Genomic DNA, 48,675 nt, shown 5'->3' with positions numbered 1-48,675 from the left:
AAAAACCAACCACTATCCACCCCCCCCCCCCAAAATCAATATTTGGTTGTTTTTTTTGTTTGCCCCCCCCCAAAATTTCTTTCGGTGGGGGGTGGGGGGGGGGGGGGGGGGGGGGGGGGGGGGGGGCCCCCGCGGGCTTGCCCCGCGATGCGATGTGGCTGACAGAAAGCTATCGCGGGGCAAGCCCGCTCCCACAGGAAGCAAAAGGCAAAAAAAAACGCCTGCCGGTGAGGGCAGGCGTTTTTCCTTACAGCCTTTGAATCAGTACGAGAGACCGAAGTGCTCTTCGTTCATGTCCATCAGGTTGTTGGCGCCCGACAGCATGGTTGCGACATGGGTGCGGGTACGCGGCAGGATGCGCTGGAAGTAGAAACGCGCGGTCTGCAGCTTGGCGGTGTAGAAGGCTTCTTCAGTGGTGCCGGCAGCCAGCTTCTCGGCAGCCAGGCGCGCCATGTCGGCCCAGAAGTAGGCAAGACAGGCGTAACCGGAGTACATCAGGTAGTCCACCGAAGCGGCGCCGACTTCTTCGCGGTCTTTCATTGCAGCCATACCGACCTTCATGGTCAGCTCTCCCCACTCTTTGTTCAGCTGGGCCAGCGGTGCGACGAACTCGCTGATCGCCTCGTTGCCTTCGTTGCCCTGGCAGAACTTGTGCACGATCTTGGTGAAGCCCTTGAGCGCTTCGCCCTGGGTCATCAGTACTTTACGGCCGAGCAGGTCCAGCGCCTGGATGCCGGTGGTGCCTTCGTACAGCATCGAGATGCGGCTGTCGCGAACGTTCTGCTCCATGCCCCACTCGGCGATGAAGCCGTGGCCGCCGTAGATCTGTACGCCGTGGTTGGCTGCTTCGAAGCCGACTTCAGTCATGAACGCCTTGGCGATCGGCGTCATGAAGGCCAGCAGTGCGTCGGCTTTCTTCTTCTCTTCTTCGTCCTGGCTGTACTTGACGATGTCCACCTGCTTGGCGGTGAAGTAGACCATGGCGCGGTTGCCTTCGGCGAACGCCTTCATGGTCAGCAACATGCGACGTACGTCCGGGTGGACGATGATCGGGTCAGCGGCTTTGTCCGGCGCTTTCGGGCCAGTCAGCGAGCGCATTTGCAGGCGGTCGCGAGCGTATTTCAGGCCGCCCTGGAACGCCACTTCAGCGTGGGCCAGGCCTTGCAGCGCGGTACCCAGGCGAGCAGTGTTCATGAAGGTGAACATGCAGTTCAGGCCTTTGTTGGCCGGGCCGATCAGGTAGCCGGTAGCGGCGTCGAAGTTCATCACGCAGGTGGCGTTGCCGTGGATGCCCATCTTGTGTTCGATCGAGCCACAGGAAACGGCGTTGCGCTCACCGACAGTGCCTTCGGCGGTCGGCAGGAACTTCGGCACGATGAACAGCGAAATGCCTTTGGTGCCAGCAGGAGCATCGGGCAGGCGGGCCAGGACGATGTGGACGATGTTGTCGGCCATGTCGTGCTCACCGGCCGAGATGAAGATCTTGGTGCCGGTAACTTTGTAGGAACCATCAGCCTGAGGTTCGGCCTTGGTGCGCAGCATGCCCAGGTCGGTACCGCAGTGTGGCTCGGTCAGGCACATGGTGCCGGTCCATTCGCCGGATACCAGCTTGGTCAGGTAGGTCTCCTGCTGCTCGGCGGTGCCGTGCTCGGAGATGGTGTTCATCGCGCCGTGGGACAGGCCAGGGTACATGCCCCACGACCAGTTCGACTCGCCAACCATTTCGCTGACCGCCAGGCCCAGCGACTCAGGCAGGCCCTGACCGCCGTGCTCGACGTCATGGGCCAGGCTCGGCCAGCCACCTTCGACGAACTGCTTGTAGGCTTCCTTGAAGCCGGATGGGGTTTTTACGCCCGACTCGCTCCAGGTGCAGCCTTCAAGGTCACCGACACGGTTCAGCGGGGCCAGTACCTGTTCACAAAACTTGGCGCCTTCCTCGAGGATGGCGTCAACCATGTCCGGGGTGGCGTCCTGGCAAGCCGGCAGGCTCTGATAATGCGCTTCGTAGCCGAGCAGCTCGTCACGAACGAAGCGAATATCACGCAAGGGGGCTTTGTAATCAGGCATAGCGATGAACCTCTGCTGATGAATCCTGGATAGGGAGACCGCGATATACCGACCAGCTCTAGGCGGCTTTCGGTCAAACAGTTGTTTGAAACATACGTTTACGCCGAAAACTTGTCAAGCATCAAGCAGAGGGCAGTTCGGCCATGCCAGACTGCGCGATTGCCCTGGCAAAATACCCCGCAAACGCGCAGCCGAGCGCCGGCCTGCAAGGCCAAGGCGCTGATACATAAAGACTAGTTGAAGGCGCGCAGAGGGCGAGCCGCAGGGGGTCAGGCGTAGGTATCGATCAGGGTGCCGAGCATTTCGTCCGATGCTTTGGCCACTTTGACACCAAGTTCGACCTGATGCTTGCCCAGCGCCATCTCGACGCTGCTGGTGGCCAGGTCCATCTGCTGGCTGCGATCGACCGCACGCAGGCGCTCGGCCTGATAGTCGCTGGACTGGCTGGTGGCGGCACGCTCGACGGTGGTGTTGGCGATCTGGCTGGCGGCCTGATCGACGCGGTTCTGCCCGGCCTGAATGGCGCCGAGCCCTGCGTAGTAGACTGAGTTGCCCGAGATTTCCATGTCGAAACTCCATGACGCTGAAGGCGAACAGCCTCTATTGAAGCAGACTTGCCAACAAAAGGCCCGTTGAAAACACTAATGGCACTGTGCCTTACGATAGACGAGCGTCAGTCCAGCAGGTCCAGTTGCAAGTGCGCGGCCACCGCTTCAGCGCTGACCTGCTTGAGCTTCGGCACCCGCCCGAGGCACGGCGCCGGTAAACGTTCGGCGAGGCTGGCGAGGTTTTCCTCCAGGCGCGAGGTGCGCGGGTCGACAATGTTGGCCACCCAGCCAGCCAGTTGCAGGCCATCGCGGGCAATGGCTTCAGCCGTCAGCAAGGCGTGGTTGATGCAGCCCAGACGTACGCCGACCACAAGGATCACCGGCAGCTTCAGGGCCACGGCCAGGTCCGACAGATTGGCCTGGTCGGACAACGGCACGCGCCAGCCGCCAGCACCTTCGATCAGGGTGAAATCAGCGCCTTGGGCCAGCACCTCGCGCATCGGCGTCAACAAGGCCTGCACGCTCAGGGCGATACCGGCCTCACGCGCCGCCAGGTGCGGGGCAATGGCCGGCGCGAAGGCGAACGGGTTGACCTGGTCGTAGGGCAGCTTGAGCGAACTTTCGGCGATCAGCGCCATGGCATCGGCGTTGCGCAGGCCCTGGCTGCTGGCCTCGCAACCGGACGCCACCGGCTTGGCACCGAGGGTGCTCAGGCCGGCCAGGTGCGCGGCGTGCAGCAGGCCGGCGGCGATGGTGGTCTTGCCGACGTCGGTGTCGGTCCCTGCAATGAAATAGGCCGGGTTCATCTCAATCCCCTTCTACCGGCGGCTTTTGCAGTACACCGTAGACCACCTGGTAGGTCGCCGGTAGTCCTTGCGGCTGGCGGAAGCGCTCATAGGCCTGCAATAGCCCCTGCATGCGCGCGCGTCCGGTCAGGCCTGCCGGACGGCCGGGGTTGAGGTTGTGGGCGCCGAGGGCCTTGAGTTCGTGGGTCAGGCTGCGTACATCCGGGTAGTGCAACACATGGGGCCGGGCCTGCAGGCTCAGCACCTGCAGCTCACTTTCGCCGCACAGGCGCTGATAGTCCTCAAGGCGCCGGAAGCGATTGACGTGCACCAGGCCATCGACCGCCTGCCAGCTTTCGCGCAGTTCATGCAGGGTGCCGACGCAGAGGCTGGCGAACGCCAGTACGCCACCCGGTTGCAGCACGCGCCGGGCCTCGCTGAGCACGGCGCGAAAATCGCCGCACCATTGCACCGCCAGGCTGGTGAAAATCAACTCGATACTGGCGTCGCGCAGCGGCAAGCGCTCGGCATCGCCAGCTACATAATGATGCGCCCCGCCCTGCTCGCGGGCGTGCTCAAGCATGCCTTCGGCGATGTCCACGGCGATACCGGCGGCTTGGGGAAAACGGCTGTTCAGGGCGCGACTGAAGTAGCCGGTGCCACTGCCCAGGTCCAGCCAGCGTTGCGGTTCAAGTGCACCCGGCAACTGCTCAAGCAGCGCAGTACCTACCGCGCGCTGCAGTTCGGCGACGCTGTCGTAGCTGGCGGCGGCGCGGGAGAACGACGCAGCAACCTGGCGTTTATCGGGCAAGGCGCCGGGCAGGCCCGGCAGGGAAAGATCAGTCATCACCACTCTCATGTACAAAGGCCTTGATTGCTGCCGCCAACTCATGAGGTGTTTCCATCACAAAACCATGAGCACTGTCTTCCAGCAGCCCGACTTCCACGTCGGGCAGAATCTCCAGCAACTCGCCGGCGACCTCCGCCGGCACCAGCTCGTCACGCCCGGCAAACAGGTGCAACTGCGGGCCGCCATAAGCTTGCACAGCCTTCCGGGTATCGAGCTGGCCGAGCACCTGCAACCCCGCCACCAGTTCCTCGGGGGCCGGCGCGGGCATGCAGGCGCTGAGCAACCGGGCCAGGCTGCGCGGCTCTTGCGCGCCCTGGCTGCACAGCGAAACAAAGCGCTTGAGGGTGACCTGGGTGTGATAACGGCAGCCCTCGAGGAAGGTCTGGAAGGTATCCACCGCCATACCGTGCGGCCAGCCTGGGCGCGAAACAAAACTGAGGTTGCTGCCCAGGGTGATCAAGCCATGGCAGTCATCGCCTCGGCGAGCAGCGAGCTCTGCGGCGAGCATGCCGCCCAGCGACCAGCCACCCAGCCAGGCATGGCGTGGCAGTTGCCGGTCGAGCTTGTCGAGCCAGTCTTCGGGGTTGCTCGACACTTGGCTGGGCAAGGCCTGGATCTCGACCCGCAAACCGGGGTCGATGGCCCGTAGGGTCGCCACCAGCGGTTGCAAGGCGGAGCTGCCCAGGCCCCAGCCCGGCAACAGGATCAGATGATTACGCATCAGCAGGCTCCAGCAGCGGATAACAGTCAGCCAATGCATTCAACAATAGCTGCACCTGCGCCGCGCTGTGCGCCGCACTCAGGGTCACGCGCAGCCGCGCACTGCCGGTAGGCACCGTGGGTGGGCGGATCGCGGTCACCAGCAGGCCGCGCTCGCGCAGCAGCTGCGACAGGCGCAAAGCGCGCGCGCTGTCGCCGATCAGGATCGGCTGGATAGGCGTGAAGCTGTCCATCAACTGCAGGCCAATCTGCTCGGCGCCGCAGCGAAACTGCTGGATCAACGCCGCCAGGTGCTCACGTCGCCAGTGTTCGCTGCGCAGCAGTTCCAGGCTGCGCAGGGTGGCGCAGGCCAGCGCCGGTGGCTGGCTGGTGGTATAGATGTAGGGCCGGGCGAACTGGATCAGGCATTCGATCAGCTCTTCGCTACCCGCCACGAAAGCACCCGCGGTGCCACAAGCCTTGCCGAGCGTGCCGATCAGCACCGGCACCTGCGCCAGTGTCAGGCCGAAATGCTCGACGATGCCGCCGCCGTTGCGTCCCAAGGTACCCAGGCCATGGGCGTCGTCGACCATCAGCCAGGCGTCGCGGGCATTGGCCGCTGCAGCCAGGGCGGGCAGATCGGCCAGGTCGCCGTCCATGCTGAACACCCCGTCAGTCACCACCAGGGTGTTGCCGACGGCCTTGTCCAGGCGGCTGGCCAGGCTCTGGGCATCGTTGTGCAGGTAGCGGTTGAAGCGCGCGCCGCTGAGCAGCCCGGCATCGAGCAGCGAGGCGTGATTGAGGCGGTCTTGCAGCACCGTATCGCCCTGCCCGACCAACGCGGTCAGAGCACCGAGGTTGGCCATGTAGCCGGTAGTAAACAGCAGTGCCCGCGGCCGCCCGGTAAGTTCGGCCAGGGCTTCTTCGACCGCGTGATGCGGACTGCTGTGGCCGATCACCAAGTGCGAAGCGCCGCCGCCGACACCCCAGCGCTCGGCACCGGCGCGCCAGGCGGCGATCACTTCCGGGTGATTGGCCAGGCCCAGGTAGTCATTGCTGCAGAACGCCAGCAACGGCTGGCCGTCGACCACCACTTCAGGGCCCTGCGGGCTTTGCAGCAGCGGGCGCTGACGGTACAGGTCAGCCGCGCGGCGTTGCTCGAGCCGCGCGCGAAGATCAAAAGCCATGCGCGCCTCAGGCCGAGGCAGCGTTGTAGAACAGCTCGCTGCTCTTGTGCTCGACCAAGGCCTGCTCGATGGCCGCTTGATGGACTTCGTCGGCGTGTTCTTCACCGGCTTCGGGCTGGATGCCCAGGCGCGCGAACAGTTGCATGTCCTTGTCGGCTTGCGGGTTGGCGGTGGTCAGCAGTTTCTCGCCGTAGAAGATCGAGTTGGCACCGGCAAAGAAGGCCAGGGCCTGCATCTGCTCGTTCATCGCTTCGCGGCCGGCGGACAGCCGCACGTGGGATTTGGGCATGAGGATGCGGGCCACGGCGAGCATGCGGATGAAATCGAACGGGTCGACGTCTTCGGCGTTTTCCAGCGGAGTGCCGGCGACCTTTACCAACATGTTGATCGGGACCGACTCCGGGTGCTCCGGCAGGTTGGCCAGCTGGATCAGCAACCCGGCGCGGTCGTCCAGCGACTCGCCCATGCCGAGGATGCCACCCGAACAGATTTTCATCCCGGCGTCGCGCACATAGGCCAGGGTCTGCAGGCGATCGCTGTAAGTGCGGGTGGTGATGATGCTGGCGTAAAACTCCGGCGAGGTGTCGAGGTTGTGGTTGTAGTAGTCCAGCCCGGCCTCGGCCAGCGCCTGGGTTTGCTCAAGGTCGAGCTTGCCGAGGGTCATGCAGGTTTCCAGGCCCATGGCCTTGACCCCTTTGACCATCTGCAGCACGTAAGGCATGTCCTTGGCCGACGGATGCTTCCAGGCCGCGCCCATGCAGAAGCGGGTCGAACCAATGGCTTTGGCGCGGGCGGCCTCTTCGAGGACCTTCTGCACTTCCATCAGCTTCTGTTTTTCCAGCCCGGTGTTGTAGTGGCCGGACTGCGGACAATATTTGCAATCTTCCGGGCAGGCGCCGGTCTTGATCGACAACAGGGTCGAGACCTGCACGTGGTTGGCGTCGAAATGCGCGCGGTGCACGGTTTGCGCCTGGAACAGCAAGTCATTGAACGGCTGCTGGAACAGGGCTTTGACCTCGGCCAGGGACCAGTCGTGACGTGTTGTTGCAGTTGTGCTGGCGCTCATCGGCGGTTCCTTGTTTAGGCTTGTACAAGCGCCGGCACAGGAAACCCCGCCAGCGCATCACGGATAGCTCGCATAGTTAAGGAAGGCTGATGCACTGTCAACCACAAGTCAAAAACAAGGTTTACAACTGGCTATTTAATAACCATACCTGTCTGCTCTGCAATGAAGCGGCCGAGCAGCCCTACCCTTTGTGTGTCGCCTGCGAAAGCGAACTGCCCTGGCTCGATGAGCATTGCCAGGTCTGTGCCCTGCCGCTGCCCATGCACGGTCTGGTTTGCGGCCAGTGCAGCCGGCGCCCGCCGGCTTTCTATCGGGTCGAGGCGCCCTGGCACTACGGCTTTCCGGTCGATGCGCTGGTCACCCGCTTCAAGCACAACAGCCAGTGGCCGCTGGGCCGCCTGCTGGCGCAACTGCTCGGGCGCTGGTTGATCCATCGCTTTGAAGAAGGGCTGCCGCGCCCGGCCTTGTTGCTGCCGGTGCCGTTGGCAAAGCGGCGTTTGCGCCAACGTGGCTACAACCAGGCGGGCATGCTCGGTCACTGGCTGGCGCAGCAACTGGGCATAAGCTGCAGCGAACAGGTGCTTATCCGCACCCTCGATACCCCGGCCCAGCAAGGCCTCAAGGCGCATGCGCGCAAACGCAACCTGCGCCAGGCCTTCGCCATCCACGACAACAAGCTGATTGCCGGGCGTCATGTGGCGCTGGTGGATGACGTGCTGACCACTGGCGCTACTGCTCAGGCCTTGGCCAGCCTGCTGCTCAAGGCGGGCACCCGGCGGGTCGATGTCTACTGCCTGGCACGTACCGCCAAGCCCGGCAGCGCTTGACTTGCACGCGGGGTGCGGGCACTTTCGGGCTGTTTCCTTTCAGGTGCCCGTTACCGCTTATGTCTCTGCCTGCCCTGCTCACCCAGCACATCGTCCGCCGTCCGCAGCGTATTGCCTTGCTGCAACACATTGCCGAACAAGGCTCGATCACCCGTGCGGCGAAAAGCGCCGGCATGAGTTACAAGGCCGCCTGGGATGCCATCGACGAGCTCAACAACCTGGCGGCCAGCCCGCTGGTCGAGCGCAGTGTCGGCGGCCGTGGCGGCGGTGGGGCCAAACTGTCCACCGAAGGCCAACGGGTGCTGCGCCTGTACCAGCGTTTGCAGGCGCTGCAGGCGCAGATCCTCGAAGCCGCCGAAGACGCCAGCGATCTCGACCTGCTCGGCCGCCTGATGCTGCGCACCAGCGCGCGCAACCAACTGCACGGGCGCATCAGTTCGATCGAGACCCAGGGGCGCTATGACCGCATCAGCCTGACCCTGGCGGGTGATCTGCGCATCGACGCCGAGATCACCCACGACAGCACCGCTCGCCTGGAACTGAGCCCCGGTACCGCCGTCGTCGCCCTGATCAAGGCCGGCTGGCTGGAGTTGCTCGGCCTCGGTGAACAACCTGCGCAGGGCTACAACTGCTTGCCGGTCAAGGTCGATGCCTTGCTTGACGACGCCGAGGGCCCCACCGAAGTGCGCCTGGCCCTGGCCAGCGGGCAAACCCTGTGTGCCTTTGCCGAAGCTCACTGGCTGAAGGATCACCGGGTCGTTGTAGGTAGCGACCTGCAGGTGCAGTTCCAGCCTTCCTACGTACTTCTCGGAACGCCGCTGTAAAACTGCCACAAAACCGTCATGCGCCCTGACTAAGGTGACTGCCAAACCCGCAGGAAGCCTGTCATGCACCTATTAGAAGAACACCAGCCAACCGACCTCGAACAGCTCACCCGTCTCAGCCGCCGGCGCTTTATCGGTGCCGGGGCCCTGTGCGGCGCAGCGTTGTTTCTCGGTGGCAATCTGCTCAGCCGCAGCGTTCTGGCCGCCAGCGTCAGCGCCGGCAACAGCAGCCTGCTGGGCTTTGCCAGCATTCCCGCCGCCAGCGCCGACAGCATCAGCCTGCCACCAGGCTACAAGGCCCGGGTGCTGATCAGCTGGGGCCAGCCGCTGCACGCCGACGCGCCAGCCTTTGACCCTTCCGGCAATGGCAGTGCCCAGGCCCAGGAACTGCAGTTCGGTGACCACAACGACGGCATGAGCCTGTTCCCCTTCCCCGGCGACGACAACCGCGCGCTGATGGCGATCAACAACGAGTACACCAACTACCGCTACCTGTTCAGCCACGGCGGCAAACCGGCCTCTGCCGAAGAGGTGCACAAGGCCCAGGCCGCTGAAGGGGTGTCGGTAATCGAAGTGCGACGCGCCGACGGCCAGTGGCAATTCATCCAGGATTCGCCCTACAACCGACGCATCCATGGCAACACGCCCATCAGCCTCAGCGGCCCCGCCGCCGGCGATGCCCTGCTCAGAACCGCGGCCGACAACAGCGGGCGCAAGGTGCTGGGTACCTTCCAGAACTGCGCCAACGGCAAAACCCCGTGGGGCACCTACCTGACCTGCGAAGAGAACTTCACCGACTGTTTCGGCAGCAGCGATCCGGCCCAGGCCTTCGATACCGCGCAGAAGCGTTATGGCGCTTCGGTCAGCGGCAAGGACGTCGACTGGCACCCGCACGACCCGCGCTTTGACCTGGCGAAAAACCCCAACGAACTCAACCGCCATGGCTGGGTGGTCGAGATCGACCCGTTCGATCCGCAATCAACACCGCTCAAGCGCACCGCCCTGGGCCGCTTCAAACACGAAAATGCCGCCCTCGCCGAGACCGCCGACGGCCGCGCCGTGGTGTACATGGGCGACGACGAGCGAGGCGAGTTCATCTACAAGTTCATCAGCCGCGAGCGCATCGACCACAAGAACGCCAGCGCCAACCGCAACCTGCTGGACCACGGCACCTTGTATGTGGCGCGCTTCGACGATGGCGACCGTACCCCTGACCATCCGCGCGGCAAAGGCCAATGGCTGGAGCTGACCCACGGCAAGCACGGCCTCAACGCCGCCAACGGTTTTGCCAGCCAGGCCCAGGTGCTGATCCATGCACGCCTGGCCGCCAGCCACCTGCAGGCCACGCGCATGGACCGCCCGGAGTGGATCGTGGTCAGCCCCACGGACGGCCAGGTCTATTGCACCCTGACCAATAACGTCAAACGCGGTGAAGACGGCCAGCCGGTCGGCGGCCCCAACCCGCGCGAGAAGAATGTCTACGGGCAGATCCTGCGCTGGCGCGAATCCGCCGATGACCATGGCGCCATGAGCTTCGACTGGGACCTGTTCGTGGTGGCCGGCAATCCATCCGTGCATGCCGGTGATGCCAAGGCAGGTTCCGCCAACATCACCCCGCAAAACATGTTCAATAGCCCCGATGGCCTGGGCTTCGATGCCGATGGCCGCTTGTGGATACTGACTGACGGCGACTACAGCAACAGCGGTGACTTCGCCGGCATGGGCAACAACCAGATGCTCTGTGCAGATCCTGCCAGTGGCGAGATCCGCCGCTTCATGGTCGGCCCGGTGGCCTGCGAAGTGACCGGCATCGCCTTTGCCCCGGACCAGCGCACGCTGTTCGTCGGTATCCAGCATCCGGGCGAAACCGGCGGTTCGACCTTCCCCGAGCACCTGCCCAATGGCAAGCCGCGCTCGTCGGTGATGGCAATCAGCAGGGAGGATGGTGGGATCGTTGGCGCCCATCTGTAGGAGCGGCGGTGCGACAACTCAACTTGACCCGCGATGACGCCAGTGCAGACGGCACATCAGTTGGTGTCTGCATCGCGGGGCAAGCCCGCTCCCACACGAGCCGGCGATGTGCGATACCATGCAGGAACCTTGCGGCCACCTGCCGCATAGCAGGAGCGAGCATGTCCCACCCCTTTGAAACACTCACCCCCGACCTGGTCCTGGACGCCGTGGAAAGCATTGGCTTTCTCAGCGACGCCCGGGTGCTGGCACTCAACAGCTACGAGAACCGGGTCTACCAGGTGGGCATCGAAGGGGCCGAACCGCTGATCGCCAAGTTCTACCGCCCAGACCGCTGGAGCGACGCGGCGATCCTCGAAGAACACAGCTTTACCGCGGAACTCGCCGAATGCGAAGTGCCGGTGGTGGCGCCACTGGTGCACAACGGCGAGACCCTGTTCGAGCACAGCGGCTTTCGCTTCACCCTGTTCCCGCGCCGCGGCGGCCGCGCGCCGGAGCCAGGCAACCTCGACCAGCTGTATCGCCTCGGGCAATTGCTCGGCCGCCTGCACGGGGTCGGCGCCACCCGCCCGTTCGAGCACCGCGAAGCACTGGCAGTAGATAACTTCGGCCACGCCTCGCTGAACACCCTGCTCGAAGGCAACTTCATCCCCAAAAGCCTGCTGCCGGCTTTCGAATCGGTAGCCCGCGACCTGCTCAAGCGGGTCGAAGCGATCTACGCCAGCACCCCGCACCAGGTCATCCGCCTGCACGGCGACTGCCACCCGGGCAACATGATGTGCCGCGACGAAGTGTTCCACATCGTCGATCTCGACGACTGCCGCACCGGCCCGGCCGTGCAGGACCTGTGGATGATGCTTGCCGGCGAACGCCACGAGCGTCTTGGCCAACTCGCCGAGCTGATGGATGGCTACAACGAGTTCCACGATTTCGACCCGCGCGAGCTGGCGCTGATCGAGCCTCTGCGCGCCCTGCGCCTGTTGCATTACAGTGCCTGGCTGGCCCGGCGCTGGGACGATCCAGCGTTCCCGCGCAGCTTCCCCTGGTTCGGCCAGGAGCGCTACTGGGGCGACCAGATCCTCGCCCTGCGCGAACAAATGGCGGCGCTGGATGAAGAACCGCTGAAATTGTTCTGAAGCGCGTGCGAGTCTGTCTACAATAGCCCCCTGCTTTTAGATAGCTGCCTAAGCAAGGAATCTGCATGCACGCCGCCAACCCGCGCCGCGGGTACATCCTGGGCCTGAGCGCCTACATCATCTGGGGTTTGTTCCCGCTTTACTTCAAAGCGCTGCAAAGCGTCCCCGCGGTAGAAATCATCGTCCACCGGGTGCTCTGGTCGGCGCTGTTCGGCTCGTTGCTGCTGCTGGTCTGGAAACATCCGGGCTGGTTGCGCGAACTGCGCGAAAACCCCAAGCGCCTGGCAATCCTGGCCCTGAGCGGCTCGCTGATCGCCGGCAACTGGCTGACTTACGTATGGTCGGTAAACAATGGCCGCATGCTTGAAGCCAGCCTGGGCTACTACATCAACCCGCTGGTCAACGTGCTGCTGGGCATGCTTTTACTCGGTGAACGCCTGCGCCGTTTGCAGTGGGTCGCAGTAGGGCTGGCCGCGCTTGGGGTAGCGCAACAAGTTTGGCAGGTCGGTAGCCTGCCTTGGGTATCCCTGGTACTGGCGCTGAGCTTTGGTTTCTATGGCTTGATCCGCAAACAGGCGCCGGTCGCCGCCCTGCCCGGGCTGGTGGTGGAAACCTGGATGCTGGTGCCGCTGGCCATCGGCTGGATGCTGCTCAACCCCATGGCTCACAGCGCCCAGGCCAGCTTCTATACCAGTAGCGAAGCCTTGTGGCTGATAGCCGCAGGTCCGGTCACCCTGGTGCCGCTGGTGTGCTTCAACGCTGCCGCCCGGCACCTGCCCTACACCACCCTGGGCTTCTTGCAGTACCTGGCGCCGACCCTGGTCCTGCTGCAGGCGGTGTGGTTGTTCGGCGAGCACCTGTCGAGCAGCACCCTGGTGGCCTTCATGTTCATCTGGGCGGGCCTGGCGCTGTACAGCGTCGACGCCTGGCTGAGCCTGCGCCGACGCAGCTGATCAAAAAACACACAACCACCTGCAGGCCACGCCGATCGTGGCCTGCAGCGACATCTCCCAAGCTTATCCACAGGCGCATCCCCGATAAAACGGGATAACTAATCCTCGGGACGCAGGTTCAATTCGACCATCAGGTCGTCGGCCAATGCCTCCAGCTTGCCCTGCAACACTTCCAGCGACAGTGTCAGCGGTACCGCCAGCAAGGCATCGGCATGGAACAGCGGTTCGCTGCTCATCGGCGCCGGTCGCACCTCGGTGGTCAGGCGCTCGACGTTGACGCCCTGCTCGGCCAGCAGCCGGGTAATGTCGCGAACGATACCCGGGCGGTCATTGCCCACCAGCTCCATGGCGATTGGCTTCCAGGTGCAGGACGGCTCAATGCCGCTCTCGGCAATCAGCACACGAATGTCGTGCTTGATCAGGGCCTTCAGCGCTTCGACCAGTTCATCGTAGGACTCGGCCGGCACCGCTACCTTGAGAATGCCGGCAAATTGCCCGGCCATGCGCGACATGCGGCTCTCCAACCAGTTACCGTTATGCTCGGCAATGCACTGAGCGATCCGCTCGACCTGCCCGGCCTTATCGGGGGCGATCACTGTCAATACGAGATGATCCACGCGCTAACCCTCTGCTTTTGACGTTCAGCCCCCGAAATCAAAGGGCGCGCAGAAAGTATAGGCAAGGCGCGGCAACCTGCCGCAGGAGCAGCGATTGACTAATCGTGTACTGTTTCAAGATTTATCTGGAACAATCTGCCGCTTTTTTGAGAACATACGCACTCCCAGCGTGACCCTATGCGACCAATTGGTCGCAGAACGACGTATTTAGTCTGATTTTCACAACCGCAGCGCATCATGTAGTATGCCGCAGCGTGGACTACAAAACGTTGGATCGATGTCTGCCAAGGCGCCTGTGAAAATACGCCAACGCCTGCCAGCCTGTCTGGCAGGCCGCACCCAGCCGCCCACAAGGGCATGTTCTGGTGCCGTGTTTAGAGAAGCGCGCAAGGCTTAAATAGAAGAGCTGAATAGCTGAGCAGAGTGAGGCAAGCAATGACTGAACACGTTCAAGTCGGTGGCCTTCAGGTCGCCAAAGTCCTGTTCGACTTCGTGAACAACGAAGCCATTCCCGGAACCGGCGTCAACGCCGAACAATTCTGGGTAGGTGCGGAAAAGATCATCAACGACCTCGCTCCAAAGAACAAAGCACTGCTGGCCAAACGTGACGCACTGCAGGCGCAGATTGACGCCTGGCACCAGGCGCGCAAAGGCCAGGCTCACGATGCCGTGGCTTACAAGGCCTTCCTTCAGGACATCGGTTACCTGCTGCCAGAAGCTGCAGACTTCCAGGCCTCGACCCAGAACGTCGACGACGAAATCGCCCGCATGGCCGGCCCACAGCTGGTCGTGCCGGTCATGAATGCCCGCTTTGCCCTGAACGCCTCCAACGCCCGTTGGGGTTCGCTGTACGACGCGCTGTATGGCACTGATGCCATCAGCGAAGCCGGCGGCGCAGAAAAAGGCAAAGGCTACAACAAGGTTCGCGGCGACAAGGTGATTGCCTTCGCCCGCGCCTTCCTCGACGAATCGGCGCCACTGGCTGCCGGCTCCCATGTCGACTCCACTGCCTACCGCATTGAAGGCGGCAAGCTGGTGGTCGCCCTCAAGGGTGGCAGCAACAACGGCCTGCGCGACGATGCCCAGCTGATCGGCTATCAGGGCGACGCTTCGGCGCCGACTGCAATCCTGCTCAAGCACAACGGCCTGCACTTCGAAATCCAGATCGACGCCAGCACCCCGGTCGGCCAGACCGACGCCGCCGGGGTCAAGGACGTGCTGATGGAAGCCGCCCTGACCACCATCATGGACTGCGAAGACTCGGTTGCCGCCGTCGATGCCGACGATAAAGTGGTGATCTACCGCAACTGGCTGGGCCTGATGAAAGGCGACCTGGCCGAAAGCGTCAGCAAAGCTGGCCAGACCTTCACCCGGACCATGAACCCGGACCGCGAATACACCGCGCCTAACGGTGGTTCGGTCAGCCTGCACGGCCGTTCGCTGCTGTTCGTGCGTAACGTCGGGCACCTGATGACCATCGACGCCATCCTCGACAAGGACGGCAACGAAGTGCCGGAAGGCATCCTCGATGGCCTGGTTACCAGCCTCGCCTCGATGCACAACCTCAATGGCAACACCAGCCGCAAGAACAGCCGCACCGGCTCCATGTACATCGTCAAACCGAAGATGCATGGCCCGGAAGAAGCTGCGTTCACCAACGAGCTGTTCGGCCGCATCGAAGATGCCCTGGGCCTCAAGCGCAACACCCTGAAAGTCGGGATCATGGACGAGGAGCGCCGCACCACGGTCAACCTCAAGGCCTGTATCCAGGCGGCCAGCGAGCGCGTGGTGTTCATCAACACCGGCTTCCTCGACCGCACCGGTGACGAAATCCACACCTCCATGGAAGCCGGCGCCGTGGTGCGCAAGGGCGCCATGAAGACCCAGAAGTGGATCGGCGCCTACGAAAACTCCAACGTCGATATCGGCCTGGCCACCGGCCTGCAAGGCCGCGCCCAGATCGGTAAAGGCATGTGGGCCATGCCGGACCTGATGGCCGACATGCTCGAGCAGAAGATCGCCCACCCGCTGGCCGGTGCCAACACCGCCTGGGTACCGTCGCCGACTGCTGCCGCGCTGCACGCCCTGCACTACCACAAGGTTGACGTGTTCGCCCGACAGGCGGAACTGGCCAAGCGTACACCGGCTTCGGTCGATGACATCCTGACCATCCCGCTGGCGACCGATACCAACTGGTCGGACGAAGAAAAGCGCAACGAACTGGACAACAACGCTCAGGGCATCCTCGGTTACGTGGTGCGCTGGATCGACCAGGGTGTCGGTTGTTCGAAGGTGCCGGACATCAACGATGTCGGCCTGATGGAAGACCGCGCCACTCTGCGGATTTCCGCACAGTTGCTGGCCAACTGGCTGCGCCATGGCGTGGTCAGCGAAGCGCAGGTTCTGGAGAGCCTCAAGCGCATGGCGCCGGTGGTCGACAAGCAGAACGCCAACGACCCGCTGTACCGCCCGCTGGCTCCGGACTTCGACAACAACATCGCCTTCCAGGCGGCGGTCGAGCTGGTCGTCGAAGGCAGCAAGCAACCGAACGGTTACACCGAGCCGGTGCTGCATCGTCGTCGTCGCGAGTTCAAGGCCCGGAACGGTCTGTAACATCCTCGGGGGGCTGCTTTGCAGCCCCATCGCTGGCAAGCCAGCTCCCACAGGGTCGGTGAATGCAGTCCCTTTGGGAGCTGGCTTGCCAGCGATGAGGCCAGACCTGCCTAAGAAATCCCCAGTTCCCTGCGCACCAACCGCACCAGCTTGTCCAGATCGATCGGCTTGAGCAGAAAGTCGACGACGCTCAAGTGCATCGCCTCGATGGCGTCTTTCACATCCGCAGCCCCTGAGACGATGATGATCGGCATCGCCGCGCGCTCCGATTCGCGAATCTGACGTATCAGCTCAAGCCCACCGAACGAGCCCATGCGCAGGTCGGTGATCACCAGACCGATACCGCGCTCCTTGGCCAGGCACTCCAGCGCCTGCTTGCCGCTGTTGGCGGTCAGGCATTTGATGCGTTTTGAACTCAGGTACCTGGCCAGGGCATCGCGGGCCACCCGGTTGTCGTCGACGATCAAAACCTTGGGCGGCGCAGCCTCAGGCGCAATCACCGATGCCAGGGCTTGGCGCTCGGCTTCGCTCAGTATGTCTTCGTGGTCGGACATGGCTGTCTCATCATCAATGACCTGCAAAATGTCCTGTGAATCAAGTTCAGACCGCATTGAGATTACTTGCAAACTGCCTTTCGTCGGCAAATTGACACATGACGCAACGCTTCAACAGCCTGACGCAGTTTATAGACTTACGTCCAATGGGCACTGAGCAGCCCGCGGCCGACCATGAACAACGAAAACAACAAGGTCGATGGTCACAGCTCGACACAAAGACGCGGTAATGCTCATGAGCAAAAAGGACGCCTTCGCCCAGGCAGGAAAGACTGCAGTCATGCAGAACATCCAGGGGACCATGCAGTTTCTGCAACGCTTTCCACCCTTCAATCAGATGGAGAACGCCCACCTGGCGTTTCTCGTCGAACAGTGCCAGCTGCGCTTCTACGCGGCCAATGACAGCATCATCAAGCCCAGCGACGGCCCGGTCGAGCACTTCTACATCGTCAAGCAGGGCCGGGTGGTCGGCGAGCGTCAGCACATAAGCCGCCCGGGCACCGAAACCACCTTCGAGATCACCAGCGGCGAGTGCTTCCCGCTCGCCGCCCTGCTCGGCGAACGGGCGACCCGTACCGAACACCTGGCCGGCGAAGATACCTTTTGCCTGCAATTGAACAAGGCCGCGTTCATCCGCCTGTTCACCCTGTCCGAAGCCTTCCGCGACTTCGCCCTGCGCGGGGTCAGCAGCCTGCTCGACCAGGTCAACCAGCAGGTCCAGCGCCGCGCGGTGGAAACCCTCGGCAACCAGTATTCACTGAACACCCGCCTGGGCGAGCTGGCCATGCGTCACCCGGTAGTCTGCGACCCGGCCACGCCGTTGCGTGAAGCGGTGCGGCTGATGCACGAGCAACAGGTCGGCAGCATTGTCATCGTCGACGAGCAGCGCTTTCCCATCGGCATCTTCACCCTGCGCGACCTGCGCCAGGTGGTGGCCGATGCCAGCGCCGACTTCGCTCAGCCAATCAGCCGGCACATGACCGCCGCGCCGTTCTACCTGAGCCCGCAAGCCAGCGCCTTCGACGCCGCCATCGCCATGACCGAGCGGCATATCGCCCACGTCTGCCTGGTCGAAGAACGGCGCTTGTGCGGCGTGGTGTCCGAGCGGGACCTGTTCTCCCTGCAACGGGTCGACCTGGTGCACCTGGCGCGCACCATCCGCCACGCCAGCCGGGTCGAAAACCTGGTATCGCTACGCGGCGAAATCAGCCAGCTGGTTGAACGCATGCTCGCCCATGGCGCGTCTTCGACGCAGATCACCCAGATCATCACCCTGCTCAACGACCACACCGTGTGCCGGGTGATCGAGCTGGCCATCGAAGACAAGGGCGACCCGGGCGTGCCCTTCAGCTGGCTGTGCTTCGGCAGCGAAGGCCGCCGCGAACAGACCCTGCACACCGATCAGGACAACGGCATCCTCTTTGAAGCCCGCGATGCCGCCCATGCCGCCGAACTACGCGGGCGCCTGTTGCCGCTGGCCCAGCACATCAATCAGGGCCTGGCGCAATGCGGCTTCAGCCTGTGCAAGGGCAACATCATGGCCGGCAACCCCGAGCTGTGCCTGTCCCGCGCCGAATGGGCACGGCGCTTTGCCGCTTTCATTCGCGAAGCCACGCCCCAAAACCTGCTGGCGTCGAGCATTTACTTCGACCTGCGGGTGGTCTGGGGCGACGAACAGGCCTGTGAGCAACTGCGCCAGAGCATCCTCGAGCAGGTAGCCGACAACCGCCTGTTCCAGCGCATGATGGCCGATAATGCCCTGCGCCAGCGCCCGCCGGTGGGACGTTTCCGGGAGTTCGTGCTGACCCGCCAGGGTAACGACAAGGCCGCCACTCTCGACCTCAAGGTCCAGGGCCTGACGCCGTTCGTCGATGGCGCACGGTTACTGGCCCTGGCCAACGGCATCGGCGCCAACAACACGCTGGAGCGCCTGCGCCAACTGGTGGCCAGGCAAGTGATCGACCCGCTCGACGGCGCCGCCTATGAAGAGGCCTACCACTTCATTCAGCAAACCCGCATGCAGCAACATCAATTGCAGAGCCGGCAGAACCGGCCCTACTCCAACCGGGTCGACCCCGACAGCCTCAACCACCTGGACCGGCGCATCCTGCGCGAGTCCCTGCGCCAGGCCCAGCGCCTGCAAAGCAGCCTGGCCCTGCGGTACCAGCTATGAGCCTGTTTGCCTGGCTGCGCCCCAACCAACCGCGGCTCGACGAGCACCTGCGCCAGCGCGTGGAGCAACTGACAGCCCCCGCGCCGCTGGCCGAACACAGCCTGCGCCAGCAGCGCTGGGTGGTGCTCGACCTGGAAACCAGCGGCCTGAACCTCAACCGCGACCAGGTGCTGTCGATTGGCGCGGTGGTGATCGAAGACGGCGCCATCGACTTCAGCCAGCAGTTCGAACGCACCCTGCACCAGCGCGACCACAAGCTCACCTCCAGTGTGCTGATCCACGGTCTGGGCCCCAGTGCCATCGCCGCTGGCTGTGATCCGGCCCAGGCGCTGCTGGAGCTGATGGATTTTATCGGCGACAGCCCGCTGCTGGCGTTTCATGCACCGTTCGATCAACGCATGCTTAGCCGAGCGCTGAAGGAGCACCTGGGTTATCGCCTGCAGCACCCGTTCTTCGATGTCGCCGAGCTGGCGCCGCTGCTCAACCCGCAGATCACCCTGCTTGAAGCCGGGCTGGATGACTGGACCGCCTACTTTGGTCTGGAGGCCGCCGAACGGCACAACGCCAGCGCCGATGCCATGGTTACCGCCGAGCTGGCGCTGATTCTGTTCAGCCAGGCCCGCCGCCAGCAACTCGACAGCCCGGCCTTGCTCGACCAGCAGTTGCACCGCCTGCGCAGGCGTCGGCAACAAAGTCATGGCTTTTAAGCATCATCCGATGAGCGTGAATTGCGTCTAATGGGGAGCTTCTGCGACAATCGCGAATAATTCTCGTTAGTTAACGCATCTTTTCGGGGAACGCCTTGTCGTCTGTGCAAAGCCCACACACTGAGCTGGTCGGTACGCTTTACCGCGACCATCGCAGTTGGCTGCTCGCCTGGCTGCGGCGCAACATCGCCTGCGCCGAACGCGCCGAAGACCTGAGCCAGGACACCTTCGTGCGCCTGCTCGGGCGCGAGCAATTGCCGGCGCCACGCGAACCCCGGGCATTCCTCCTGGCCATTGCCAAGGGCCTGCTGTTCGACCACTTTCGCCGCGCTGCGCTGGAACAGGCGTACCTGGCCGAATTGATGCTCATCCCCGAAGCCGAACAGCCCTCTGCGGAAGAACAGCACCTGATCCTCGAAGACCTCAAGGCCATAGACCGCCTGCTCGGCAAGCTGTCGAGCAAAGCCCGGGCGGCGTTCCTGTACAACCGCCTGGACGGCCTGGGCCATGCCGAGATCGCCGAGCGTCTGGGGGTTTCCGTGTCGCGGGTGCGCCAGTACCTGGCCCAGGGCATCCGCCAGTGCTACGTGGCGCTGTACGGTGAACCGACATGAACAGCAAGCCGGTTTCGGCGCGGGTACTGGATGCCGCGATCGCCTGGCAGCTGTGCCTGGACTCGGGCAGCGGCAGCGCCGACGAGCGCGCCGAGTTCGCCCGCTGGCATGCTGCCAGCGAAGAGCACGCCCGCGCCTGGCTGCAACTGGGCATGCTCGACCAGCGCTTCAGCGCCGCAGCCGGCCCTGCCCGCCAGGCCCTGCTGCAATCACGCGCCGGCCTGCGCCAGCGGGTACGCAAGCTGGGCAGCGGCCTGGCCAGTCTGGTACTAGTGGTCGGCCTGCTGAGCTGGGTCAGTGCCCATCAGTCGCTGGGCTACTGGCTGGCCGACCAGCGCACCGGCACCGGCGAGCAGCGTACCTTGCGCCTCACCGACGGCACCCTGATCAGCCTCAACACCCATTCGGCGGTGGATATCCGCTTCGACGAGAAACAGCGCCTGATCGTCCTGCATGAAGGCGAAATCTCCATCGAGACCGGCCACAAGGACGATCGTCCGTTTGTAGTCACCACCGAAGACGGTCGCCTGCGTGCCCTGGGAACGCGCTTCCTGGTCAAGCTCGAAGATCAGGGCACACGCCTGAGCGTGCTGCAGTCGGCAGTAGCGGCGCGCCCGCAAGACAGCGGCGACGAGCAGATTTTCAAGGAAGGCCAGCAGGTGCTGATGAACCACGACCGCCTGGGCCGCGCCGACGGCCTTGCCGCCGGAGCCGACGCCTGGACCCGCGGCATGCTGGTGGTCGACAACGTGCGCCTGGCCGATCTGGTCGAGGAGCTGGGGCGTTACCGCAGCGGGCACCTGGGGGTTGCTACGGATGTGGCCGACCTGCGCATTACCGGCAGCTTCCCGCTCAATGATATCGACCTGGCACTGACCTCGTTGCTACCGACCTTGCCGGTGCAGATCGAGCAGCGCACGCCGTGGTGGGTGACGGTGGTGGCTAAAAGCGATACGCCGGCGAGCAGCGTGAAATAAAAATCAAAATTATTTTCACTAACCCCTGACACTTTTTCCAACTCACTCGGCAAGGAAGCTAGTTAGCACTTACTTCCGTCGAGGAGCCGCTGTATGTCCCGCGCTTTTGAGAACTTCCTGCGTCCCGGTCTGCTTGCCGTGGCCATTGCCCTGACAGCACCTCTGGCGAGCAGCCCGCTGATCGCTGCCGAGCAATCGGCCACCCTGCGCAGCTACAACCTGCCTGCCGCGCCGCTGTCGACCACGCTCAACCAGATCGCCAGCCAGGCTGGCATCGCCCTGGCCCTGGACCCGAGCCTGGCCAGCGGCCGCACCTCGGCGCCGGTCAACGGCCAGTACGATGGCGTCGGCGCCCTGCAAGCGGCCCTGCGCGGCACCGGCCTGCAACTGCAGCAGAGCAGCGCCGGCACCTACAGCCTGATCGCCACCCCCGAGGGTACCCTGGCGCTGCCGGAAACCAGCGTCAACGCGCGCAGCGACTACGAAAGCGCCTGGGGCCCGGCCACCGGTTTTACCGCCACGCGCACCGCCGCTGGTACCAAAACCGACACCCCGATCGTTGAAGCACCCCGCTCGATGAGCGTGATCACCCGTGAACAACTGGACGACCGCCAGGTTCTCAACCTCAACGACGCCCTGCGCTACACCGCTGGCGTACAAAGCAGCGGCTATGGCTCCGACCCCCGCGCCGACTGGCTGCGGGTACGCGGTTTCGACCCGACCCAGTTCCTCGACGGCCTGCCTTTGCCCAAAGGCTCGTTCGCCAACCCGAAGGTCGAGCCGTGGAACCTTGAGCGCATTGCCGTGCTGCGCGGCCCGGCCTCGTCGGTGTATGGCCAGACCCCGCCCGGCGGCATGCTCGACATGGTCAGCCGTCGCCCCCAGGCTGAAAGTGCCCACCAGGTCGAAGCCCAGGTTGGCAGCAACAACCACCGCCAGATCAACTTCGACAGCACCGGCAAGATCGATGACGACGGCCAGTTCCTGTATCGCGTCAGCGGCGTGGTACGCGACAGCGGCGCACCGACCGACCACGTTCCAGACAAGCGCTACAACCTCGCGCCCAGCCTGACCTGGAACATGGATGAAGACACCAGCCTGACCTTCATCACCCAGTTCACCCGTGACGATACCGGTATCAGCGGCCAGTTCCTGCCGCTGCAGGGCACCAAACTGGGCTCGCCGGCTGGCGACATCTCCCACCACAAGAACCTCGGTGACCCGGACTGGGAGTTCTACGATCGCACCTACTACGCCCTGGGCTATGCCTTCGAGCACCGTCTGAACGATGTCTGGCAGTTCCGTCAGAACCTGCGCTATACCAAGAGCGACCTGTCGTTCCAGGGCATCAACGTCGCGACCATGAACAACGGCCTGGTCGAAGCAGACGGCAGCGTCCCGCGTGAAACCGGCATCGTCAACGAAGACATCAGCCAGTTCGCCGTCGACAACAATTTCCAGGCCGACTTCCAGACCGGCGCCCTGAGCCACACCCTGCTGATCGGCCTCGATCACCAGCGCTCGAACACCAATTACCGCTGGGACTACGGCCTGGCCTTCAGCGTGCCGCCAGGCAACGTGATCAACCCGCCGTACGGCCAGGACTTCTCCAAGGTGTCGTACTTCACCATGTACGACTACGGCCAGAAAACCCGCCAGACCGGCTTCTACATTCAGGACCAGATCGCCCTCGACAACTGGCGCCTGACCCTGGGCGGGCGTGAAGACTGGGTGCACACCGGCACCACCTTCCACAACCAGAACGATGCCACCAGCACCGAGCGCGACAAGGCCTTCACCGGCAACATCGGCCTGAGCTACGTGTTCGACAATGGCGTAACCCCGTACATCTCCTACACCGAGTCGTTCCAGCCGACCACCGGCGCCGCCGTCGCCTCCACTGACTCGTTCAAACCCACCGAAGGCCGCCAGTACGAAGTCGGCATCAAGTACCAGCCGGTGGGCAGCAAGAACCTCTACACCGCTGCCGTGTATGACTTGCGCCAGGACAACGTGAAAGTCACCGAAGGCAACATTACCCAGCAGGTTGGCCAGTTGCAGGTCCGCGGCCTGGAACTGGAAGCCACCACCCAGGTGACCGAGAACCTCAAGGTGATCGGTTCCTACAGCTACACCGATACCGAGATCCTCAAGGGTGCGGCCAACGAGCAAGGCAACCGCATGGCCCTGATCCCGCGCAACCAGGCGACCCTGTGGGCCGACTACACCTGGCACAACGGCCTGCTCGACGGCTTCGGCGTCGGCGGTGGCGTGCGCTATGTCGGTGACAACTACGGCAACACCACCAACACCGATCTGGGCTATGTCGGCTCCTACACCGTCTACGACGCCTCGGTGCACTACGACCTGGGCCGCAAGGTCAGCACGCTCAAAGGCATGACCGTCGCCGTCGAGGCCAAGAACCTGTTCAACAAGGACTACCTGGCCAACTGCGACGGTTACTGGTGCTACTACGGTGACGAGCGCAACGTGGTTGCCAGCGTCAACTACAAGTTCTAAGGCCGCGGATGAACAGCCGAACCATCCGCCGCTGGTCCTTCGTGCATACCTGGACCAGCCTGATCTGCACCCTGTTCCTGCTGATGCTGGCAGTTACTGGCTTGCCGCTGATCTTTCATCACGAGATCGACCACCTGCTGGGCGAGGCCCCCGAGCTCAAGGAGATGCCGGCCGACACGCCCAGGCTCGACTTGCAGGAACTGGTGCTCAAGGCCCAGGCCCATCGCCCCGGTGAAGTGATGCAATACTTCGGCTGGGATGAAGACGACCACAACGGCGTGGTCGCGATCATGGCCGCTACCGCAGGTACCGAGCCGAACTCGTCGCACACCTTCATGCTCGATGCGCGCAGCGGTGAAGCGGTGGAAATGCCTTCGGCCAACGGCGGTTTCATGATGACCATGCTGCGCCTGCACGTGGACATGTTTGCCGGCCTGCCCGGCAAACTGCTGCTGGCGTTCATGGGGCTGTTGTTCGTGGTGGCGATCATCTCTGGCGTGGTGCTCTATGCGCCGTTCATGCGCCGGCTGAAGTTCGCTACGGTGCGCAACGACAAATCCACGCGTCTGCGCTGGCTCGACCTGCACAACCTGATCGGCATCGTAACCCTGACCTGGGCGCTGGTGGTGGGCGTCACCGGGGTGATCAGCGCGCTGTCGGACCTGGTCATCGCCGCCTGGCGCAACGACAGCCTGACGGCGATGGTTGCGCCCTACCGCGATGCACCGCCGCTGACCGAACTGGCACCGGTCAGCCGTGTGCTGGATATCGCCGCCGACGCCGCACCGGGCATGCAGCCGGACTTCATCGCCTTCCCCGGTACGCGTTTCTCCAGCGAGCACCACTATGCGGTGTTCATGAAAGGCAGCACCCACCTGACCGCGCACCTGCTGACGCCGGTGCTGATCGACGCGAGCAACCTGCAAGTCACCGCCATCGGCGACCGCCCCTGGTACATGGACGCCATGGGCCTGTCGCAGCCGCTGCACTTTGGTGACTACGGCGGCCGGCCAATGCAGATCCTCTGGGCAGTGCTGGATGTGCTGACCATCATCGTCCTGGGTAGCGGCGTGTACCTTTGGGTGGTGCGCCGGCGGGCCAGCAAGCCGCTGGTTGCGGCGCAGATGGAGACGCTGCGATGAAGCGCAAGTCGTCAGGTTTCTGGAGCGTATTCGCCATACCGACAGTCATTGCCCTGCTGGGCGCGCTGGGGCTGTTCGCTGCCCTGCTCGGCGATGGCTGGTGGGATGCGCTGGCCTGGCTCGGCCTGGGCTTGCCGGCGCTTTACAGCCTGCGTGCGTTGCTGCCCGTCCGGCGCAGCTGAATACATGTATAGCGCCAGCGCCTGAGCAACGCGCCCTAGCATGACCTGCCACCCCAGGGAGACAGGTCATGCAGCCACTCGAACGACTCGAAGAAAGCGAACGCGAAATCCGCACTATCCTTGCCGCTACCCCGCAAGGCCCTTACCTGAAACTGGGCCAGTGGCGCACCGCGCTGCGCCAGTACTACAACCAGCCCTTTCGCCCCGACAGCCAGCAAAGCCGACGTGAACGCCTGCGTACCCTGCGCGCCGGGCAATGGCAGGCCGAGGCCGACCTGCGCCTGGCCGACCAGACCCTGAGCCCTGCCCTGCACCGGCTGGTCTCGCGGATCGTTACCCACCCCAGTGCGGCGCTGCGTCACGGCCTGCCACGCGCCGAGCAGGCCGAGGTCAAGGCAGTCGTGCTAAGTGCCAGCCAGCCCTACTGGCGCAGCCAACTGCGCAGTTGCCTGTTGATCACCGCTGCCGACGCCGAAGGCGAGGTGCTGCTGTTCAGCCTGGCGCATGGCTTGGAGGGTTTCAGCGGCCTGCCGGCGCTGACCCGCGAACTGGCGGAGCGCCTGGATGACCAGGTGCAGGGAGCGGCGTTGCTGGACCTGCTACCGGTCGAGCGCCAGTTGCAATGCCGCTCGGCGCAAACCATGACCTTTGCCACCCAGGAGCAGGATGTTTTTCAGCACCTGCTCGACGCCGTCATCGCCCATCAGCGCCGCGCCCTGAAAAACGCCTGGCATGCCGCTGCCGCGCCCGGGCCGGCCATCGACCTGCACAGCCGGCTGGGCAACGCCGGCAGCCTGGCAACCCGCTACAGCGCACTGCTGGACCGACACATGCCGCCATGGTTCAGAAGCACACCGCTGCAGGGCCTGACCCAGATGATGCAATCCTTGCAGGAACTGGCCAGTGCACCGGGCTTGCTGACCCTGCAACAGTTCCAGCAGCGCCATAGCCTGCTCGACTACTGCCGTAGAACCTTGCGCCAGCGACTGCTCAACGATCACGGTCATGAGCTGGACCCCGATCGGATACAGGTCAGCACCACCCTGATTCATCAAGGCGGGCCGCTGGCCATCCCCACCAATCCTGGCAGCAGTGTTCCCGGCAGGTCGCGGCCACAGGCCGGTGAGGTGCTGATCCCGGTACGCCAGCAACGAACCCTGAGCGAATTTGCCCTGGAGAATGTCGGCCTGTTCGATGTCGACTACTGGCTGAGTGCGCGCATTACCCACAGCGATGGCCGGGCAATCCCCTGGCTTTCAGCGAACTACGTCAAGCGCCTGGTGCGCGAGCTGAGTGTTGCGGGCAGCTACGGGCAATTCCTGCGCCGGCATCTGCTGCATTCACCCGCCTCGCACTGGCGTCGTCAGGCCTACCGTGACATCAGTGGTGCACGCATGCGCGCCGAGGCGATCAAGGGTCGATACGCCGGCTACTTTCGCCCCGACCGGGAGGAGCGCGGCTACCGCTGGGCGATGAATGTGCTCGAGCATCCCGACAGCAGCAACCGCCCAGCCGTGTCAGGGCAAGTTCTGGACGTTCAACAGTTGCTGATAGCGCAAGCCACGGTTCAGGGTGTGTTGATGATCAGCCCACGCGACGCCCAAGGGGTGCCGTCGTTACTGCTCTATACTCCGGACGCACCGGACCGCAAGCCGTGGCGCGAATTCGATGACCGCCGCCAGCTCTGGCAAACACTGCAGCAGAGCCCCGACCTGCAAGCCTACTTCGTCGGTCGTCTGGCGCAGGCAGCGCAGCCCGCTGCGCGAAGTCTGTTCGCGAGCCAGCATCACCAGGGCCAGGTGCACGAATCGGTGATCAACGCAGACTTCTTTACCCAGTGTTACCAGGCCGAGGTCCGCCACTTCATCAGTAATGCGGCCGCCCAGGGGACAAGCACCGGACAGCTCGATGCCCAGCACCTGTGGCAAGGCATCTGGCTGATCCTTGACCTGATCACCGTGCTGCTTCCCAGTAAAGTGCAGGTCCCCCTGGCTTTCGCGCGCTGCCTGTGGTCAATCTGGGAGGGTCTGGAGGACTTGCCCCAAGCGGATACTGCGCAAACGCTGGAGCACTTCTACAACGCCTTGTCGCACGCCACCGATGGCCTGGCCCAGCTGGGTGGCTCGGCCCTGATGCGCCAGACCCTGCGCAGGCTTCCCGGCCGGGTACCAAAGTTGATCAGCCCCAACCTGGCAACCCAGGTCCACCCGGGCAGATTGCGCTATCGCATCGACGGCCACTACCACGAGGGGGTGTACGAACAGGTGTCCGAGTATCAAGGGTTGAGCCAGTACTACATCAAGGATCAGGCCGATCGTTACTATCGGGTGAGTTTTGACGGCAGCCGCTGGCGGATTCAGGATCCGCGCCAACCCGACGCCTACCTGCACCTGCCGGTACGGCGCAACGCCGAGGGTCAGTGGCAGTACGATGCCCCGGTACACTGGCGTGAGGGCCTGCCGGACCTGCCCAGATTGATCGCCGACAGTCAGCTGGCGACGCCGCTGCTCGCAACCCCACAGGCAAACGGCCTGTTCAGCAACGCCGAAGGCCACTACCTGCAACTGGGAGATCGCCAACTGGCCGTGGAACCCAGCCTGCTGGCCAACCAATATCGACTGCTGCTGCCCGAACACCTCAAGGGCGCCATCCCGACCAGCATCAGCCTGCGCTGGCAAACACCGAACTGGCACATCCGCGTGCGCCAGACGGGACGTGCCAGCGACTGGCTGCCCTTGCCCGAAAACTAGCTTTCAAGCGTTGGCAGTGCCGCGTCCAGACGCTGATGCAGGGCGCTGCTGGCCGGCCAGTTACGCAGCAGCCGCGCGCGGTCGCGGGCGAAGGCCTGGGCGAAGCTCATCTGGGTGGCGTGCTGGCACATGGCATCGAGGTCGATCAACGACCACTGGCCGTCCTGCCAGAACAGGTTGTGGCCTTTCATGTCGCCATGGCTGATGCGCTCGTGGATCAGTTGCCCGAGCAGCTGTTGCAGGGCCTGCAACTGCTCCTCAGGCACCTCGCCAGACTCGACATAAGGCGCAAAACAGGCCAGCAAATCCGGGCCATCGGCATACTCGGTAACCAGGTAGGCGCGGCTGCGCAAGCCCATGAAGCGCAGCTCCTGCACCGCCAGCGGCTTGGGCGTGGCAATGCCGAGAAACTCCAGGCGATGCCCTTCGATCCACGAATGCCAGGCCCGGCTCGGACGCCAGAAGCGCTTGAACCAGTGGGCAGTGTTCTTGATGTTGTAGCGCTTGAGCACCAGCGGCCGGCCATCGACCTCGACTTTCGCGACACTGGCAGCGCCGCCGGTCTTGTACAGGTGGCCCTGGTCGATCAGCGCATCGGCCTGCTCCAGCACTGGCAGCATGGCGGCCACTTCAGTGCGGCGGATCGAACGCAGGCCCGACGGGCCGCGCTCGACGCTGAACAGCGTGCACTCGCGCCCGGCCTTGTCAAGGTAGTCCTTCAGGCGCCAGCTGCGCACCTTGTCGATCTGCTTTTGCAGTGCTTCGAGCGGCAAGGCGTGCTCGGCGTTGGCCAGCAGGTAATGCACCAGCAGCTCTTCGATAAAAGGCTCCAGGCGCTTGGGCAACTGGGCGAACAACACCCCGAGGTTGTGTAGCACTTGTTGGCGCGACAGGGGCTGGCCGAGGGTTTCGGCCTTGATCCCGGCGCCATCGATCAGATACAGCTGGCCGTCGTGACGCAGCAGGTTGTCCAGGTGCAGGTCGTCCTGCCACAGGCCCTTGGCGTGCATCTGCGCCACGGCGGTCAGCGCTTCGCCAAGTACCAGGTGCTGTTCATCGGCCAGCGGCGGCAGGGCTTCGACCTGCGCCCAGGCATCGGCCAGGCTTTGCGCGTTTTCGAGAAACTCGAACAGCAGCCAGCCACCCTCGCCTTCGCGCAAGCCATCGGCCAGCAGCAACGGCGTGGTCAGGCCCTGCGCGGCCAGCAGCCGTGCGCCGTCCAACTCGCGTTGAAAATGCCGGGCGGCGCTGCTGCCAACCAGCAACTTGGCCAAAACCGGCTTGCCGCGCCAGATTCCGGCGCCGACGTAACGCTGGCCGGGCAACACCCGCAACAGGCTGAGCAATTGCAGCTCGGCGCTGCCAGCGGCGTCGGCCAGGCTGATGTTCAGCGGCAGGTCCGGGCTGCGCCCGGCATCCTTGAGTTCAGACAAACGCATCAGCGAGCCTCTTTCTCACGGCGGCGGCGCGTCAGGCGCTGCAGCCAGGTATCGACCAGCGGGCTGTCGCTGGGCTGGTCCAGGTAGGACGAGAGCATCACCCGCACTTCGCCTTCGCTCCAGATCGGCGCCCGGCGTAACAGCGGCTCAAGGTCTTTGAGGCGGTCGCGCATGCCCAGCAGCAACGGCCGGGTTTTCTCCAGGTCGATCAGTTGCGCCAACCAGCCGTCGCTGCGGGTGCGCAGGAAGATATGCTTGGGATAAAAGCAGCCATGCACCTGGTTGGCCGCGTGCAGGGTGCGCGCCAGCTGCCCGCAGGCGCGCAGGATGCCCTGGCGCTGGCCGATGTCCAGCTGTGGCCACTGCGCCAGCAGGCTGTCGAGGTCGCTCCACTCATCCAGGGCGCGGGTCATGAGGATCGCCCGGCGCTCGCCTTCAACCTTGCGCTCGCCGTAATAGACCGCCTGCAATGCGGGAATGCCGAGCTTCTGGTAGCGGCTGATATTGCGAAACTCGCGGGCGAAGGTCGGCTCGCCAAACGGCTTGTGCAACGTGCGGGTCAGGTAGTCGCTCTGGCGCTTGAGGTAGTAGCCCTTGCCTTCAAGTTCCAGGCGATAGACGCTGCTCCAGCCGCCACGGCCGGTGTTGGGCTCATCCACCGCATCGAGCTGCAGGGCCCAGAGCTGGTCGAAGCCGTTGAGGCCATGGCGCTCAAGCAGTGCCTTATCGGCACCGGCAAGAAAATCAGTCATTCGCGTCCCTCGAAAAACGTCACCACATGACGAATGCGGCGCTTGTCCGATTCATTCAGACGCTCGCGCCCGCGGTACTGCAGGTAAAAGCGCAGGCGCTGGGTGTTGGACAAGTGATACTTGGCCACTTTGTCCAGGCACGCCAGGTCTTTGGTGATGCGGTAACGCAGCATGAAGCCCCACCAGAAATCGCCGGTCGGGCAGTCGATGAAGAATAGCGTGGCCTGGTCGTCCACCAGCAGGTTGCGCCACTTCAGGTCGTTATGGGTGAAGTGATGGTCATGCATGATCCGCGTATGGCGGGCCAGCTGACGGCTGATGTGATCGACCCAGGCGCGATCGGCCAGGCGCGCATCGTTGCGCTCGGCCAGGGCCGAAAGGTCTTCGGTGCGCGGCAGCTCGCGGGTGATCATCGCCCCGCGGCCGAACGCCAGGCCATTGCGCTCATGACCGAAGGCGACCACTTCGGCGGTGGGAATGTCCCACTTGGCGAACTGCTTGAGGTTCTGCCATTCAGCCTTGATCCGCGGCCGCCCGAGGTAGCGGCGCAAGCCTTTGCCGGCGCCGGTATAGCGTTTGACGTAATAGTTGACCCCGTCGCGCTCGACCCGGATCACTTCGCTCAGCGGGTCGTGGGTCAGGCGCTCGCCCTTGAGGGCGAATACCGCGTCGATACTGCCAAAATCCGTCGCCAGGGCCTGATACGCAGGCTCCAGTTTCCAACCCGCCATCAGAGCGCGTCTCCGTACCGTTGTTTACGCTCGTAGAGCTTGCGCGCCTTGCCTTCCAGCCAGGCCAGCAGCCCCGCTTCTTCGGCCAGGATCTGGCGTAGCGGCTGCTGGAAGTAGCCCCGCAAGAAGCGCAACTTGTCGCGCCGGGTCAGGCCGATGTCCAGCGCCGAGAAATACAGCGCGGCCAGGTCCTTGTCACGCCAGCGGCGAGAGATTTTCGCCCGGGTCTGGGCGCGGTGCAGGTCGATGACCGACAACTTGAAGTCATCGGCCGTCACCGGCCGGTCGGTGTGCAGCAAGAAGTGGCAGATGTAGCAGTCGCGGTGGTTGACCCCGGCGCGGTGCATCATGCCGGTCATGCGCGCCACTTCAGCGATCAGCGCACGCTTGAGGCGTGGCTGCGGCGGTTGCTTGAGCCAGTCGATGCTGAAGTCTTCAAGGCTGACGGTCGGCGCCAGCTCTTCAGTGACGATAAACGAATGCTGGGTCGCCGGGTTGTCGCCACGTTCGCCATAGGCAACCGCGGTCATGGTCGGCACGCCCACCTGGTGCAGGCGCCGGATAGCCTGCCATTCCTGGCGGGCACCGAGCACCGGCAGCTTGGCGGTGAACAAGTTCTTGAAGATCTCGCCCCAGCCGATGCCGCGGTGAATCTTGACGAAATAGCCACGGCCTTCGACCTCGGTGCGCAGGGTACGGCGGCCTTCCAGCTCGCGGTACACCTCGCCCTGCAAGGCCTCGACGGCCTCGAAGGCATCGCGCCCGGCCCACAGGCGCTTGAACGGCTCAGCCAATATCAGTTTCATGCGCGCTCCTGCGCCAGGATCACGTCGGCGGCATGCTCGGGCATGCTGTAGAGGTCGGCGGTATCGGCAAATGCCAGGCCATTGCGCGCCCAGTCGACGCGGGCCGAGCCGTCTTCGAGCATGCGTTGCAGGTAGCGATTGAGCTGCTCCTGCGCGAACGGCTCGTCGAGCACCAGGCCGCTGTCGGCCTCGGCGATGTAATGGGCATAGCCGCACACGGCCGAGACCAGCACCGGCAGCCCGGCGACCAGTGCTTCAAGCAGCACGGTGCCGGTGTTCTCGTTGTAGGCCGGGTGAATCAGCAGGTCGGCGCCGAGCAGAAAACGCGGAATATCGCTGCGGCCCTTGAGGAACTGCACCTGGTCGGTCAGGCCGAGGGTCGCGCTTTGCAGTTGAAACACTTTTGGGTCGTCCTGGCCGATAACCATCAGCCGCGTGCGCTTGCGCAAGGCCGACGGCAAGGCGGCCAGGGCCTTGAGGCTGCGGTCGACGCCCTTGGTCTTGAAGCCCGAACCGATCTGCACCAGCAGCAGCTGATCGTCTTTCAGGTCGAATTCGCGGCGGAACTCGGCGCGGATCTCGGCGGCATTGGCCGGCGCCCGGCGATCCTGGCTGATGCCGGGTGGCAGCAGGTGGAAGCGCTCGATCGGCGTGTCGTAGTGTTTGATGAACAGCGGCTGCTGGACTTCGGAGATCATCAGGATCTCGGTCTTGGCGTCCTTGGCGAACACCGCCCGCTCGTATTCAGCGAAATGCCGGTAACGGCCCCAACGCCGATACAGCGAATTACGCAGGGTCTGCGCCTTGTCTTCGAAGCAGCCGTCGGCAGCAAAGTAGACATCCAGCCCGGGCATCTTGTTGAAGCCGATCAGGCGATCGACCGGGCGCTTGGCCAGATCCGCTTGCATCCAGGCACTGAGCTTCTCGTTACGCCGGTGGTTGAACAGCGCCTTGACCGGCGCCACCAGCACCTCGAAGCCCTCGGGCACGTCACCTTCCCAGATCAGCGTATAGACGCGGATCTGATGACCGCGCCGCTGGCACTCCAGGGCAATGCGCATGAAGTCGCGCTGCAGGCCACCGAAGGGGAAATACTTGTACAGAACAAAAGCCAGTTGCATCAACGAACATCCTCAGCCAGCAGCAACGCGCGCAATTGGCTCGCCACACGCTCGGGATTCAGGCGAGTGAAGCACAGCGGCCACTCGCGTTTGAGATCGAACCGGCGCTGGTCATCAGCGCTCGGCTTGTAGGTACATTTTTTCTGCAGGCACGGCGCGCAGGCAAAATCGCTGGCGATGTGCACCTGGGACTTGCCATAGGCCCCGGTCAGCCCCGGGTTGGTCGGCCCGAACAGCGACAGGGTCGGCACATCCAGCGCCGCCGCCAGGTGACCGAGGCCGGTGTCCACGGCAATGCAGGCCTTGGCCGCCGCCAGCACCCGGGCGACACCCACCAGGTTGAGCTTGGGCAGTACCTGACAGTTGGCCAGGCCCTTGGCGATGCGCTCGGCACGCGCCTGTTCGGCCGGGTTGCCCCACGGCAAGCGTACCTGCAGGCCTTGCTGGCCCAGGCGTTCAGCCAACTGGCGCCAGTAGGCTTCCGGCCAGTGCTTGGTTGCCCAGGTGGTGCCGTGCAGGAACACCACGAACGGCGCCGCCGGCGGCAACTGCAGGCGGTTCAGGTCCAGGCCGTAGTCACCCAGGCCAGCTGGCAGGTTGTAGCCCAGCGCCAGGGCAAACAACTGGCGTACCCGCTCCACCGCATGCTGGCCGCGCTCGACCGACAAACGCCGGTCGTAGAAGCGGCTGGACAGCCCTTCACGGGCCGAGTAACGGTCCATGCCGGCCACCGGCGCCTTGACGTAACGGGTCAGCCAGGCCGACTTGACCAGGCCTTGGGCGTCGATCACCAAATCGTACTTGCGCTCGCGCAGACGCTGCTTGAACTGGCGCCATTCGCCGCTCTTGAAGGTCTGCCAGAGGTTCTTGCGCCAGCGACGGATGGCCACCGGGATGATCGTGTCGACTGCCGGGTGCCAGCTGGGGATCTCGGCGAAGCCTTCTTCCACCACCCAGTCGAAGCGGATGCCGGGGATCGCCCGGGCAGCGTCGGTCAGCGCCGGCAGCGCGTGGATCACATCGCCCAGGGACGAGGTCTTGATCAGCAGTACCCGCACTTAGTCGACCTCGGCCATGACGTCGATCAGGCTCGGGCCGTTCAGACGCTGCAACGCAGCTTCCACGGCTTCCGGTTCCAGCTGACGCAAGCAGTTGTAATGGCCGAAGCGACAGGTACGGTCGAAGCATGGGCTGCACTCCAGGCCCAGGCGCACCACCTCGACCTGATCGGCCAAAGGTGGGGTAAAGCCCGGCGAAGTAGAGCCGTAGACCGCCACCAGCGGGCGGTTCAGCGCCGCCGCCACGTGCATCAGCCCGGAATCGTTGGACACCACCGCATCGCTGCACGACAGCAGGTCGATGGCCTCGGCCAGCGAGGTTTCGCCGCTGAGGTTGGTTGCTTCTTCACGCAGGCCTGGGATCAGCCGCGCACGAATGGCCTCGCCGACCGCGTGGTCGTTCTTCGAGCCGAACAACCAGACCTGCCAGCCTTCGCGGATCTTGGTCTCGGCGACCTTGGCGTAATGCTCCGACGGCCAGCGCTTGGCTTCGCCGAACTCGGCACCGGGGCACAGTGCCAACACCGGGCGATCCAGGCTCAGGCCGAACTTGGCCAGGGCGGCGTCGCGGCTCGGCGCTTCGATCTGCAGGCTCGGGCGCGGGTACGGCTGCGGCAACTCGGCGCCGGCCGGGTAGGCCAGGGCCATGAAGCGCTCGATCATCAGCGGGTACTTGGCCTTGTCGAGCTTGCGCACGTCGTTGAGCAGGCCGAAACGCAGCTCGCCGCGCCAGCCGGTACGCTTGGGGATGCCGGCAAAGAACGGCACCAGCGCCGATTTCAGCGAGTTGGGCAGCAGGATCGCCTGGTCGTACTGGCCGGCCAGGGACTTGCCGATACGCCGGCGCGTGGCAAGCTCCAGCGCGCCGTGGCCGAGCGGGAAGCTCAAGGCCTGGCGCACTTCAGGCATGCGCTCGAGGATCGGCCGGCTCCACTCGGGCGCCAGCACATCGATCACACATTCCGGGTGACGCTGCTTCAGGCACTGGAACAGGGTCTGCGCCATTACCATGTCGCCCACCCAGCTGGGGCCAATGATCAAAATTCTCATGCTTTATCCAGAAACGATCAGGGAGGCTGCAAACTGTTCGCAAACAGCCTGGCCTCCCCTCTTTATATTCAGGCTATATGTCGACCAGTGTACGCCACTCGGGCTGTACTGTGGTCGTGGCAGGCGTCCTGGTGCCTGAACCGCCTGGCCGATGGCTCAACTCAAACCCAGCTGCGACCAGATCCGCCGCACCTCCTGGCGCTCCTGGACGAACTGCCCGGCATCGATTACCCCGGCCTGCTTTTGCAGGGCCTGGCGGTGCGCGGCGGAACGGAACGCCTTGTACACCTCGCGCAGCAGCACGGCATCGCTGGCGGGCATCAGCCCGGCCTGCTCAAGCTCTTCGAGGATGCGGATGTTGTCGGTCCAGCGCAGCAGTGCCGGATGGTCGTGAGACCAGGCCAAAGCGGCGTATTGCACCATAAATTCGATATCGACGATACCACCGGCATCCTGCTTGATATCGAAGGGCACGCCGGCCTCGAAAGCATTGGCCGCAGTCCCGGCGGCGCTGAGCTTGGTGCCGAGGTTGTCGCGCATCTTGGCGCGCATCTCGCTGACCTCGGCCTGCAGCTTGGGCAGGTCGCGGGCCTGGCCAAGGATGCGCGCGCGCACCGCCTCGAACGCCGTACCCACCTGCGGGCAACCGACCAGCACCCGGGCGCGGACCAGGGCTTGGTGCTCCCAGGTCCAGGCTTCGTTCTGCTGGTAACGCTCGAAGGCGCCCAGGGAGCTGACCAGCAACCCCGACGCACCCGAAGGTCGCAGGCGCATGTCCACGTCGTAGAGTTGCCCGGAGTTGGTCTGGGTGGTCAGCAGGTGAATGATGCGCTGGCCCAGGCGGGTAAAGAACTGCGCGCTGTCGATCGGCTTGGCGCCATCGGTTTCGGCCTGCGGGTCGCCGTCGTGGATGAACACCAGGTCCAGGTCCGAGCCGTGGCCCAGCTCGATGCCGCCAACCTTGCCGTAGCCGACAATAATGAAGCCCGGGTCGCACAGGCTGCCGTCGCTGCGCTTGGGCTGGCCGTGACGGCTGACCGTCTGGCGCCAGGCCAGGGCCAGCACCTGGTTGAGAATCGCCTCGGCCAGCCAGGTCAGGTAGTCGCTGACTTTCATCAGCGGCAGGTTGCCGGCGATTTCTGAAGCGGCCACGCGCAGGCTGTGGGCCAGTTTGAAGTGGCGCAAGGCCTCCATTTGCTGCTCGAGGTCGTCCTCGGGGATGCGCGTCAGCCGCTCGCGCAGCTCGGCGGCCAGTTCCGGGGCCTGCGGCGGGCTGAACAGGCGGCCTTCATTAAGCAGTTCATCGAGCAGCAGCGGGAAGCGGGTGATCTGCTCGGCGATCCATGGGCTGGCGGCGCACAGGGTCAGCAGACGGCGCAGGGCGCCGGGGTTTTCGGTGAGCAGCACCAGGTAGGCCGAACGCCGGGCTACCGCTTCGACCAGCGGCAACACCCGTTCCAGCACCAGGTCCGGGTCGGCGTGCTCCACCGCCTGGGCCAGCAGGCGCGGAATAAAGGCATCCAGACGTTCACGCCCCAGGCGCTGCATGGCCCGCAACTGCGGGCTGACACGCAAGCCGGCGAGTTGCTTGAGGGCTTTTTGCGGGTCGGCAAAACCGGCGTCCTGCAGCTGACGGCAGGCGGCCTCTTCATTCTGGGCTTCTTCCCACAGCGGCAGCCATTCGCCGCCGACGATCACTTCGCCTTCTTCATTCTCGTCTTCGTCCGGGTCGGCAATCACTTGACGGAAGTGCCAGTCGATGCGCCCACGCCAGTGCATCAGTTGGGCATGGAAGCTCGGCCAGTCGGCAAAGCCAAGCATGAAGGCGATGCGCGCGCGGTCCAGCTCATCGTCTGGGAGCATCTGGGTCTGGCGGTCGGCAATCGCCTGGATCGCGTGTTCGGTATAGCGCAGGAATTCATAGCCTTCGCGCAGCTCGGCAATCACCGCCGGCGGCAGGTAACCCTGGCCTTCGAGGGTCGACAGCACTTTGAGCAACGGCCGCTGCTGCAGGCTCAGGTCGCGCCCGCCGTGAATCAACTGGAAGGCCTGGGCAATAAATTCGACTTCGCGGATGCCGCCGGCACCCAGCTTGATATTCTCGGCCATGCCCTTGCGCCGCACTTCCTGCTGGATGAGCTGCTTCATGGTGCGCAACGCTTCGATCGCCGAGAAATCCAGGTAACGCCGGTAAACGAAGGGCCGCAGCAGGTCCAGCAACTGCGCGCCGGCCACCTGGTCACCGGCCACCACCCGCGCCTTGATCATCGCGTAGCGTTCCCAGTCGCGGCCCTGGTCCTGGTAGTACTGCTCCAGAGCATTGAAGCTGAGCACCAGGGCGCCGGCCGAGCCGTACGGGCGCAGGCGCATGTCGACACGAAATACAAAGCCGTCGACGGTGATCGGGTCGAGGGCCTTGATCAGCCGCTGGCCCAGGCGGGTGAAGAACTCCTGGTTGTCCAGCGAGCGCTTGACCCCTTCGGTCTCGCCACCTTCGGGAAAGGCGAAAATCAGGTCGATGTCCGACGACAGGTTCAGCTCCACCGCGCCGAGCTTGCCCATGCCCAGCACCACCATGTGCTGCGGCTCACCGCTGCGATGGCCGATCGGCGTGCCGAACTGCTGGCAATGGCGCGGGTACAGCCAGTTGTAGGCCTGGTCTATACAGGCGTCGGCAAGGTCGGACAGGTCGCGGCAGGTCTGCACCAGGTCGCCCTGGCGAGTCAGGTCGCGCCAGATGATCCGCACCTGCTGGCGGCTGCGCTGGCGGCGCAGGTTGCGCGCCAGTTCGTCCTCGCTCTCGGCGGCCTGGCTGGCGGCAGCGATCTGCGCGCACAACTGGCCCGCGGCAAAGGCCCGGTCGAGCTCGCCACTGGCGGCCAGATCGACCAGCATCGCCGGGTCGCGCAGCACCTGTTCAAGGGCAAAATCACTGGCCGCAGTCACCCGGGCGAACTGCGCCCAGCGTTCGGCGTTCCAGTCAGCAACAGACAGTTCTGGCTGCAGGGCGACAGCCGCACGAAACGATTGCTCGTTACGGCTGACCAAGGCAGTGAGGGTGGCCGGCAGTTCGGCCAGCAAAGGCAGGCTCATGGTCTATCCTTGATCGGCGAGAAAAGATTGGCGAGTGGGAGCGGGCTTGCCCCGCGATTGGGCTTTTTCAGGAAAATCGCTTCGCGGGGCAAGCCCGCTCCTACCGACCACTGCTGGACTGTCGTACAAAAGTTAGAAATAGCTGTAAAAACTGATTTTCTGGCAGAAACCATCGCAGCAAACCTTTTCTTAACTTGTTTTTAACCACCGGTATCGATTTTTCCCACAACCCGAACTGCGGCCACGAGCCATTTTTGTGTAGTTTTACTACTGCCCGATCACTTCAAAAGCATGAAATGGTGATTCATTTGTAGTAAAACTACACAACGCCGGTACACTCTCCGGTAATCCAAGAATTTTATGTCGTCTGCCCAAAAGGCCAGTCGCAAACTCAGGCAACCGATTCTGGAAGCCTTTCCGCCCTGGAGCAAGCCATGCAAGACCTCGATCCCGTCGAAACCCAGGAATGGCTGGACGCCCTGGAGTCGGTTCTCGACAAAGAAGGCGAAGACCGCGCTCACTACCTGATGACCCGTATGGGCGAGCTGGCCACCCGTAGTGGCTCTCAGCTGCCATATGCCATCACCACGCCATACCGCAACACCATCCCCGTTACCCACGAAGCACGCATGCCTGGCGACCTGTTCATGGAACGCCGCATTCGCTCGTTGGTCCGTTGGAACGCGCTGGCCATGGTGATGCGCACCAACCTGAAAGACTCGGACCTGGGCGGCCACATTTCGAGCTTCGCCTCCAGTGCCACCCTGTACGACATCGGCTTCAACTACTTCTTCCAGGCTCCGACCGAAGAACACGGCGGCGACCTGATCTTCTTCCAGGGCCACGCCTCGCCTGGCGTCTACGCCCGCGCCTTCATGGAAGGCCGCATCAGCGAAGACCAGATGAACAACTTCCGCCAGGAAGTCGATGGCAAGGGCCTGTCTTCGTACCCGCACCCATGGCTGATGCCTGACTTCTGGCAGTTCCCGACCGTTTCCATGGGTCTGGGCCCGATCCAGGCGATCTACCAGGCACGCTTCATGAAGTACCTGGAAAGCCGCGGCTACATCCCTGCAGGCAAGCAGAAAGTCTGGTGCTTCATGGGCGACGGCGAGTGCGACGAGCCGGAATCCCTGGGCGCAATCTCCCTGGCTGGCCGCGAGAAGCTCGACAACCTGATCTTCGTCATCAACTGCAACCTGCAGCGCCTCGACGGCCCGGTTCGCGGCAACGGCAAGATCATCCAGGAACTCGAAGGCGTGTTCCGTGGCGGTGGCTGGAACGTCAACAAAGTGGTCTGGGGCCGTTTCTGGGACCCACTGCTGGCCAAGGACGTCGACGGTATCCTGCAGCGTCGCATGGACGAAGTCATCGACGGCGAGTACCAGAACTACAAGGCCAAGGACGGCGCGTTCGTCCGTGAGCACTTCTTCAACACCCCAGAACTCAAGGCCATGGTCGCCGACCTGTCCGACGACGAGATCTGGAAGCTCAACCGTGGCGGCCACGACCCGTACAAGGTCTATGCGGCCTACCACCAGGCGGTCAACCACAAAGAGCAACCGACCGTCATCCTGGCCAAGACCATCAAGGGTTACGGCACCGGTGCTGGCGAAGCCAAGAACACCGCGCACAACACCAAGAAGGTCGACGTCGACAGCCTGCGTCACTTCCGCGATCGTTTCGACATCCCGGTCAAGGACGAAGAGCTGGAAAACCTGCCGTTCTTCAAGCCTGAAGAAGGCAGCGCCGAAGCCCGTTACCTGGCCGAGCGCCGCAGCGCCCTGGGTGGCTTCGTGCCGCAGCGCCGCGCCAAGAGCTTCAGCATCCCGACCCCGCCACTGGAAACCCTGAAGGCGATCCTCGACGGCTCGGGCGACCGTGAAATCTCCACCACCATGGCCTTCGTGCGGATCCTCGCGCAACTGGTCAAGGACAAGGAAATCGGCCAGCGCATCGTCCCGATCATCCCGGACGAAGCCCGTACCTTCGGTATGGAAGGCATGTTCCGCCAGCTGGGCATCTACTCGTCCGTCGGCCAGCTCTACGAGCCAGTCGATAAAGACCAGGTGATGTTCTACCGCGAAGACAAAAAGGGCCAGATCCTCGAAGAAGGCATCAACGAAGCAGGCGCCATGTCCTCCTTCATCGCTGCCGGTACTTCGTACTCGAACCACAACCAGCCGATGCTGCCGTTCTACATCTTCTACTCGATGTTCGGCTTCCAGCGTATCGGCGACCTGGCCTGGGCCGCTGGCGACAGCCGCACCCGTGGCTTCCTGATCGGCGGTACCGCCGGCCGTACCACCCTCAACGGTGAAGGCCTGCAGCACGAAGACGGTCACAGCCACATGCTGGCCGCGACCATCCCGAACTGCCGCACCTATGATCCGACCTACGGCTACGAGCTGGCGGTGATCATCCAGGACGGCATGAAGAAGATGACCGAAGAGCAACAGGACGTCTTCTACTACATCACCGTGATGAACGAGTCCTACCAGCAGCCAGCCATCCCGGCCGGTGTCGAGGAAGGCATCATCAAGGGCATGTACCTGCTCGAGGAAGACACCCGCGAAGCAGCGCACCACGTTCAGTTGCTGGGCTCCGGCACCATCCTGCGTGAAGTTCGCGAAGCGGCGAAGATCCTGCGTGAAGAGTTCAACATTGGCGCCGACGTCTGGAGCGTTACCAGCTTCAACGAACTGCGTCGCGACGGCCTGGCCGTAGAGCGCAGCAACCGCCTCAAGCCTGGTCAGAAACCTCAGGTTACCTACGTCGAAGAGTGCCTGGCTGGCCGTAAGGGCCCGGTCATTGCCTCCACCGACTACATGAAGCTGTTCGCCGAACAGATTCGCCAGTGGGTTCCGAGCAAAGAGTTCAAAGTCCTGGGTACCGATGGCTTCGGTCGCAGCGACAGCCGCAAGAAGCTGCGTCACTTCTTCGAAGTCGACCGCCACTTCGTGGTGCTGGCTGCCCTGGAAGCCTTGGCTGACCGTGGCGATATCGAACCGAAGGTCGTGGCTGAAGCCATCACCAAGTTCGGCATCGACCCGGACAAACGCAACCCACTGGACTGCTGAGGAGTATTTTTAAGTGAGCGAACTCATTCGCGTACCTGACATCGGCAGCGGTGAAGGTGAAGTCATCGAGCTGTTCGTCAAAGTTGGCGACCGTATTGAAGCCGACCAGAGCATCCTGACCCTGGAATCGGACAAGGCGAGCATGGAAATCCCTGCTCCCAAGGCCGGCGTGGTCAAGAGCCTGAAGGTCAAGCTGGGCGACCGTCTGAAAGAAGGCGACGAACTGCTGGAGCTGGAAGTCGAGGGCGCCGCTGCTGCGGCCCCAGCGGCTGCCGCCCCTGCCGCAGCGCCTGCTGGCGAAGAAAAACCTGCTGCTGCCCCGGCCCCGGCGGCCCCGGCCGCGGCACCGGCTGCCGCAACCGTCCAGGACATTCATGTTCCGGACATCGGCTCCTCGGGCAAGGCCAAGATCATCGAGCTGCTGGTCAAGGTCGGCGACAGCGTCGAAGCCGACCAGTCGCTGATCACCCTGGAATCGGACAAAGCCTCGATGGAAATCCCGTCGCCGGCTGCCGGCGTGGTGGAAAGCATCGGCGTCAAGCTTGAAGACGAAGTCGGCACTGGCGACTTCATCCTCAAGCTCAAGGTCCAGGGCGCTGCTGCCCCGGCGCCAGCGCCTGCCGCTGCTGCCCCGGCCGCCAAGGCTGAAGCCGCACCTGCTGCTGCACCTGCTCCGGCTGCCAAAGCCGAGGCCGCAGCGGCGCCTGCCGCTGCCCCTGCACCAAGCGGTGCCAAGGTTCACGCCGGCCCTGCCGTGCGTCAGCTGGCCCGTGAGTTCGGCGTCGAACTGAGCGCGGTTGCCGCCAGCGGCCCGCACGGTCGTGTGCTCAAAGAAGACGTGCAGGTTTACGTCAAGGCCATGATGCAGAAGGCCAAGGAAGCTCCCGCCGCCGGTGCCACCGGTGGTGCTGGCATCCCGCCGATCCCGGAAGTCGATTTCAGCCGCTTCGGCGAAATCGAAGAAGTGCCGATGACCCGCCTGATGCAAGTTGGCGCCACCAACCTGCACCGCAGCTGGCTGAACGTGCCACACGTGACCCAGTTCGACAGCGCCGACATCACCGAGCTGGAAGCTTTCCGCGTAGCCCAGAAGGCCGTGGCCGAGAAGGCTGGCGTCAAGCTGACCGTGCTGCCACTGCTGCTCAAGGCGTGCGCGCACCTGCTCAAGGAACTGCCGGACTTCAACAGCTCGCTGGCCCCTAGCGGCAAGGCGATCATCCGCAAGAAGTACGTCAACGTCGGCTTCGCGGTGGATACCCCGGACGGCCTGCTGGTCCCTGTGATCAAGAACGTCGACCAGAAGAGCCTGCTGCAACTGGCTGGCGAAGCGGCGGCCCTGGCAGAAAAAGCCCGGACCAAGAAGCTTTCGGCCGACGACATGCAAGGCGCCTGCTTCACCATTTCCAGCCTCGGCCACATTGGCGGCACCGGCTTTACGCCGATCGTCAACGCGCCGGAAGTGGCGATCCTCGGTGTCTCCAAGGCAACCATCCAGCCAGTCTGGGACGGTAAAGCCTTCCAGCCGAAGCTGATGCTGCCGCTGTCGCTGTCCTACGATCACCGCGTGATCAACGGTGCTGCTGCTGCGCGCTTCACCAAGCGCCTGGGCGACCTGCTGACCGACATCCGCACCATGCTGTTGTAATTGCTGTTTCCTGTCTCCCCTGCCGGGGAGACAGGCTCCCTTTTCGAGCTGCCACGCTCGTACCTCAACCCCGTCATTTTGGCGGGGCTTTTTTTATCTGCTGGAAAGGTCCTGTGGAAGTGGGCTGAGCCCGCGATGCGCTGTGTCCGACTTAAGATTCCTACGCCAATGCCGACACAGTTAGTACGGAGGTCTCTGTATCGCTTGTCAGCCTCAAGCGCATGATGCAACCTTGCCGACACGCGTAGTAGCAGATTGCTCTATTTGCGCGAACAGCCTTCTTGAAGCGAGCTCTCGATGAAAAGCCAACCTGATGCCGCCAGCCGTATGGTGGCCGAGGTCGTGACGCAGTTGCCCGTGCCCTCGCGGCTCGGGATGCTGCGTTTCGAGCGGCTGAACGAGGCGAGCTGGGCGCTGCTCTATCTGGACCCTGGTTGCGAACGGCAATTTGGCCTGGCCGCCGTCGAACTCTGCGCCCTGGTCGGCTCGCCCTACGCCAGCCTGATGGAGCCCGAAGCGCGCTACAAACTGCACGACGCCATCCAGCTGCAACTGGCCCAGCGCCCGCATTACCTGGTGCGCTACACCCTGCACACCGGCCAGGGCCCGCTGCACCTGCTGGAGCTGGGCGAGGCCTACAAGCAGCACAACCGCCAGCTGCTGCGCGGTTACCTGATGGTCCTCGACAGCCAGCCGGGAGATACCCCGGACCTGTCGGCCGCCGACCTCGAGACCCGCAACAGTCGCCTGCAGATCGCCCTGCAGCTCAACCAGCGCGCCCAGCAGGAACAGCTCGAGCACCTGGAGCGGGTGCGCGCCCAGCAGGACCTGATCCTGCACCTGGCGCGCCATCGCTACAGCGCCAGCAACTCGCTGCTCGAAGCCGCCGAGCTGATCACCCGCAGTGCCTGCGAGATCTACAAGATCGACTGCGCAAGCATCTGGTACCTGGAAGAGCAGCAACTGCAGCCGATTTCGGCGTTTTACCGTTCGACCCAGGAATACCGCCTGCCCGAGCCCATCGACGCCAGCCGCTTTCCCGACTACCTTGAAGCGCTGCACACCAGCCGCGCCATCGACGCCCACAACGCCACCCACGACCCGCGTACCCGCGACATGGCCGAGAGCCTGCGCCCACGCGATATCAACGCCATGCTCGATGCCAGTATCCGCATCGATGGCCAGGTGGTCGGGGTGCTGTGCCTGGAGCAGACCGGCTCGGCGCGGGCCTGGCAAACCGATGAAATCGCCTTCGCCGGTGAGCTGGCCGACCAGTTCGCCCAGGTCATCAACAACCACAACCGGCGCACCGCGACCAATGCCCTGCACCTGTTCCAGCGCGCCGTCGAGCAAAGCGCCAACGCCTTCTTACTGGTCAACCGCGACGGTGTGGTCGAGTACGTCAACCCAAGCTTTACCGCCATCACCCAGTACAGCACCGATGAAGTCCACGGCCACCGCCTGTCGGAGCTGCCGGCGCTGGAAAACCTCAGCGAGCTGCTGTTCGACGCGCCGTCGAGCCTGGCCATGGGCAACAGCTGGCAAGGCGAGTTCAAGAGCCGGCGCAAGAACCTCGAGCCCTACTGGGGCCAGCTGTCGATTTCCAAGGTGTTCGGCGACAATCGCGAACTGACCCACTATATCGGCATCTACGAAGACATCACCCAGAGCAAGCTGGCCCAGCAGCGCATCGAGCGCCTGGCCTACACCGACAACCTGACCAGCCTGGGCAACCGCCCGGCGTTCATCCGCAACCTCGACGAGCGCTTCGCCCGTGACAGCGACAGCCCGATCAGCCTGCTGCTGGTGGACATCGACAACTTCAAGCGGATCAACGACAGCCTCGGCCACCAGACCGGCGACAAGCTGCTGATCAGCCTGGCCCGGCGCCTGCGCAACAGCCTGAGCCCCGGCGGCAGTCTGGCGCGCTTTGCCAGTAACGAATTCGCCGTGCTGCTCGAAGACACCGACCTTGAAAGCGGCCAGCAGGTGGCCCAGCAACTGCTGCGCACCCTCGACAAACCGATGTTCGTCGACAACCAGCTGATCAACGTCACCGGCTCCGTGGGCCTGGCCTGCGCGCCGCTGCACGGGCGCGACCCGCAGACGCTGATGAAGAACGCAGGCCTTGCCCTGCACAAGGCCAAAGCCAACGGCAAGCACCAGGTCCAGGTGTTCACCGAAGCGCTCAATGCCGAGGCCAGCTACAAGCTGTTCGTCGAGAACAACCTGCGCCGCGCCCTGACCCAGAACGAGCTGGACGTGTTCTACCAGCCCAAGCTGTGCCTGCGCAGCGGCCGCCTGCTGGGCCTGGAAGCGCTGCTGCGCTGGAACCACCCGGAAAAGGGCATGATTCGCCCCGACCAGTTCATCAGCGTCGCCGAAGAGACCGGGCTGATCATCCCCATCGGCAAGTGGATCGCCCGCCAGGCCTGCCGCATGAGCCAGACGCTGCGCCTGGAGGGCCTGGGCAACCTGCAGGTGGCGATCAACCTCTCGCCCAAGCAGTTTTCCGACCCGGACCTGGTCGCCTCGATCGCCAATATCCTCAAGGAAGAAGCCCTGCCCCCGCACCTGCTGGAGCTGGAGCTGACCGAGGGCCTGCTGCTGGAAGCCACCGAAGACACTCACCGCCAGCTGGACCAGCTCAAGCAACTGGGCCTGACCCTGGCCATGGACGACTTTGGCACCGGCTATTCGTCGTTGAGCTACCTGAAGAAATTCCCGATCGACATCATCAAGATCGATCGCAGCTTCATCCACGAAATCCCCGACAACCAGGACGACATGGAGATTACCTCGGCGGTGGTGGCCATGGCCCACAATCTCAAGCTCAAGGTGGTGGCCGAAGGCATCGAGACCGCCGAGCAGCTGGCCTTCCTGCGTCGCCACCGCTGCGATGTCGGCCAGGGCTACCTGTTCGACCGGCCGATTCCGGGCAGCGAGCTGATCACCAAACTCAAACGCTATCCGCGTGGCCCTATCGCCTGACAGCGGCGTTTGTCTCGGGCAATATAGGTTCATTCGGGTCCCATCGCGGGTCAAGCCCGCTCCCACAGTGGGAGCGGGCTCGACCCGCGATGGGACCAGCCTTGCCTACCCCAATCAGCAGAGGAACGATCATGGTCCTGCGCTCGGAGATTCTGGTGAACAAAAACGTCCTGCCCACTGCCGAACAGGCCTTGCCTGGCCGCGAAACCCCGATGACCCTGCCCGAGAAGCATTTTGTCTTCAAGGACACCCCGCTGCTCGGCCCGTTCTTCGAAGGCGCCATCGACTTCGCAATCTTTGGCCTGGGCTGCTTCTGGGGGGCCGAGCGGCGCTTCTGGCAGCGTGAAGGCGTGGTCAGCACCGTGGTCGGCTATGCCGGCGGTTTCACTCCCAACCCGACCTACGAAGAAGTCTGCTCGGGCCTGACCGGCCACACCGAAGTGGTGCTGGTGGTGTTCGACAAGGACAAGGTCAGCTACCAAGAGCTGCTGGCGATGTTCTGGGAGCTGCACAACCCGACCCAGGGCATGCGCCAGGGCAACGACATCGGCACCCAGTACCGCTCGGTAATTTACTGCACCAGCCCCCAGCAACTGGACGAGGCACTGGCCAGCAAGCAGGCCTACCAGGCCGAACTGAGCAAAGCCGGTTTCGGCGAGATCACCACCGAGATCGAGCAGGCGCCGACCGTGTACTTTGCCGAGGCCTACCACCAGCAGTACCTGGCCAAGAACCCCGACGGCTACTGCGGCATCGGCGGTACCGGTGTCTGCCTGCCACCGAGCCTGCAAGGCAACTGAGGGATCGACATGTCCGCACCGAGCATGACCCTGTTCCATTCGCCGGCCTCGCCGTTCGTGCGCAAGGTCCTGGTGGTGCTGCACGAAACCGGGCAAACCGACCGGGTGGCGCTGCAGACCGTCAACCTCACCCCGGTCGATCCGGTGGCCGAGCTCAACCAGGGCAACCCGGCCGGCAAGATCCCGGCCCTGCGCCTGGCTGACGGCAGCGTGCTGCACGACAGCCGGGTGATCTGCGAATACCTCGACCTGCAGCATGTCGGCAACCCGCTGATCCCCCGTGACGGCTGGCCGCGCTGGCATCGCCTGACCCTGGCGTCGCTGGCCGATGCGATCATGGATGCCGCGGTGCTGACCCGTTACGAAACCTTCCTGCGGCCCAAGGACAAGCAATGGGACAGCTGGATCGAGGCGCAGCAGGACAAGATCCGTCGTGGCCTGAGCAACCTTGAGCAGCAGCATTTCGCCGACCTTGCCTCAGGCTTCGACATCGCCGCCATCGGTGTGGCCTGCGCCCTGGGTTACCTCGACCTGCGCTTCCCCGACTTCGGCTGGCGTGAACAACAGCCGCAACTGGCGGGGTGGTATGCGCAGGTATGCCTGCGTGAATCGATGCGGGCGACTGACCCTTCCGTTAGCTGAGATTGCCCGGGGCGGCCTTGCCGCCCATCGCCGGCAAGGCCGGCTCCCACAGTGCATCGGTGTACCGCTGACTGTGTGGGAGCTGGCTTTGCCAGCGATGCAGGCGCCGCGCATTGTCCGACACAACCGCGATCTCATCCCCGGCCAGGCCGGCGCCGACAATCACCTCTGCGGTCCACAGGCCGGCGATGTGGGTCGCCAGCACTGCCCCCAATACCCTCTCCTCGCGCAAGCCGCTCACGACAGCTTCACCTGGCCAACCCCGTACCAGTCCAGGCGACGGGTCAGGACCATGAACACACCCAGCAGCGCGAACAGCAGCAGCGAACCCATCAGCAAGGCGTAATCCTCGGCCGTCAGCAGACCGTAAAGCATGCCGTAGAGCATCGCCAGGCCCAGGGCAAAGCCCATGCCGCGCAACACGCTGTGCAGCACGTGGCACAGGTAGAAGCCGATCAGCAACACACAGCCGCTCGCCGACAAGGCATAGGCCATGGCAAAGCCCAGGTGTTCGGACAACGACAGCAACAGCAGATAGAAGAATGCCAGGGCCACGCCCACCAGGCCGTACTGGATCGGGTGCACGCTCAGGCCCTTGAGCACTTCGAAGAGGAAGAAGCCGGCGAAGGTCAGGGCGATGAACAGCAGCGCATATTTGATCGCCCGCTCGCTCTTGAGGTACTGGTCCACCGGGTCGATGAAGCTGACCCCGAAAGCGCGACCGTTGAAGGCATTGCACTTGTCATTGACCACACACTGGGTCAGGGCGTCTTCGAGGTTGGTGGAGAAGAACGAGGTCTGCCAGCGCGCCGAGAAACCACCGGCATCGATCTTGCGGCTGACCGGCAGGTAGTTGCCGTCAAAGCTCGGATGCGGCCAGTTGGCGGCCATGGCCACGCTGGTGCTACGCCCTACCGGCACCACCTGCAGCTGCTCGGTGCCTTGCAGGCTGAGGTCGAAGGCATAGTTGAGCACGCTGGCGACCTTGCCATCGACACCGGGCAACAGTGCGTGCACACCACCACTCATCCAGCCCAGCTTGGTGCCGGCGGCAAAGTCCAGGCGCTGGTCGTTGAGCTGCAGTTGCAGGCCTTTTTCGATGCCGCGGATGTCACTGATACCGACGACCAGGAACGCAGGTTCGAAGCGGTAATCCTCGAAGTCCTCGGTAATGCCCCAGTTGGCCGGGATCTCGAAATGGCCGTTGATGTGGCTATTGGCGTGAAACAGGCGCGCTTCGTAGATACCGCGCGAACGCAGCTCGGTGTCGATGCTGGCGTTGAGGTCGAAGGTTTCCGGGAGGAAATACAAATGACCGTTGACCTGGCTGATTTCCTGGAAGCTCTTGCCCTCTTCGGTCTTCCAGCGCCGTTCAATCTTGCGGTACGGCACCACCAGCATCGGCCCGGTAATCTGCTGGGCGAAGCTTGAGCTTTCGGCAATGTCGCGCACCACGCGATCGCGTTGGTACTGACGGTCCTGGATCAAGCCGCCGATCATGAACAACGGGATCAGCAGCAATACGATCAGAAAGCCGATCACGGCCAGTTTGTAACTCAGTTTGCGGTGCATGGACAGGACTCCGGTTTCGATGGGCAGAGTCTGCGCAAACGAAATGGAGCCCTTGCGGACTTATGTGGAGCCTGTGTGCAGACTCTGTGAAGTTTTCAGCCCAGGCGCTTGGCCGGCAGCCACAACCGTACGC

General features: G+C 63.8%; 39 protein-coding genes (1 of these 39 only partly in view). 19 read left to right on the top strand and 20 right to left on the bottom strand.

What is annotated here, in order from left to right:
- Positions 1-261 precede the first annotated feature (261 nt).
- The 7 genes from ACIOVF_RS25575 to bioB form a co-directional block, all read right to left on the bottom strand.
- Positions 262-2,067, bottom strand: a complete 1,806-nt coding sequence (locus tag ACIOVF_RS25575; protein WP_010221411.1) for a phenylacyl-CoA dehydrogenase — start codon at positions 2,065-2,067, stop codon at positions 262-264.
- A gap of 269 nt (positions 2,068-2,336) precedes the next feature.
- Positions 2,337-2,633 carry a hypothetical protein gene (locus tag ACIOVF_RS25570; protein WP_045199215.1) on the bottom strand — a complete coding sequence of 99 codons (297 nt, stop codon included), beginning with the start codon at positions 2,631-2,633 and terminating at the stop codon, positions 2,337-2,339.
- A 107-nt stretch (positions 2,634-2,740) separates the two neighbouring features.
- The gene (gene bioD, locus ACIOVF_RS25565; protein ID WP_258595152.1) at positions 2,741-3,421 is read right to left on the bottom strand and encodes a dethiobiotin synthase; all 681 of its coding nucleotides are present in this window, start codon (positions 3,419-3,421) and stop codon (positions 2,741-2,743) included.
- Between the two features lies 1 nt (position 3,422).
- On the bottom strand, positions 3,423-4,247 hold the full coding sequence (gene bioC / locus ACIOVF_RS25560) for a malonyl-ACP O-methyltransferase BioC (protein ID WP_401293436.1): 825 nt from the start codon (positions 4,245-4,247) through the stop codon (positions 3,423-3,425).
- The gene (locus ACIOVF_RS25555) at positions 4,240-4,971 is read right to left on the bottom strand and encodes an alpha/beta fold hydrolase (protein ID WP_093378876.1); all 732 of its coding nucleotides are present in this window, start codon (positions 4,969-4,971) and stop codon (positions 4,240-4,242) included. Before ACIOVF_RS25555 ends, bioC begins: the two co-directional genes overlap by 8 nt.
- On the bottom strand, positions 4,964-6,136 hold the full coding sequence (gene bioF / locus ACIOVF_RS25550) for an 8-amino-7-oxononanoate synthase (protein WP_401293433.1): 1,173 nt from the start codon (positions 6,134-6,136) through the stop codon (positions 4,964-4,966). The genes ACIOVF_RS25555 and bioF overlap by 8 nt, the downstream gene beginning before the upstream one ends.
- Before the next feature lie 7 nt (positions 6,137-6,143).
- On the bottom strand, positions 6,144-7,202 hold the full coding sequence (gene bioB / locus ACIOVF_RS25545; protein WP_401293430.1) for a biotin synthase BioB: 1,059 nt from the start codon (positions 7,200-7,202) through the stop codon (positions 6,144-6,146).
- 89 nt (positions 7,203-7,291) lie between these two features.
- On the opposite strand from bioB, the gene ACIOVF_RS25540 reads away from it, so the two are divergent.
- The 5 genes from ACIOVF_RS25540 (at position 7,292) to rarD (ending at position 12,913) form a co-directional block, all read left to right on the top strand.
- The gene (locus tag ACIOVF_RS25540) at positions 7,292-8,029 is read left to right on the top strand and encodes a ComF family protein (protein WP_401293428.1); all 738 of its coding nucleotides are present in this window, start codon (positions 7,292-7,294) and stop codon (positions 8,027-8,029) included.
- 59 nt (positions 8,030-8,088) lie between these two features.
- Positions 8,089-8,853, top strand: coding sequence for a TOBE domain-containing protein (locus ACIOVF_RS25535; RefSeq protein WP_045199202.1), 765 nt, complete (start codon positions 8,089-8,091; stop codon positions 8,851-8,853).
- 63 nt (positions 8,854-8,916) lie between these two features.
- Positions 8,917-10,824 carry a PhoX family phosphatase gene (locus ACIOVF_RS25530; protein ID WP_093378859.1) on the top strand — a complete coding sequence of 636 codons (1,908 nt, stop codon included), beginning with the start codon at positions 8,917-8,919 and terminating at the stop codon, positions 10,822-10,824.
- Positions 10,825-10,985: 161 nt separating this feature from the next.
- Positions 10,986-11,960, top strand: coding sequence for a serine/threonine protein kinase (locus ACIOVF_RS25525; protein ID WP_093378854.1), 975 nt, complete (start codon positions 10,986-10,988; stop codon positions 11,958-11,960).
- 65 nt (positions 11,961-12,025) lie between these two features.
- Entirely contained in the window at positions 12,026-12,913 is an 888-nt protein-coding gene (rarD, locus tag ACIOVF_RS25520) for an EamA family transporter RarD (protein WP_045199195.1), read from the top strand.
- A gap of 98 nt (positions 12,914-13,011) precedes the next feature.
- Here the strand turns inward: rarD and ACIOVF_RS25515 are convergent, their stop codons facing one another.
- On the bottom strand, positions 13,012-13,530 hold the full coding sequence (locus ACIOVF_RS25515) for a glycine cleavage system protein R (RefSeq protein ID WP_045199194.1): 519 nt from the start codon (positions 13,528-13,530) through the stop codon (positions 13,012-13,014).
- Between the two features lie 435 nt (positions 13,531-13,965).
- Here ACIOVF_RS25515 and ACIOVF_RS25510 point away from each other — a divergent pair, with 435 nt between their 5' ends.
- Positions 13,966-16,143 carry a malate synthase G gene (locus ACIOVF_RS25510; RefSeq protein ID WP_045199192.1) on the top strand — a complete coding sequence of 726 codons (2,178 nt, stop codon included), beginning with the start codon at positions 13,966-13,968 and terminating at the stop codon, positions 16,141-16,143.
- A gap of 110 nt (positions 16,144-16,253) precedes the next feature.
- On the opposite strand, the gene ACIOVF_RS25505 is transcribed toward ACIOVF_RS25510, so the two are convergent.
- Positions 16,254-16,697, bottom strand: a complete 444-nt coding sequence (locus ACIOVF_RS25505) for a response regulator (RefSeq protein WP_401293421.1) — start codon at positions 16,695-16,697, stop codon at positions 16,254-16,256.
- A gap of 235 nt (positions 16,698-16,932) precedes the next feature.
- On the opposite strand from ACIOVF_RS25505, the gene ACIOVF_RS25500 reads away from it, so the two are divergent.
- From ACIOVF_RS25500 to ACIOVF_RS25465, 8 genes are all read left to right on the top strand, one after another.
- On the top strand, positions 16,933-18,870 hold the full coding sequence (locus ACIOVF_RS25500; RefSeq protein WP_401293447.1) for a DUF294 nucleotidyltransferase-like domain-containing protein: 1,938 nt from the start codon (positions 16,933-16,935) through the stop codon (positions 18,868-18,870).
- Positions 18,867-19,577 carry a PolC-type DNA polymerase III gene (locus tag ACIOVF_RS25495; protein ID WP_401293418.1) on the top strand — a complete coding sequence of 237 codons (711 nt, stop codon included), beginning with the start codon at positions 18,867-18,869 and terminating at the stop codon, positions 19,575-19,577. Before ACIOVF_RS25500 ends, ACIOVF_RS25495 begins: the two co-directional genes overlap by 4 nt.
- Before the next feature lie 95 nt (positions 19,578-19,672).
- Complete coding sequence (locus tag ACIOVF_RS25490) at positions 19,673-20,191, top strand: RNA polymerase sigma factor (RefSeq protein WP_401293415.1); 519 nt, start codon at positions 19,673-19,675, stop codon at positions 20,189-20,191.
- On the top strand, positions 20,188-21,168 hold the full coding sequence (locus tag ACIOVF_RS25485; protein ID WP_045199184.1) for a FecR family protein: 981 nt from the start codon (positions 20,188-20,190) through the stop codon (positions 21,166-21,168). Before ACIOVF_RS25490 ends, ACIOVF_RS25485 begins: the two co-directional genes overlap by 4 nt.
- A 93-nt stretch (positions 21,169-21,261) precedes the next feature.
- Entirely contained in the window at positions 21,262-23,688 is a 2,427-nt protein-coding gene (locus ACIOVF_RS25480; RefSeq protein WP_401293412.1) for a TonB-dependent siderophore receptor, read from the top strand.
- A gap of 8 nt (positions 23,689-23,696) precedes the next feature.
- Positions 23,697-24,830, top strand: coding sequence for a PepSY-associated TM helix domain-containing protein (locus ACIOVF_RS25475; RefSeq protein ID WP_401293409.1), 1,134 nt, complete (start codon positions 23,697-23,699; stop codon positions 24,828-24,830).
- The gene (locus ACIOVF_RS25470; protein ID WP_195885178.1) at positions 24,827-25,012 is read left to right on the top strand and encodes a hypothetical protein; all 186 of its coding nucleotides are present in this window, start codon (positions 24,827-24,829) and stop codon (positions 25,010-25,012) included. Before ACIOVF_RS25475 ends, ACIOVF_RS25470 begins: the two co-directional genes overlap by 4 nt.
- A 68-nt stretch (positions 25,013-25,080) precedes the next feature.
- A complete protein-coding gene (locus ACIOVF_RS25465; protein ID WP_401293406.1) occupies positions 25,081-27,762 on the top strand; it encodes a dermonecrotic toxin domain-containing protein in 2,682 nt (893 codons plus the stop codon).
- Here ACIOVF_RS25465 and ACIOVF_RS25460 read toward each other — a convergent pair.
- The 8 genes from ACIOVF_RS25460 to glnE all read right to left on the bottom strand — a co-directional run bounded on the left by ACIOVF_RS25460 (position 27,759) and on the right by glnE (position 37,812).
- A complete protein-coding gene (locus ACIOVF_RS25460) occupies positions 27,759-29,201 on the bottom strand; it encodes a lipopolysaccharide kinase InaA family protein (protein WP_401293403.1) in 1,443 nt (480 codons plus the stop codon). The genes ACIOVF_RS25465 and ACIOVF_RS25460 overlap by 4 nt on opposite strands.
- A complete protein-coding gene (locus ACIOVF_RS25455; RefSeq protein ID WP_045199175.1) occupies positions 29,201-29,953 on the bottom strand; it encodes a lipopolysaccharide kinase InaA family protein in 753 nt (250 codons plus the stop codon). Before ACIOVF_RS25455 ends, ACIOVF_RS25460 begins: the two co-directional genes overlap by 1 nt.
- Positions 29,950-30,684: a lipopolysaccharide kinase InaA family protein gene (locus tag ACIOVF_RS25450; protein ID WP_045199173.1), complete on the bottom strand. Its 735-nt coding sequence runs from the start codon at positions 30,682-30,684 to the stop codon at positions 29,950-29,952. The genes ACIOVF_RS25455 and ACIOVF_RS25450 overlap by 4 nt, the downstream gene beginning before the upstream one ends.
- Positions 30,684-31,490, bottom strand: coding sequence for a lipopolysaccharide core heptose(I) kinase RfaP (rfaP, locus tag ACIOVF_RS25445; protein ID WP_401293400.1), 807 nt, complete (start codon positions 31,488-31,490; stop codon positions 30,684-30,686). The genes ACIOVF_RS25450 and rfaP overlap by 1 nt, the downstream gene beginning before the upstream one ends.
- Complete coding sequence (locus ACIOVF_RS25440; RefSeq protein WP_045199170.1) at positions 31,487-32,611, bottom strand: glycosyltransferase family 4 protein; 1,125 nt, start codon at positions 32,609-32,611, stop codon at positions 31,487-31,489. Before ACIOVF_RS25440 ends, rfaP begins: the two co-directional genes overlap by 4 nt.
- A complete protein-coding gene (gene waaC / locus ACIOVF_RS25435; protein ID WP_045199168.1) occupies positions 32,611-33,669 on the bottom strand; it encodes a lipopolysaccharide heptosyltransferase I in 1,059 nt (352 codons plus the stop codon). The genes ACIOVF_RS25440 and waaC overlap by 1 nt, the downstream gene beginning before the upstream one ends.
- Positions 33,670-34,719, bottom strand: a complete 1,050-nt coding sequence (gene waaF / locus ACIOVF_RS25430) for a lipopolysaccharide heptosyltransferase II (RefSeq protein WP_045199166.1) — start codon at positions 34,717-34,719, stop codon at positions 33,670-33,672.
- 156 nt (positions 34,720-34,875) lie between these two features.
- On the bottom strand, positions 34,876-37,812 hold the full coding sequence (gene glnE / locus ACIOVF_RS25425; RefSeq protein WP_401293390.1) for a bifunctional [glutamate--ammonia ligase]-adenylyl-L-tyrosine phosphorylase/[glutamate--ammonia-ligase] adenylyltransferase: 2,937 nt from the start codon (positions 37,810-37,812) through the stop codon (positions 34,876-34,878).
- Positions 37,813-38,246: 434 nt separating this feature from the next.
- Here glnE and aceE point away from each other — a divergent pair, with 434 nt between their 5' ends.
- The 5 genes from aceE to ACIOVF_RS25400 all read left to right on the top strand — a co-directional run bounded on the left by aceE (position 38,247) and on the right by ACIOVF_RS25400 (position 46,970).
- Positions 38,247-40,892, top strand: a complete 2,646-nt coding sequence (gene aceE / locus ACIOVF_RS25420) for a pyruvate dehydrogenase (acetyl-transferring), homodimeric type (RefSeq protein WP_401293387.1) — start codon at positions 38,247-38,249, stop codon at positions 40,890-40,892.
- 13 nt (positions 40,893-40,905) lie between these two features.
- Positions 40,906-42,537, top strand: coding sequence for a dihydrolipoyllysine-residue acetyltransferase (aceF, locus tag ACIOVF_RS25415; protein WP_093378794.1), 1,632 nt, complete (start codon positions 40,906-40,908; stop codon positions 42,535-42,537).
- A gap of 297 nt (positions 42,538-42,834) precedes the next feature.
- A complete protein-coding gene (locus ACIOVF_RS25410) occupies positions 42,835-45,528 on the top strand; it encodes a bifunctional diguanylate cyclase/phosphodiesterase (protein WP_045199157.1) in 2,694 nt (897 codons plus the stop codon).
- Between the two features lie 131 nt (positions 45,529-45,659).
- Complete coding sequence (gene msrA / locus ACIOVF_RS25405) at positions 45,660-46,328, top strand: peptide-methionine (S)-S-oxide reductase MsrA (RefSeq protein WP_093378790.1); 669 nt, start codon at positions 45,660-45,662, stop codon at positions 46,326-46,328.
- A 9-nt stretch (positions 46,329-46,337) separates the two neighbouring features.
- The gene (locus ACIOVF_RS25400; protein ID WP_401293382.1) at positions 46,338-46,970 is read left to right on the top strand and encodes a glutathione S-transferase; all 633 of its coding nucleotides are present in this window, start codon (positions 46,338-46,340) and stop codon (positions 46,968-46,970) included.
- Here ACIOVF_RS25400 and ACIOVF_RS25395 read toward each other — a convergent pair.
- From ACIOVF_RS25395 to creC, 3 genes are all read right to left on the bottom strand, one after another.
- On the bottom strand, positions 46,963-47,211 hold the full coding sequence (locus tag ACIOVF_RS25395) for a hypothetical protein (RefSeq protein ID WP_401293380.1): 249 nt from the start codon (positions 47,209-47,211) through the stop codon (positions 46,963-46,965). The two genes, ACIOVF_RS25400 and ACIOVF_RS25395, sit on opposite strands and share 8 nt — an antisense overlap.
- The gene (creD, locus tag ACIOVF_RS25390) at positions 47,208-48,542 is read right to left on the bottom strand and encodes a cell envelope integrity protein CreD (protein ID WP_045199151.1); all 1,335 of its coding nucleotides are present in this window, start codon (positions 48,540-48,542) and stop codon (positions 47,208-47,210) included. The genes ACIOVF_RS25395 and creD overlap by 4 nt, the downstream gene beginning before the upstream one ends.
- A gap of 95 nt (positions 48,543-48,637) precedes the next feature.
- On the bottom strand, positions 48,638-48,675 hold the 3' portion of the coding sequence (gene creC, locus ACIOVF_RS25385; protein ID WP_045199149.1) for a two-component system sensor histidine kinase CreC. The gene runs 1,396 nt beyond the window's last position; only the last 38 of its 1,434 coding nucleotides appear in the window; its start codon lies off the right edge, out of view — the gene reads right to left on this strand; the stop codon is at positions 48,638-48,640.

The sequence above is a fragment of the Pseudomonas sp. NPDC087612 genome (assembly GCF_044743505.1).
GTDB lineage: Bacteria > Pseudomonadota > Gammaproteobacteria > Pseudomonadales > Pseudomonadaceae > Aquipseudomonas.
The sequence above is the reverse complement of the archived record's forward strand: the minus strand, read 5'-3'. Positions and strand labels throughout refer to the sequence as shown.

Bases quoted from the DNA above. Each gene is read 5' to 3' on its own strand.
- ACIOVF_RS25465 (WP_401293406.1), top strand. From the start codon at position 25,081: ATGCAGCCACTCGAACGACTCGAAGAAAGCGAACGCGAAATCCGCACT.
- ACIOVF_RS25440 (WP_045199170.1), bottom strand. From the start codon at position 32,611: ATGCAACTGGCTTTTGTTCTGTACAAGTATTTCCCCTTCGGTGGCCTG.
- bioD (WP_258595152.1), bottom strand. From the start codon at position 3,421: ATGAACCCGGCCTATTTCATTGCAGGGACCGACACCGACGTCGGCAAG.
- ACIOVF_RS25475 (WP_401293409.1), top strand. From the start codon at position 23,697: ATGAACAGCCGAACCATCCGCCGCTGGTCCTTCGTGCATACCTGGACC.
- ACIOVF_RS25505 (WP_401293421.1), bottom strand. From the start codon at position 16,697: ATGTCCGACCACGAAGACATACTGAGCGAAGCCGAGCGCCAAGCCCTG.
- ACIOVF_RS25525 (WP_093378854.1), top strand. From the start codon at position 10,986: ATGTCCCACCCCTTTGAAACACTCACCCCCGACCTGGTCCTGGACGCC.
- ACIOVF_RS25470 (WP_195885178.1), top strand. From the start codon at position 24,827: ATGAAGCGCAAGTCGTCAGGTTTCTGGAGCGTATTCGCCATACCGACA.
- ACIOVF_RS25410 (WP_045199157.1), top strand. From the start codon at position 42,835: ATGAAAAGCCAACCTGATGCCGCCAGCCGTATGGTGGCCGAGGTCGTG.
- creD (WP_045199151.1), bottom strand. From the start codon at position 48,542: ATGCACCGCAAACTGAGTTACAAACTGGCCGTGATCGGCTTTCTGATC.
- ACIOVF_RS25450 (WP_045199173.1), bottom strand. From the start codon at position 30,684: ATGGCGGGTTGGAAACTGGAGCCTGCGTATCAGGCCCTGGCGACGGAT.
- ACIOVF_RS25530 (WP_093378859.1), top strand. From the start codon at position 8,917: ATGCACCTATTAGAAGAACACCAGCCAACCGACCTCGAACAGCTCACC.
- ACIOVF_RS25500 (WP_401293447.1), top strand. From the start codon at position 16,933: ATGAGCAAAAAGGACGCCTTCGCCCAGGCAGGAAAGACTGCAGTCATG.
- glnE (WP_401293390.1), bottom strand. From the start codon at position 37,812: ATGAGCCTGCCTTTGCTGGCCGAACTGCCGGCCACCCTCACTGCCTTG.
- aceE (WP_401293387.1), top strand. From the start codon at position 38,247: ATGCAAGACCTCGATCCCGTCGAAACCCAGGAATGGCTGGACGCCCTG.
- ACIOVF_RS25575 (WP_010221411.1), bottom strand. From the start codon at position 2,067: ATGCCTGATTACAAAGCCCCCTTGCGTGATATTCGCTTCGTTCGTGAC.
- ACIOVF_RS25535 (WP_045199202.1), top strand. From the start codon at position 8,089: ATGTCTCTGCCTGCCCTGCTCACCCAGCACATCGTCCGCCGTCCGCAG.
- rarD (WP_045199195.1), top strand. From the start codon at position 12,026: ATGCACGCCGCCAACCCGCGCCGCGGGTACATCCTGGGCCTGAGCGCC.
- ACIOVF_RS25480 (WP_401293412.1), top strand. From the start codon at position 21,262: ATGTCCCGCGCTTTTGAGAACTTCCTGCGTCCCGGTCTGCTTGCCGTG.
- ACIOVF_RS25460 (WP_401293403.1), bottom strand. From the start codon at position 29,201: ATGCGTTTGTCTGAACTCAAGGATGCCGGGCGCAGCCCGGACCTGCCG.
- waaF (WP_045199166.1), bottom strand. From the start codon at position 34,719: ATGAGAATTTTGATCATTGGCCCCAGCTGGGTGGGCGACATGGTAATG.
- ACIOVF_RS25570 (WP_045199215.1), bottom strand. From the start codon at position 2,633: ATGGAAATCTCGGGCAACTCAGTCTACTACGCAGGGCTCGGCGCCATT.
- ACIOVF_RS25400 (WP_401293382.1), top strand. From the start codon at position 46,338: ATGTCCGCACCGAGCATGACCCTGTTCCATTCGCCGGCCTCGCCGTTC.
- ACIOVF_RS25555 (WP_093378876.1), bottom strand. From the start codon at position 4,971: ATGCGTAATCATCTGATCCTGTTGCCGGGCTGGGGCCTGGGCAGCTCC.
- ACIOVF_RS25540 (WP_401293428.1), top strand. From the start codon at position 7,292: ATGCACTGTCAACCACAAGTCAAAAACAAGGTTTACAACTGGCTATTT.
- bioF (WP_401293433.1), bottom strand. From the start codon at position 6,136: ATGGCTTTTGATCTTCGCGCGCGGCTCGAGCAACGCCGCGCGGCTGAC.
- ACIOVF_RS25455 (WP_045199175.1), bottom strand. From the start codon at position 29,953: ATGACTGATTTTCTTGCCGGTGCCGATAAGGCACTGCTTGAGCGCCAT.
- bioB (WP_401293430.1), bottom strand. From the start codon at position 7,202: ATGAGCGCCAGCACAACTGCAACAACACGTCACGACTGGTCCCTGGCC.
- rfaP (WP_401293400.1), bottom strand. From the start codon at position 31,490: ATGAAACTGATATTGGCTGAGCCGTTCAAGCGCCTGTGGGCCGGGCGC.
- ACIOVF_RS25495 (WP_401293418.1), top strand. From the start codon at position 18,867: ATGAGCCTGTTTGCCTGGCTGCGCCCCAACCAACCGCGGCTCGACGAG.
- msrA (WP_093378790.1), top strand. From the start codon at position 45,660: ATGGTCCTGCGCTCGGAGATTCTGGTGAACAAAAACGTCCTGCCCACT.
- bioC (WP_401293436.1), bottom strand. From the start codon at position 4,247: ATGACTGATCTTTCCCTGCCGGGCCTGCCCGGCGCCTTGCCCGATAAA.
- ACIOVF_RS25485 (WP_045199184.1), top strand. From the start codon at position 20,188: ATGAACAGCAAGCCGGTTTCGGCGCGGGTACTGGATGCCGCGATCGCC.
- ACIOVF_RS25510 (WP_045199192.1), top strand. From the start codon at position 13,966: ATGACTGAACACGTTCAAGTCGGTGGCCTTCAGGTCGCCAAAGTCCTG.